Source organism: Microbacterium sp. NPDC056234 (assembly GCF_042267585.1).
Classification (GTDB): domain Bacteria; phylum Actinomycetota; class Actinomycetes; order Actinomycetales; family Microbacteriaceae; genus Microbacterium.
Genome location: NZ_JBHJTE010000005.1, coordinates 77,585 through 133,571, shown reverse-complemented (window position 1 = coordinate 133,571; position 55,987 = coordinate 77,585). Strand labels below are relative to the sequence as shown.

Sequence of the window (55,987 nt, the reverse complement as noted above, 5' to 3'; positions counted from 1 at the left end):
CGGATCCGCTCTCTTCGGATTTCTTGCGCGAGGACTTCGAGCGGGCGCTCGGCTCGAGGCGGAAACAGATCAAGGCGCTGCTTCAGGAGCAGACCTCGCTTGCCGGAATCGGCAACGCCTATTCGGACGAGATTCTCCACAGGGCGCGGTTGCCGCACGCGGTTCACGCGGCAGACCTCGACGCTGATGCGAGAGACCGGCTGTTCCACGCAACCGTCGACATCCTGAAAAGGGCGGTCGCGGACCGTCGGGGCCTGCCGCCCGACCGTCTGAAACAGGCGAAGGTCGAGGCGACGGTCGTGCATGGACGCGGCGGCCAGGCGTGTCCGGTATGCGGCACCGTCATCATCGATCAGGTGTTCGCCGGAGCATCAGCGCAATCGTGCCCGCACTGCCAGCCGGAACTCGCCGACGGCTGAACTCGCGCTCGCCAGGAGGGCGCGCGCTGATAGGTTGACGAAATGTCCACTGCCGTCGACCGGCGCACGGCTGAGACCCTGACCCCGGAGACCGTATGGCCGCCCACCTGATCGTGGTCTCGGGGCTGCCCGGCGTCGGGAAGACCAGCGTCGCCGCGATCGTGGCTGCTCGAATCGGCGCGGTGCATCTGTCGATCGATGCGGTCGAGGAGGCGATGCTCGCATCGGGTGTGCCCGCAGGGTGGACCGTGGGGGTCGCCGCATACGAGTCTGTGCGTGCCGTGGCCGAATTGAACCTGCGGTCGGGGAATGATGTCGTGATCGACGCCGCACCGGGAACCGTCGAAGAAGTCGCAGACGAGCTGGTGTCGCGCATCGGAACGCCATGATGCACCCTCGCACCGGCACGACCACCGGATCAGCCTTCATCGGGTCGATCGACATCGTCGCGCATGAAGAGCTCACCTTCGAAGACCGCTCGCAGTTGAAGCGGCTGTTCGACGCCGAGTACTTCGACGAGTTTGGCGAGTGGGACCCCGGTCAGCCCTACGGCTACGCTCCTCACGATGTCCACGTGGTCGCGCGATCGGACGATGCCGTCGACGGACACGTCGGTTGGGCGCGCCGCACCATCGGCGTCGCGGATGCCGAGGTCGCGATCGCAGGCGTCGGGGGAGTGCTGATCTCTGCGCGGGCACGGGGCAGGAGGCTGGGCGAGCGGCTGATGGCACATGCCATGAGATCGATGCGCGACGCGGGCGGTATCGACTTCGGCTACCTGGGGTGCCGCGAAGAAGTGGTGCCGTTCTACGAATCGTGCGGGTGGCGTCGGATCCGGACGGCGGAACGTTCGATCGGGCGGGACGGGATGCCGGTCGAGGACGAGCCCGGACAGCCGCTTCTCGTGCTTCCGATCGAGCGGGAATTCGGAACATGGCCCGTCGGCACCGTCGATCTGCGCGGACGTGCGTGGTGACGGCCATGCAGGAGCCGGTCGTCGGCGTACCCTGTGACTGACAAGGAGGAGCGCCATGACGTCCGATGCTCAGCATCCGGGACACATCCCTGCCCCGGGCGAACCATCGATCCCCCAGCTCGAGGAAGACGAGACGATCGCCCCGCGCCCCGAGGAGGAGATCGCCGACGTCCTGCGGGCCGAGCCCGATGTCGCCGATCACGGCACAGGTCGCGGGTGACGTCGGCCATCGAGATCCGGCGCGGCGACGTCTCGCTCGGGATGACGGACCTGGGCGGGGACGGACCCCCGCTGGTCCTGTTGCATGGTCTCGCCGGCAGCTCCAGGGAGCTGCTGCCCACGGCCGACGCCCTCGCCGACTCTTTCCGGGTCCTTCTGGTGGACCAGCGCGGACACGGACGCAGTACCAGGCGGCCGAGCGATCTGTCTCGCGAGGCGTACGTCGCAGATGTGGTCCACGTGCTCGAATCGCTCGTTCCGGAACAACCTTGTGTCCTCGTCGGTCAGTCGATGGGTGCCCACACCGCCTTTCTCGTTGCGGCGTCCCGTCCGGATCTGGTCGATCGGCTGGTGATGCTCGAAGGGCACGTCGCCGGCGAGGCGGGTCCGGAATCCGCTGCTGGCCTCGGCCGATTCTTCGCCTCATGGCCGTCGACCTTCCGTGACGCGTCCCACGCGCGCGAGTTCCTCGGTGGTGACGCGATCGTGGACGCCTGGGTCGACGACCTTGAAGCCACTCCGGATGGTCTGCGTCCGCGTTTCGACGCCGATGTCATGGAGCGCACGATCAGGGCAGTGCATGCTCCGAGGTGGCACGAGTGGGAACAGCTGGAGGTGCCGACGCTGGCCGTGTTCGCTCGCAGAGGGATGTTCACTCCCGCAGTCAAGGACGAGTTGCTGACGCGCCGCCCCGCCACGCGGCGCATCGACCTGCAGGGTGGCAGCCACGACGCGCACCTCGACGCATTCGACGAATGGGTCGGTGTGCTGCGGGCATGGCTGCTCGAGGACGTTGCGTGAGCGCGGCGAGGAACGAGGGCGCTCGCCCGGATCTCCGCATCTGCTTCTTCGGCGATTCCTTCGTCGCCGGCGTCGGCGATTCCAGCGGGCTGGGCTGGGTCGGTCGCGTCACAGCCGCAGCGCGGGAGCGCGGACACCGCATCACGTCCTACAACCTGGGCGTGCGGCGGGAGACATCCGTTCAGATCGCCGCGCGCATCGCCACCGAGGCTCCGCCCCGGCTGGCGGATGCCGAGGATGCTCGGCTGGTCGTCTCCTTCGGCGTGAACGACGCCACGGAGCGAGACGGCGTCGAACGCGCGGCGGTCGACGACGGCATCCGGGCAGTTCGGACGGCGACCGAATTCATCGGCGCCGATCGGCTCCTGGTCGTGGGTCCACCGGCGACCGCCGACCAGGCGCAGAACGAGCGGATCCGGGCCCGCGACCGTGCGATGCGCACGCATGCCGACCGTTTGGGCGTTCGATTCGTATCGACCTTCCCGGCGACGTCACGCGATACCACCTGGCAGCATCAGGTCGTGGTCGGCGACGGCTACCACCCGGATGCCGAGGGCTACCGCCTGCTCGCATCGGTGATCCAACCCGTCTTCCTCGACTGGCTGCACTGAGATGACCGGGGTGTTGCGCGCACCCGAGTCTCCGGGGCCGCTCCGGTAACATTGTCAGTCCGTGCCGCGCCCGCATGGTCGATGACGCTCATGACGGCCGAATGAGAGGACTGACCACGTGAGCGAGAGCAGCATCTTCGACCCGAACGGTCGCGCCGTCCCCTACGTCGACGAGGGCGAAGGGCCTGTCGCCCTCGTGCTGGTCCCCGAGACGCGCACCGACAACGAGGTGCTCGGAATCGTCGCGCACTACCTCGCAGAAGAGGCCGGATTCCGCGTGCTGCGCATCGGACATCGACCAGTTGACGCAGCGCTCGCCGATCGCGCAGACGACGTCATCGCGGTGATGGATCACGTCGGCCTCGCTGATGCCTGGATCGGCGGACACGGCTTCGGCGGCACCATCGCGCGCACGGTGGTCGCCGAGCACCCCGACCGCTCGAACGGCCTGCTGCTGCTCGGAGTCGAGGAGGCCGAGATCGCCCTCGCCCCCGTTTTGCCGGTCCTGATCGTGCAGGCCACGGGCGACGAGGTCACCCCGACCGAGAACGCCGAGCGGCTGCACGCGACCGCCCCCGAGCGGTCGAGCATCAAGACCGTCGAGGGAGCCGATCATCTGTTCCCGGTGACGCACCCCGTCGAGACCGCCGTCATCATCGAGGAGTACCTCGACTGGGACTGACCTGACCGTTCACAGCGTCCGCGGTCCCGCTCCGTTCAGGAGGGTGTCGACGATGCGGGCCGCCAGCGTGTCGACGTCGAGTTCGGCATCCTCCGACGGGGATTGCAGGGTCGCGGCCAGCAGGGCGTAGTACACCCGACGGGCCCACCGCAGATCGGCGTCCTCGGCGATCAGCCCGGCATCCTGCGCGCGCCCGAGGACCACGAGGCAGTGCTGCGCGATGTCTTTGTGAAGCCGTGACGCGGTGCTGCCCGCCTCCGCAGGCACACCCAGCGCGAATGTCCACGCTCCCTTCACCTCGAGCACGTTGGCCGTGATCCGATGCAGCGCCACGAGCGGCGGTGCCGTGTCAGGGCGCCCCTCGTCGACGGCGCTGGCAAGCCGCTCAGCGGCCGACAGTGCAAGAGCATCGAGCAGCGCCTGGCGGTTGGCGAACCGTCGATGGATCGTGGTGCGCGCGACCCCGGCGGCACCGGCGATCTGCTCCATCGAGGCATTCGGCTCGGTCGAGAGCACGTGCTCGGCCGCCTCGAGAATCGCTTGGACGCTGCGTTCGGCGTCCGCCCGCAGCGGTCGTCGTGCGGAGATCGTCATGACGAAAACACTACACCTTAGACGTGTTTCCTGTTATAACTGCAACATGCATGTTGCAAATAGCGAAAGTCGTGCAGGACTGTGAGACCGACCACGATGCCAGCGGTGGGCGCGGCTGCGGCCATGCTGCTCGTCGGCACGTCAGCCGCCGTGTCCGCCACCATCGCGGAGTATCCCGTGCTGCTCGGACAGGCGCTGCGTTACGCGCTCGCCGCGGTCATCCTCCTGTTGATCGTTCGCCGGATGCGCCTGCCACGGGTACGGCTCACAAGGCGCGACCTGCTCCTTCTCATCGCGCTGTCCGGCACCGGCCTGGTCGCCTTCAACGTCTTCCTCGTCGAGGCCACCCGGCATGCGAGTCCGGCCATGATCGGCAGCGTGGTCGGGGCTGTGCCCATCGTCCTCGCGATCTCCGGCCCGATCCTGCAAGGGCGGGGACTCTCCGGCGCGGCTCGTCGGATCGGCAGCGGTCGTGACCGCCGGCGTCATCGTCGCCGCGGGGTTCGGGGGTGGGAGCGTCCCTGGCATCCTGCTTTCGATCGCGGCACTGCTCAGCGAGGCCGCGTTCTCCCTGCTCGCCGTGCCGCTGCTGCCGAAGCTCGGCGCACTGCGGGTCGCGGCGTATCCTGCAGCGCTGTCCGTCGTGCCGTTGTTCGTCGTGGGCGTCCTCCTCGACGGGCCGTCGTCGCTGCGCCTGCCCACGCCGCCGGAAGCACTCGCATTCGCGTACCTCGGTGCGATCGTCACGGCGCTGGCGTTCCTGCTCTGGTACCACGCGCTGCATCGCCTCGGTGCTGATCGCGCGGGCCTCTTCGCAGGGCTCGTTCCGATCGGCGCGTTGCTGACCACGGCACTGCTCGGTGTCGGCGAGATCCATCCGTCGCATATCATCGGGACCCTGCTGGTCGCGATCGGCGTCGTCGTCGGCATGCGCAGTCCACGCACCGTCGCGCCGATCGAATCCGGCATGGATGATCGGGCGGTGCAGCCGGCATCCGACGAGCATGGATGACGAAAGGAGGACCGCATGATCGGCACCCTGAACGCTCTGGTCGACCTGATCGAGGAGAGACTCGAAGAGGATCGGCCAGGGCAGGACATCGACATCGCGGAGTTCGCCCGCGCGCACGCCACGACGGAGTACCACCTGCGGCGCATGTTCGCGTCGCTCGCCGGGATGCCGGTATCGGAGTACATCCGGCGTCGGCGCATGACCCGCGCGGCGGCGGAGCTCGTCTCCGGTGCACCCGACCTGCTGACGGTCGCGGTGCGCCACGGATACGGATCCGTCGAGGCGTTCGGGCGCGCATTCCGCGCCGTGCACGACACGGCGCCGGCGCAGGTGCGCCGAGACGGCGGTCCTCTCCGCACACAACCCACGCTCAGATTCCGTCTGAGCGTCGAAGGGAGAATCCCCATGGACGTCACCATCATCGACCGTCCCGCGCTCAGCCTCGTCGGTCATGCCGTCGAGGTGCCCCTCATCCACGAGGGAGTCAACCCGCACATCCAGGCGCACATCGCGTCGCTCGACCCCCGGGAGCACGTGCGTCTGAAGGAACTCGGGAACACCGACCCCGCCGGCATCCTGGCCGTCTCGGACGGACCTGAGCCGGATGCCGCGGAGGGTGCGCCGCTCACGTATCTGCACGGCGTGGCGGTCTCCGACGGCACACCGGTACCGGACGATCTCGACGTGATCGCGCTGCCGGCCGGTTCATGGGCGGTCTTCGCCTCGAGCGGGCCGTTCCCCGAGACCCTGCAGCGGCTGTGGGCCGCGACGGCGACCGAATGGTTCCCATCGAACCCGTGGCGTCTGCGCCCCGGCCCGTCGATCGTCCGCTACCTCGAGCTGACCGCGACGCACGCCTCGTGCGAGCTCTGGCTGCCTGTCGAGCGCGCGTAACTGCGTGAATCGCAGGGGTCTCACCCGCAACGGGTGACCGCGCCGCCTCAATCCGATGCGGATCCCCGCGGAGGCAGTACGGTTCCAGAGGCCAGCCGTAACGGCGGCATCACATGCGCCGTGACGGCGGCATCCAAAGAAAGGCACACACCCATGAACTTCTGGGCATCATTCTGGGACATCATCTGGTGGTTCATCCTCGTCTTCGCGTTCGTGTCGTACCTGTACGCACTGTTCGCAGTGATCGGTGACCTGTTCCGCGACAGCAAGCTGGGCGGCGGATGGAAGGCTCTGTGGATCATCTTCCTGATCTTCGTGCCGTTCCTGACCGTCCTCGTCTACCTGATCGCCCGCGGTGGCAGCATGGCCGAGCGCTATGCCGCTCAGGCGCAGGCTGCGAAGGCATCCACCGACGCCTACATCCAGCAGGTGGCCGGCGCGAGCCCGACCGACGAGATCGCGAAGGCGAAGGACCTGCTGACGTCCGGCGCCATCACGACGGAGGAGTTCGAGAAGCTGAAAGCCAAGGCCCTGAGCTGATCCTCTTCCGAGGCTGACCGCACCGCCTCTCGTCGACTCGTCGGCGAGGGGCGGTTCTGCGTCCACGTCCAGGCGAGTCAGGATGCCGACAGCGCCGCCACGAGCGACGGAGCGAGTCCCGGGACCTCGTCGACCGGAACGGCCAGTGCGAGCAACGACCGACTGAAAAGGTTGCGGGCGCCGGCGGCGAGCGTGATGTCGACGATCTGCCGGTCGCTGAACCCGGCGTCGCGCAGCTCCTGAGTGTCGGCATCCGACATCGCCGCAGCCTCGGTCGAGAGCTTCCGGGCGTAACGGATCACGACCTGCTCGGCCTCGGAGAACCGACTGTCGTCGCCGTGCGCGAAAGCGAGGAGGCCGTCCTCGTCGATGACCTCTGCACGCAGCGCTTTGCGCCCGTGCGCGAGCAGGCAGTGCGTGGAGCCGATGGCCTGTGCCGCGCCGAGGGTCGCGGCTTCGTAGACGCTCAATCCGATCGAGGGGACGACTGCTCGCACCAGTTGCTCGAACGCGGCGTGGGCTTCGGGGTTCACGGCCATCGCCTGCGTATGGGAGAAGACGAATCCGTCATCTGCGATGTCTTCGGCGTACATGTCCGCGACATGTCCTGCAGCGGTCTCGGCCGGTGGGGGAGTGATGATCATGAACGACTCCGTCCTGGCCGGCGCAGACACCGACCAGGACGGACGCTACTCGCCCGGCGCACCGGACGGAAGAGGATCAGGCGGGCTGAGGCAGGATCGTGAAACTGACGGTGCCCTCGCCGTCGACTCCGGCGTCCAGCACCTTGTCGGCGAGAGCCTCTGCCGCGGCTGTCTCGAGGAAGACGCGGGTTCCGGCGGCCTCGATGATCTGGTCTGCCGGCTCGGGGGAGGGGACGACGTGCACGGCGAAGCGCGTCTCTCCGTTCGGACCCTGTGCAGGGGCGGACTCGATCCGCAGCCCGGCATCGTCTCCGTTCTCCTGGCCCGTCACGATCGTGGTGACGACGGCGTTTGCATTGTCGGTGAGGGTGAGCACAGCGCTCTCCTTCCGTTCGCGGGTCACACCCCGGTCGAGGCATGTCCGGGCCACGATTCCGGACGTCGCCGCGCGCTTCAACCCCCGACCGGGGACTCGGAGGGTTCTCCCACCTTGGCCGACCTCACTCGGCTAGGGTCTCCTCGCGCAGCCGAGGCTCGGTCCGCTGCTCCGGGCGCACACCGGCCTTGTCGGCGTAGAACTCGCGAATCCGGTCCATGTCCGCGGCGACATCCCCGGTAAGCGCGACGGTGGGACCGAGACCGGCCGTCATGGTCGTGCGATCGACGAATCCGAGGGTGACCGGCATCCCTGTCTGTCTGGCGATCCGGTAGAAGCCGCTCTTCCAGTACTCGTTGCCGCCGCGGGTGCCGTCGGGCGTGATGACGAGGCCGAACACCATCCCGGCATCCACCTGCTCGATGACGTCCGCCACGACGCGACGGGGGTCATCACGATCCACCGGGATGCCGCCGAGACGGCGCATGAGCGGCCCTCGCCAGCCGCGGAAGAGGCTCTTCTTGCCCAGCCAGTGCACGTCGATCCCGAGGCGCCAGGCGATCGCCAGCATCAGCACGAAGTCCCAGTTCGACGTGTGCGGGGCACCGATGAGAATCGTGGGGCGATCCGGTGCGGCGCCGTCAGCCAGAGTCCAGCGGCTGAAGGTCCAGTAGGCGCGGGACAGAAGGCGTTTGAGCATCAGATAACCGTATGCGACCGAATATGCTGTGCCGGGTATGGCGGCGCCGTCACTGCCGGTTCGCCAGCCGGGGGAGCAGGACCCAGAGCACGAGGACGATCGCGCTCGCGACCAGCAGCACGGTGAGGGAACCGGCCCGTCCGAGGACGAAGTCGAAGATGAGTGTCGTGACACCGACGCTCAGAAGGCCGATGACGGCGAGATCGGCTTTCACGATGCGCGAGGTGAAGCGGACGAGATCCGGCTTGCGGTGCTGTCCGAACCATGCGCGGTGCAGGCCGACCGGGGCCAGCGCCAGAATCGTCGCGAGGGCCGCCAGCCCGACCAGCACGAGATAGCCGGTGCTCTGGACTTCGTCGAGCTCGGTGAATCGAGGCGTGAATGCGACCGCGAGGAGAAACCCGGACAGCACCTGGGTGCCGGTCTGCATCACACGCAGCTCCTGCATGAGTTCGTCCCAGTTGCGGTCGGCGCGTTCGTCCGGTGTCTCATCGCGGCCATCGGGTTTGGCATCCACATCGCTCATATCCGAAGTCTCGGACGACGCCGTCGGGATGTCCAGGGGGTTGCGGGTGCCGCGTCCGATCTTCCGGGAGCGGACAGCGCCTGCTCGCACAGGCAGGCGTAGCATGGAGGAATGAGCGATCCTCAGACTCCTGATGTCCCGTCCGCTGCGCACCCGCTCGTCGCGCCGGTGGGACTCAACCTGCTGGGCGGCGCCGATGCCGGCGCCTGCAGCGGCGGGTTCTGCGCGCTGCCGACCGAGTAGCCGTTCGGCAGCGTCCGCCCCGCCGAGGCAGGGCGGACGCACGAACCTCAGTGACCGCCGTGGAAGCCGTCGCCCGCGTCATCCGCCGGCTTGCGGACGAAGCCGGCGAGCGCGACGGCGACCAGCGAGATGATCGCGGCCAGCAGGAATGCCGTGCGAGCACCCGGTGCGCCGGCAGCGGCCGTCGACAGTCCGTCGGCCTCACCCGCGTACAGGATCGATGAGTAGACCACCGTCATGACCGCGACGCCTGCGGCACCGGCGACCTGCTGCAGAGTGTTCAGGACAGCAGAACCGTGCGAGTAGAACCGTCGCTCGAGCGATCCGAGCGACGCGGTGAACAGCGGCGTGAAGGACATCGCCAGGCCCACCGACATGACCGTCTGCACGATCACGAGCATCCACCAGGGGGTGTTCTGGCCGACCGTCGCGTAGAAGAACAGCGCTCCCGAGATCATGATCGTCCCAGGCACGAGCAGAGTGCGCGTTCCTCGGGCGTCGTAGATGCGGCCCATGATCGGCCCGAGCAGGCCCATCAGGACCGAGCCGGGCAGCAGGATGAGTCCGGCCTGCAGAGCATCGAGGCCAGCGACGTTCTGCAGGTACTGCGGCAGCAGGGTCAGCGTGCCGAACATCGACAGCGCCACGATCGCCATGATGATCACGGCGATGGTGAAGTTGCGCGAGCGGAACACGCGCAGGTCCAGCAGAGCGTCGTCGATGCGCTGCAGCATGAGCTGTCGCCATACGAACAGTGCCAGCGCGATCGCACCGACCACGAGCGCGACGATGCCGGTGGTCGCGGCCCCGGCGCCGTGACCACCGAACTGGCTCAGGCCGTACACGATGCCGCCGAAGCCGAACGCCGCGAGCGGGATGGAGAGCACATCCAGCGGCACCTTCTTCGTCTCGCCGAGGTTCGTCATCCACTTCGCGCCCATGGCGAGGGCCACGATCGCGATCGGCAGCACGATGCCGAACAGCCAGCGCCAGCTGAGCGTCTCGAGCACTGCTCCGGCGAGGGTCGGGCCGATGGCAGGTGCCAGCGAGATGACGAGACCGACGCGGCCCATCATGCGACCGCGCGACTGCGGCGGAACGACGTTCATCATCGTGGTCATCAGCAGCGGCATCATGACGCCGGTGCCGGCGGCCTGGATCACGCGACCGGCGAGCAGGACGCTGAAGCCCGGGGCCACGAGGCACACCAGGGTGCCGAGCGTGAACGCGCTCATCGCCGCGATGAACACCTGTCGAGTGGTGAAGCGCTGCAGGATGAACCCGGTCGTGGGGATCACGACGGCCATCGTCAGCATGAACGCGCTCGTCAGCCACTGCCCGAGGTCGGGCGGCAGCCCCAGATCCTCGTTGAGGTGCGGGATCGCGATGCCCATCGTGGTCTCGTTGAGGATCGCGACGAACGCGGCGACCAGCAGCAGCCAGATCACGCGCATGTCGGAGGGCGCGATCATGGGCTCCCGCTTGGCGGGAGTGGTGGGTATGGAATCAGTGGTTGTGGCCATGACGTCTCCTTGCGTTCAGGACGGGCGATCGGCCACCGGCGGAACCGTCAGATCCGGCATCCGCACGAGGGCAAGCCTCAAGAGTAACGGCGGGGTGGGACATCGCATTCCCGATCTCGGAAGGAATCTGGAGAATTCTTCCGGGGTTAGGCTGACCGCATGAGCATGGGCGGCGGACACGGCGGCGGTGGCCGCGGTGGCGGTGCGGCATTCCGAGGAGTCGATGAGGCGGCGCAGAAGCGTCTGAATGCCCAAGCGCCGCGCATCCCCGGTCTCGGGCACCGCGTCATCGGGCTGTTCCGTCCCTATCTGTGGCGGATCGTGATCACGGGGATCCTGGTGATCACCGGCGCGGCGATCGCAGTGATCCCGCCGTTGATCGTGCAGCGCATCTTCGACGACGCGCTGTTCCCCGTGGACGGCTCCCGGCCCGACCTCGCCCTGCTGGTGCGCCTGGTCGCTCTCATGATCGGACTGTTCCTGCTCTCGGCGGCGCTCGGTGTCGCTCAGACCTGGTTCACCTCGACCGTCGGCAACCGCGTCACCGGCGATCTGCGTGTGAAGCTGTTCGAGCACCTGCAGGAGATGGAGCTCGGCTTCTTCACACGGACCAAGACCGGTGTCATCCAATCCCGTCTGCAGAACGACGTCGGCGGCGTCTCCGGCGTTCTGACCAACACCGTGACGAGCATCCTGGGCAACACGGTCACGGTCGTCGCGTCGCTGGTCGCGATGATCATCATCGACTGGCGGCTGACCCTGATCGCCGTCGTCATCATGCCCTTCCTCATCATCGTGCAGCGCCGCGTCGGGCAGGTGCGCGCACGCATCGCGGGGGAGACGCAGGAGTCGCTGAGCGAACTGACCAGCATCACCCAGGAGACGCTGAGCGTCTCCGGGATGCTGCTGTCGAAGTCGTTCAACCGGCAGCGCGCCGAGTCGGAGCGCTATCAGGCCGAGAACCGCAACCAAGTCGTGCTGCAGGTGCGCAGGGCGATGAGCGGGCAGGGATTCTTCGCCGTCGTCCAGGTGATCATGGCGTCGGTGCCCGCGATCATCTACCTCGTCGCCGGGTACTTCATCACCGGCGGGGTCGATGTGATCACGGCGGGGACGGTCGTGGCGTTCACGACGGTGCAGGCCAGGCTGCTGATGCCGCTGATGGGCCTCATGCGCGTGGCGCTGGACCTGCAGACCTCCGCGGCGCTGTTCGCGCGCATCTTCGAGTACCTCGACCTGGTTCCCGCGATCCAGGATGCGCCGGATGCCGTCGACGTCGCCGCTGCGCCGGGTCCTCGGGGGCGTGTCGAGTTCCGTGAGGTCGTCTTCCGGTATCCGGATGCCGCGGCGGACGCGCGACCCACCCTGCAGGGGGTCTCGTTCGTCGCCGAACCAGGTCAGCACGTCGCGTTCGTCGGGCCTTCCGGCGCAGGCAAGACGACGGTGCTCTATCTCGCGCCGCGCATGTACGAGGCGGCGTCGGGTCAGGTCCTGTTCGCCGGGGCCGATGTGCGCGCGCTCACGCAGGAATCGATCATCGACGAGATCGGCATCGTGTCGCAGGAGACCTATCTCTTCCATGCCACGATCCGCGAGAACCTGCTGTACGCCAAACCTGACGCCACCGAGGATGAACTCGTCGCGGCGTGCACGGCGGCGAACATCCATCACATCATCAGCGGGTTCGAGAACGGCTACGACACGATCGTCGGCGAGCGAGGGTATCGGCTGTCCGGGGGTGAGAAGCAGCGCATCGCGATCGCGCGCATCCTGCTGAAGGATCCGCCCGTCCTGCTGCTCGACGAGGCCACCTCTGCCCTCGACACCGTGTCCGAGCGGGTCGTGCAGGAGGCCCTGGACGAGGCGGCGCGCGGGCGCACGGTGCTGTCGATCGCGCACCGGCTGTCGACCGTGATCGGTGCCGACGTCATACACGTGCTCGAGGCGGGGCAGATCGTCGAATCGGGAACGCACGCCGAGCTGCTCGCCGCCGGCGGGCTCTACGCCGAACTCGCCGCGCAGCAGATCGCGGCATCCCGGATCATGGGCGCGGAGGAGGCCGCCGAGGCGACGGCGGCCGGGTCGGCGGCGCTCGCCGGGCGCCGGGCGGATCCGGCTCCTGAGGACTCGGCCGCAGCGGATGCCGTTGCCGCCCTCACTGCGCCGGTGCCGCTGCTCGAGGTCGCCGATCCGCGGGTCGAATCGCCCGAGGCATAAAGCGAACATCGGATGTCTTCCGGGAGATCCTTGACTGAAGGCGGGGTGAATGCGCACAATAGGCGCTGATACATCCGACCTGTAGCGACTGTTCAACGTGAGGTGCTCGTGACCGACAAGACCTGGACCGATCTGGATCGCGCTCTGCCCGAATGGTACGGGCGAGCGAAGTTCGGGATCTTCATCCACTGGGGCGCATATTCGGTGCCGGCGTGGGCCGAGCCGATCGGAGCCCTCGGCGAGGTCGAGGATGACGACACCTGGTTCGCGCACAATCCGTATGCCGAGTGGTATCTCAACACCATCCGCATTCCCGGCAGCCCCGCGCACAAGCACCACGAGGAGACGTACGGCGGCGCCCCGTACGACGACTTCCTCGATCGTTGGACCGCTGAGCGATTCGATCCGCGCGCCTGGGCCTCGCTGTTCGCACGCGCCGGAGCCGAGTACGTCGTGCCGACCACGAAGCATCACGACGGCATCACTCTGTGGGATGCGCCGGGGACCGGCTCTCGCAACACCGTGCACCGTGGGCCGCGGCGCGATCTGGTCGGAGAGATCGCGAACGCGGTGCGCGACGAGGGCTTGCGATTCGGGGTGTACTACTCCGGCGGACTGGACTGGTCGATCAGCGACTTCCCGCCCCACCGCACCGGAGAGGAGGTGCACACGCTCCGGCCCAATGACGCCGCGTATCACTACTATGCGCTGGCCCATGTGCGAGATCTCATCGATCGCTATCATCCCGACGTCCTGTGGAACGACATCGAATGGCCCGACGCGGGCAAGCACCGCGGACGCGACGGACTGCACGAGATGTTCCGCGAGTACTTCGCCGCGCATCCCGACGGAGTCGTGAACGATCGTTGGGGACGCACGTACTACGACGTGGCGACGACCGAGTACTCCGCGGGCAAGGCGAACGAGGACAAGGACGTCTGGGAGAACAACCGCGGTCTGGGGTGGTCCTTCGGGTACAACCGGCTCGAGTCGCCCAAGGAGACCCTCGACTCGATGGCGCTCGCCAAGCACTGGACGGACGTCGTGGCGAAAGGCGGACGCCTGCTCCTGAACGTCGGACCCACCGCCGAAGGAGACATCCCGGAACTGCAGCAGCGGACCCTGGAAGGGTTCGGGCAGTGGAAGCTCCCGATCGCAGACGCGGCAGCCGCCACCGGGCGCACCACGCAGCCGGACAGCGGCGAGGACGGACGTTGGCGACGCGACTGGGAGACGCCGACGGAGCGGATCGTGTTCCTGGAGGATCTGGGCGAGCACCGGATCGCGACTCAGGGGATCGACCTCGACCTCGTGCGCGTACTCTCCGGCGACGTGATCGTCGAACAGGACGGCGGCGTGGCGGTCGTGCGGGTCGGAGGCGTGACGCACGGCCCCGCCGCCGTCGCCTTCGCCCGCGTCTGACGTCCGCGCGGTCGCGGCCGGATCAGTGCGCGGACAGCCCGCCGTCGACGAACAGCGAATGTCCGGTGACGTACGCCGACCCGGAGCCGGCGAGGAACACGGCGGCGCCGGCGAAGTCCTCGGGCAGGCCGTTGCGACCGATCATCGTGCGCGCGGCGAGGGCCGAGATCTTCTCGGGATCGTCCTGCAGCCGCGCGTTCAGCGGCGTCAGGACGAACCCTGGCACGAGCGTGTTGCTGGTCACCCCTGTGCCGCCCCATGCCTCGGCCTCGGATCGCATGAGCGATTCGACAGCCCCCTTGGAGACCCCGTAGATCCCGCTGCCCACGAACGCACGATGCGCCTGCTGCGAACTGATGTGGATGAGCCGCCCGTAACCGCGCTCCGCCATCCCGGCCGCGTACCGCTGGCCGAGCAGGAATGGCGCCAGCGCGTTCACGGTCATCGTGGCATCCCAATCGTCCTCGGTGATCTCGGGATACGGCGGGCGGATGTTGATGCCGGCGGAGTTCACCAGGATGTCCGGTTCGCCGAACGGCTCCGCCGCGGCATCCGCCACGGCCTGGATGCCGGCACGGGTGCTCAGGTCGCCGACGACGCCGGCGGCGCGGCATCCGGCATCCGTCAGCTCCCGCACTGCCGCATCGACGCGGTCCCGTCCGCGCGCGACGATCACGGTCGCGGCGCCCGCCTTGGCGAGGGCCGTGGCGATCCCGCGGCCGATGCCGGAGCTGCCGCCGGTCACCACGGCGACGCGGCCGGAAAGCGAGAAGAGCGAATCGAGGTACGTGTTCATGGGTCTCCTGACACGCGGGCGCGCAGGGGCATCACCAGCTGAGCGCGGCCGCGAGAGTGGGGTCGGGGTGGGCGTCGGCGAACTCGGGGAATGACCGCAGCTCGTCCGTGAACGCCATGACCTCCGCGGCGTATGCGGGGTCGGGGTGGGTGCCGGCGATCTCCTGGAGCGGCGGCACGTCCATCGCGAGGATGAGTTCCAGCCTAGCGGCCACGGCGGCGTGAGCACCGGCATCCCGCAGCACTCCGATGCCGCCGAGCAGCGCCGAGAGATAGTCGCGGAGCACGGGCAGCTGGGCCTTGCCCTGCGTGATCGACGAGCCGTCGGCGCGCAGCCGCCAGCGCACGACGACATCGGGAATCACGTCGAATGCGCCCGCTGCGGTGTACATCCGCTGTGCGACGATCTGGTCCTCGTAGGCGACGCCTTCGGGGAAGCGCAGATCCGTCCAGAGATCAGCGCGGCTGATCTTCGACCAGGCCACGATGTTGGCCGACGCCTTCGGATGCTCGAAGATCGTCGTGCCGAGACGTTCGGGGTCCGTCGCGGCGGCCACCCAGGGCTGGACGCGACCGGGGACGTAGACGCCGCGGTCATGCCGGGAGCGGACGTACGCACCGGCGACGAAGTCGCTGCCGGTCGTGGTGAGGGTGCCGATCAGGCGGGCGAGCGCTGTCGGGGTTAGCTCGTCGTCGCCGTCCAGGAATCCGACGAACTCGGTGTCGACGCGGTCGAGGCCGACGTTGCGCGCCGCTCCCAGCCCGATGGAGCGCTCGTGCCGGAGTACTTCGAATCGGGAATCGGATGCCGCGGCATCCGCGAAGACCTCACCGGTGGCATCGAGCGAGCCGTCGTCGATGAGCAGCGCGCGCCAGCGCTGCTCGGTCTGCGCGCGCAGGGAGTCGAGGGCTGCGGGGACGAAGGCGGCGATGTCGCGACCGGGGACGATGAGCGTGACGATCGGGGCGGGCACGTCCCGAGTCTAGGGCGGTGGTGCGTGCGTGGTTCGCGTGGATGAGGAGTCATGACCGGAAACGGCGCGCACCGCGTCCGCGACCAGAGCCGCCAGCTGCGCCGGAGCCTCCGCGGGGAGGGCCCTGCGGTCGAACGTGAACCGGACCGAGGACTGGGCGACCTCCGGCGCGATGCCGCAGGCGATCAGGACGTGCGATGGCTCGTCGCTGCCCGCCGCGCACGCCGATCCGCTCGACGAGACGACACCGCGGCGCTCCAGTTCGAGCAGCACGGCCTCGCCGCTGACGCCCGTGAAGGTGAAGCTCGCTGTGCCAGGGAGGCGATCGACGGCGTCGCCGGTGAGTGCGGCCGCGGGGACGCTCGCGAGCACGCCGCCGATGAATGCGCGCGTGCGCTCGCCGACCGCTTTCGCGACCGCATCGCTTTCCACATCAGCGAGCTCGAGGGCGGTGGCCAGCGCGACGGCGCCCGCGACGTTCTCCGTGCCCGAGCGTCGCCCGCGCTCCTGCCCGCCGCCGTGCAGCAACGGCTCGAGCGGGATCCGCCCCCTGACCGCCAGCGCGCCGATCCCCTTGGGGGCTCCGAGCTTGTGGCCCGCGACCGAGATCGCGTCGGCGTCGAGCCCGGTCAGTGGCAGCCACCCGGCTGTCTGCACCGCGTCGACGTGCAGCACCGCATCGGCCGCATGCGCGACGGACGCCAGCGCCGCGACGTCCTGCACGGTCCCGATCTCGTTGTTCGCATGCCCGAGGGAGACCAGTGCGGTGTCGTCGCGCAGCACCGCGGCCAGCGCCTCGGGGGTGATGCGGCCGCCCGCATCCACCGGCACGCGCGAAACCGTGATGCTATGGAACCGCTCGAGGTAGGCAGCCGACTCGAGGATCGACTCGTGCTCGATCGGCGAAACCACCAGATGACGACGGTCCGATGCCAGCATGACGCCCTTGACGGCGAGGTTGTTCGCCTCGGTGCCGCCGGCGGTGAAGATGACGTCACCCTTGCGCATCCCGAGCACACGGGCGACGCGCGCGCGAGCATCCTCGAGCGCGCTCGCCGCGGCTTCGCCGACCGTGTGGTGGCTGGACGGGTTGCCGAACACGCCGGTGAGGAACGGACGCATCGACTCGAGCGCCTCGGGGCGCACGGGGGACGTCGCGGCGTGGTCGAGGTAGAGCATCAGCCGATCCGCAGGTCGAGTCCCAGATCGAGGGCACGCGCCGAATGCGTGAGTGCGCCTACCGAGACCACGTCGACCCCCGTCTCGGCGATAGCGCGGACGGTGTCGAGGCTGACGCCACCGGACGCCTCGGCCGTCGCGCGCTCGCCGATCAGCTCCACGCCGGTCCGGAGATCGTCGAGGGAGAAGTTGTCGAGCAGCACGGTGTCCGCACCGCCGTCCAGCACCGCGGAGATCTGTTCGAGCCGGTCCACCTCGACGACGACGTGCGTCGTGTGCGGCAGGCGCGTGAGCGCTTCGCGCAGGGCGGTGGCGAGGTCCGCTCCGGCTCCGCTGAGAACGGCCAGATGGTTGTCCTTGGCCATCACCGCATCCGACAGCGAATAGCGGTGGTTGCTTCCGCCGCCCGAGATCACGGCGTGCCGCTCGAAGGCGCGCAGGCCCGGCGTCGTCTTGCGCGTGTCGGCGATGCGCGCACCGGTGCCTTCGACGGCATCGACGTAGGCGGCCGTGAGCGTCGCGATCCCGCTCATGCGTTGGACGAAGTTGAGCGCGACCCGTTCTGCCGTGAGCAGGCTCCGCGCAGAGCCGGATGCCGAGGCCAGCACGTCACCCGGCACGAAGGCGTCCCCGTCGCCGACGTGCAGGTCGACAGCGACGGCCGAGTCGGTCAACGTGAACGCGGCGGCGAACACGTCCCCGCCGCTGAAGATCCCGGCTTCCCGAGCGACCAGATCGGCGGTCGCCGTCGCGTCGGCGGGGAGCAGGGCCGTGCTCGTGAGGTCGCCCCACGGGGCGTCCTCTTCGAGGGCGGCCGAGACGACGCGGGTGAGGGTGGCGGCGGTGATCATCGGGCTCCGATCAGGGAACGTTCGCGGAAATGGGCGCCCACCGATTCGGTGCGCGCGAGGGCTGCGGATGCCGTGGCGGCGGCGAGCAGGAGCAGGTTCGCGTCCTCGTGCTCGGCGATGGATGCCGGGGCGGGTGCCTGCGCCTGCCACGCACGGGTCGTGGTGAGAGCCTCTGCGAGGCCTTCGTCCGTGCGGAGCAGACCGACGTTCTCCCACATGAGCTGCTGGAGGGTTTCGCGGGCGAACGCCGCCGCCGCGTGTCCGGCGTCCTGCGGATGCTCCCGGTCAGAACCCGCACCAACCCGGAGATCCATCGCGGAGGAGGTGATCGCCGCCGAGGCTCGCGCGGCGGCCGCCGCCGCGCGAGCGCCGAACACAGCGCCCTCGAGGAGCGAGTTCGATGCCAATCGGTTCGCGCCGTGCACTCCGGTGCGCGCGGCCTCTCCGGCGGCGAACAGCCCGTCGAGCGTCGTGCGTCCGTCGAGGTCGGTGACGACCCCGCCCATCAGGTAGTGCGCGGCCGGTGTGACCGGGATCGTCTCCCGCGACCAGTCGAATCCCCGCTGTCCGGTGACCCGGTCGATCGTCGGGAAGCGCTCCGCCAGACGTCCTGCGCCGAGCGCCGACGCATCCAGGCGCACCGGCGATCCCTGTCGTGCCGAGCGACGGGCGATCGCCCGCGCCACCACGTCGCGTGGCGCGAGCTCGCCATCGGGGTGCTCGTCGAAGCAGAATCGGTGCCCGTCCTCGTCGACCAGCGTCGCACCCTCACCGCGGACCGCCTCCGAGATGAGGAACGGCGCGCCGCCCGCCAGGATCGTCGGATGGAACTGGACGAACTCCAGATCCGCCACAGCGGCACCCGCCCGCATCGCAGCGGCGATCCCGTCGCCGGTGGCGCCGACCGGGTTCGTCGTGTGCGCGAACAACTGCCCTGCGCCCCCGGTCGCCAGGATGACGGCATCCGCCGGCCTGTCGACGACGACGCCGTCGAGCAGGATCCGGACGCCGCGGACCGCACGCTCGGCGAGCAGAAGATCGACCAGGAAGGCGCCCTCGACGATCTCGATGTCCGCCGCTCGCGCGGCCGCCGTCAGCGCCCGGGCGATCTCCGCGCCGGTCGCGTCGCCGCCGGCGTGCACGATCCGTGCCGCGCTGTGCGCGGCTTCACGTCCGAGCAGCAGGGTGCCGTCGCCTGCCCGGTCGAAGGCGACGCCGCGCGCGATCAGCTCCGTGATGCGGGCTGCGCCCTCGGAGACGAGAACATCCACAGCATCCGGATCGCTGAGTCCTGCGCCGGCGGACGCGGTGTCCTCCGCGTGCGCCGCGGGGGAGTCCCCGGCGCCGTAGACACCGGCGACGCCGCCCTGGGCATGCGGCGTGCAACCGTCGCCGAGCGCGCCCTTGGTGAAGACCGTCACCGCGTGACCGGTCTCGTGCGCGTGCAGTGCGGCGGTGAGCCCGGCGATGCCGGAGCCGACGACGGCGATGCTCATCGCGCGCTCGCAACCGCCGGGGGCTTCGCGGCCAGCATCCGCTCGAGGGCGACCCGCGCCGGGTCGGCGACGTCGCTCGTCACCTGGATGCGGTTGACCACGCGCCCTGCGACCAGTTCCTCGAGCACCCACGCGAGGTAGCCGGGGTGGATTCGGTACATCGTCGAGCACGGGCACACGACCGGGTCGAGGCAGAAGATCTCGTGCTGCGGATACTGAGCGGCGAGGCGGCGGACCAGGTTGATCTCGGTGCCGATCGCGAAGGTCGTCGGTTCCGTGGCGGCATCGATGGCCCGGCGGATGTAATCGGTGGATCCGGCTTCGTCCGCGGCATCCACGACCTCCATCGGGCACTCCGGGTGCACGATCACCCGCACGTCCGGGTGCTCCGCACGCGCCTGGTCGATCTGCGCCACCGTGAACCGCCGGTGGACGGAGCAGAAACCGTGCCACAGGATCACGCGCGCGTCTTGGATCTCGGCGGATGTGGATCCGCCCAACGGCCTGCGCGGGTTCCACATCGGCATCTGCGACAGCTCGACGCCCATCGCCTTCGCGGTGTTGCGTCCGAGGTGCTGGTCGGGGAAGAACAGCACGCGCTGCCCGCGCTCGAACGCCCACTCCAGAACCGTTGCCGCGTTCGATGACGTGCACACGATGCCGCCGTGACGCCCGACGAACCCCTTGATGGCGGCCGAGGAGTTCATGTAGGTGACGGGGATCACCGGAACGCGTCCGTGCTCATCGACGGCGTCCAGATCGCCGAGCACGTCTGCCAGCTGCTCCCAGCACTCCTCGACCTGGTCGATGTCAGCCATATCGGCCATGGAGCAGCCCGCCGCGAGATTCGGCAGGATCACGGCCTGGTCTGGACCGGAGAGCAGGTCGGCGGTCTCCGCCATGAAGTGCACGCCGCAGAACACGATCGCCTCGGCATCCGGTCGACCCTTGGCCGCGGTGGCGAGTTGGAACGAGTCGCCGACGTAATCGGCATGCTGGACGACCTCTTCGCGCTGGTAGAAGTGTCCGAGGATCACCACGCGATCGCCCAGGGTCTGTTTGGCGGCGACGATGCGCGCGTGGAGTTCGTCCTCGTTCGCGTCGCGGTACGCCGCAGGCAGCTCGCCCTGCCGCGGTGCGCCGGTGGGGATCACATCGCCCATCGAAGAGCCGGGTCCGTAGCCGGCGCGGGTGTCGAAGTCCCACGGACCGAGGGCGAGGTCGGTGCTGCAGGTGGCATCGACGCTCGCCCCGTCGACGATCGCCTGAATGGCGTGGTCGACGGACGGATCGGTGCGCAGACGGGTGACGGGGACGAATGCGGTGCTCATCGGATGCTCATTTCCTCGGGAGCTCGGGTCGGATCGGGTCGTTGCGGGTGGGATGCCGGGGCAGGGGTCTCAGCGTGCGACGAGCGGGCCGCGATCGGCGAGCTCGACGTCGGTGTTGTAGCGGTAGAGGCGGGCGGGCCGGTGGCTGCCGGTGCGGAATTCGTCGGTCGGCACGAGCGTGCCCGTCGCTTCGACCTGCCGCCGGAAATTGGCCGGATCCAACCGCCGGCCGAGGATCGTCTCGTACGCCTCGCGCAGATCGGAGAGGGTGAAGGTCGGCGGCAGGAAGCCATGTGCGACGCGGCTGTAGCCGACCTTGTTGCGCAGCCGCCAGAGGGCGTAGTCGACGATCTGGTTGTGGTCGAAGGCCAGCTGCGGCAGGGCGACCGCGTCGAACCAGCGGACGTTCTCCGGCGCGTTGCCTGCGGCGATGTGGGCCGCGCTCTGCGCGTCGACCTCATCCTGCCGGAGCAGGGCCCAGTACACGATCGACACGACGCGGCTGGGGGAGCGGTCCACGTCTCCGAACGCATAGAGCTGTTCGAGATAGCTCGGCGCCAGACCCGTCGTCTCGGCGAGTGTGCGCGCGGCGGCCTGCTCGAGCCCCTCGGTCGGCACCAGCCATCCGCCAGGCAGCGCCCACTGCCCCTGATGCGGGTCCCTGGTCCGGAGCACGAGCGGCAGCGACAGCACCGGCGTGCCGTCCTCGCCGCGGCGCAACGTCAGGATCGCCGTCGACACCGCGACGCGGATGTCGGGCTCCCGAGTTCTGGTCGCCATGACTTTAACCTCCGGAGATCATCTTAGAGTCATGGTGACCAGAACATCAATCCGACGGTGTCATAAGACGGAATCGGAAACGTTACACGGCCGTGATCATTGATCTTGTCTCCCCGACGGGGGGTTTGTTAGGTTACTGTCCTAACAAACCCCTTCGGGGGCTCGAAGACGAGCAGCACCCTCCAGCAAAGAAGCATCGAGAGGAAACATCACACATGATCCGCAATGGAAAGCGCCGTGTCGCGATCACGGCGATCGCGGGGGCATCCGTCCTCGCACTCGGCCTCACCGCCTGTTCGGGCGGCGGAGGCGAGACCGGCGATGACGGCGAGACCGACACGACGCTGCGCGTCTGGGCCGGCAGCCAGACACCGATCGAGGCGAACTTCAACCCGTTCGCACCCACCGTGCTCCACGGCGCACTCGGGCCGATCCTGGAGCCGCTGTTCTTCTTCAACAAGACGGCGGACGAGCCGGCGACCGGCATGATCGGCGAGTCCTACGAATACAACGAGGACGGCACCGTCATCACGGTGACGATCAAGCCCGACCTGAAGTGGAGCGACGGCGAACCTCTGACGGCCGAAGACGTCGCGTTCACCTTCACCTACGAGGGGAACAACCCCGAAGGACAGGGTCTCGTCTCCGCGGAGCCCCAGGACGACACGACCGTGGTGCTGACCTACGCGACGCCGCAGTTCACCTCGGAGTGGCAGCGCATGGGCGGTACCTGGATCCTTCCGCAGCACGTGTGGAGCGAGGTCGACGACTTCGCGACCTTCACGAACGAGGAGCCGGTCGGCTCCGGTGCGTACGTCGTCGACAGCGTGACCAGCGAATCGTACGTGCTCGTCGCCAACGAGAACTACCGCGACGCGGACGACCTGGGGGTCGGAACCGTGCAGTACATCGCGGTCGACAACAACCAGGCCGCGCAGGACCTGCTCGCCGCCGGCGAACTGGACTGGGCAGGGATGTTCATCCCGAATCCTGACGCCGTGACAGGCAACGGCAAGATCGACTGGGTCAACACACCCCAGGATCCGACCGTGCTCTACACCTGCGCGAACGCGGACCTCGGATGCACCGGAGAGCAGACCGACGTAGCCGTCCGTCAGGCCTTGAACGTCGCGATCGACCGGGGCACGATCAAGCAGAAGGCGTTCGTCGACCTCACAGGGGAGATCTCGCCCACATACGCCCTGCTGCCGCGTGACGAGAAGTGGGTCGCCGATCCGGCCAACGAGGTCAGCCCGCAGAGCCCCGACGCCGCCGGCGCCGGCGCGATCCTCGAGGCGGCCGGCTACACCAAGGACGCCGATGGCATGTACGGCAAGGACGGCACGCCGATCGAGCTCGATCTGATCTCGGTCGACGGCTGGACGGACTACAACGACGCCGCGAAGCTGATCGCCGAGCAGGCTGCCGAGGCCGGCATCAAGATCAACGTCGGCACCGTGCAGTGGCAGGAGTTCTCCGACGCGCGCCAGACCGGCCAGTACGAGCTGATCGTGGGCGGCATGATCGGGACCTCGGTCGCCGATCCGTTCCAGATCTACCGCGACTGGCTCGGAGGCACCGAGGTGCAGTCGACCAGCCCGGTCGGTGAAGAGGTTCCCGCCGGACGCTGGAACTTCAGCCGCTACAACAATCCGACCGTGGATGCCGCGATCGCCGCCGCCAATGCGACGAACGACGAGGCCGTGAAGATGCAGCAGTACGCCACGATCCAGACGGAGATCGTGCGAGACCTTCCCTACATCCCCCTGGTGATCAACGCCACCCAGACCTTCTACAACGCGAAGGACTTCACGGGCTGGCCGACGGAGGAGGACCTGTACGCGTTCCCGCCGTCCTGGGGCTCGGTCTCGGCCGGATTCATCCTGCCGCAGCTGCAGCCGGCCGGCTGATCGCCCAATGATGCTCGGGAGCAGGAAGTCGATGAAGTGACATGAAGTACTATGCCCGCCGGATCGGGTTCTACATCATCACGCTGTGGGCCGCGATCTCTCTCAACTTCCTGCTCCCTCGTCTGATGCCGGGGGACCCGGCCGACATCATGATCGCCAAGCTGCAGCGCAGCGGCGGCGAGGTGTCGGAGACGACGGTCCGCAACATCAAGCTGCTGCTGGGCTCGGACGACGCATCCATGTGGGAGCAGTACGTCGGCTACTGGGGCCGGATGCTCCGCGGGGATCTCGGCATCTCCGTCACGAAGTATCCGACTCCGGTCGCCGAGCTCATCGGACAGGCGCTGCCGTGGACGCTGATCCTCGTCGGCGTCGCGACGGTCATCTCGTTCATCCTCGGCATCGCTCTGGGCGCCTGGGTCGGATGGAAGCGCGGCACCTGGGTCGATCATCTGATCCCCGCGACGACGATCCTCCAGTCGATCCCGTACTTCTGGCTCGCGCTGGTGCTCGTCGCGGTGTTCGCGGTCGGTCTCGGATGGTTTCCGATCATCGGCGGCTACAGCGTCTTCGACTTCCCGAAGGGTCCGGAGTGGAGCTGGGCGTTCTTCGCGGATGCCGTGCACCACGCCGTCCTGCCCGCGGTGACCATCGTGATCAGCTCCGTCGGCGGCTGGCTGTTCGGGATGCGGAACATGATGGTGTCCACTCTCGCGGAGGACTACGTCACCACCGCCGAGGCGAAGGGCCTGCGGCCGCAGCGCATCCTCACGATGTACGCATCGCGCAACGCCGCCATCCCTTCGATCGCCGGGTTCGCGATCACGCTCGGATTCGTCGTGGCGGGCTCGATCGTCATGGAGCAGGTGTTCACGTATCCGGGAATCGGAAAGCTGATGTTCCAGGCCGTGCAGAACAGCGACTACGCGCTGATGCAGGGCGTCTTCCTCGTGATCACGCTCACCGTGCTCGCGGCCAACTTCATCATGGACCTCGTCTACGGATACATCGACCCGAGGGCACGCCACAATGTCTGACACCATCACGAAGCCCACGTCCACGCCACCGGACACCGTCGCGCTCCTCACCCAGCGGCGCACCAGGGGCGGTTGGCGTGCGATGCTGCCGACGATGTCCGCCAAGTTCGTCACCGGTGTCGTCATCGTCGTCACGATCGTGCTGTTCGGCATCATCGGACCGCTCGTCACGCAGAATCCGCGGTATTCCGGAAACGATGCGCTGCAGCCGCCCAGTGCCGAGCATCTGCTCGGCACGACGAAGCTGGGCTACGACGTGTTCGCCCAGCTCGCGCACGGCACGCAGGGGTCGCTTCTGGTCGGGATCGTCGCCGGCCTCATCGCGATCATCCTCTCCCTGCTGTTCGGAGTCCTGGCCGGCTACATCGGTGGCTGGCGCGACGAGAGCCTCTCACTGGTGACGAACATCGCCCTGGTGATCCCGGGGCTCCCGCTCGCGATGGTGATCGCCACGTACTTCAGCACGCGCAGCTGGCTGCTGGTCGCCTTCGTGCTCGGCATCACCTCGTGGGCCGGCGCGGCCGTCGTGCTGCGGACGCAGGCGCGTTCGCTCCGCAGCCGGGACTACGTGTACGCGGCGAAGGTCGCCGGAGAGCGATCGTTCCGCGTGATTCTCGTCGAGATCCTGCCGAACCTCCTTCCGCTGCTGGCCGCGCAGTTCCTGTTCGCGATCATCTTCGCGATCCTCGGTGAGGCCGGACTGTCGTATCTCGGCCTCGGCGCGACCGATTCGATCACGTGGGGCACGATTCTCAACGATGCGCAGTCCGGTCAGGCGCTCGGGACGGGCGCCTGGTGGTGGTTCATCCCGCCGGGAATCCTGATCGCCCTGCTCGGCTGCGGTCTGTCCCTGATCAACTTCGCGATCGACGAGATCATCAATCCGAAGCTGCGGGTCGCGCCCGAGGCCGCGCGCCGCGTCCGCAAGGCCGCGAAGATGAAGGGAGTGGGCGCATGACCGCCCCCGAAGCCGTACTGACCGCCCGCGGCGTCTCGATCGAGTACGAGGTCGACCCGCCCGTCAAGGCCGTGCGCGACGTGTCGCTCACCCTGCACCGCGGCGAGATCCTCGGCCTGGCCGGTGAGTCGGGCTGCGGGAAGACCACGCTCGCCTATGGCCTGAACCGGCTGCTGAAGGCGCCGGCGCTGATGACGAGCGGCGAGATCGTCTTCCATGACCGCGATGGCGACGACATCGACATCGTCGGACTCCGGGACGACGGCCTGCGGGCGTTCCGGTGGGACAAGATCTCGATGGTGTTCCAGGGCGCGATGAACTCGTTGAACCCGGTGATCAGCGTGAAGGCGCAGATCTTCGACGTGTTCGACACGCACCGCCCCGGTATGAGCCGCAAGGCGAAGACCGAGCGGGCGCAGGAACTGCTCGGACTGGTCGGTGTCGACCCCTCGCGTCTCACGAGCTTCCCGCATGAGCTCTCAGGCGGCATGCGCCAGCGCGTCATGATCGCGATGGCGCTCGCGCTCGATCCTCAGGTCATGATCATGGACGAGCCGACGACAGCGCTGGACGTCGTCGTGCAGCGGGGGATCATCCGAGAGATCATGCGTCTGCGCGAACGGCTCGGCTTCGCGGTCATCTTCATCACCCACGATCTGCCGATGCTGATCGAGATCAGCGACCGGATCGCCGTGATGCTTCAGGGCCAGATCGTCGAACAGGGCACAGCGGAGGAGATCTACCGCACGCCGCAGCACGAGTACACCAAGAAGCTGCTCTCCAGCTTCCCGAGCCTGAAAGGCGAGCGCGGTGGGTTCGTGCGCAGTGGCGCCGAGGCCGCGGCATCCGCGAAGGAGGACGCACGATGAGCACGCTCGAGGCACGCCATCTGATCAAGGATTTCAAGCTCCGGTCCGGGTTCAAGACGACGATGCTGCACGCCGTGAAGGACGTGTCGTTCACGATCGAAGCAGGCAAGACGATCGCGCTCGTCGGCGAATCCGGCAGTGGCAAGTCCACGATCGCCCGCATGCTGATGAAGCTCGAGACGCCCACCGCGGGGGACATCCTGCTCGACGGCGCACCGAGCGGCGTGCAGGGCAGGGCGCTCGCGCGCTACCGGTCGGACGTGCAGATGGTGTTCCAGGACCCGTTCGCGTCGCTGAACCCGTTCCACACGATCATCCACCACCTGGAGCGTCCGCTGCGCATCCACCATCCGAAGCTGTCGCGCGACGAGGTGCGGGCGAAGGCGCTGGACCTGCTGGAGCGGGTCCGGCTGTCCCCGGCGGAGAGCTTCGCCGATCGACGCCCGCACGAGTTGTCCGGCGGCCAGCGACAGCGCATCGCGATCGCGCGGGCGCTCGCGCCCGGCGCACGATTCATCGTCGCGGATGAGCCGGTGTCGATGCTCGACGTGTCGATCCGCCTCGGCGTGCTGAACCTCCTCGCCGACCTGCAGCGCGAGGAGAACCTCGGTGTCCTGTACATCACGCATGACCTGGCGACAGCCCGGCACTTCAGCGACGAGATCCTCGTGATGTACCGCGGTGACATCGTCGAACGCGGACCGGCCGACGAGGTGATCCTCAACCCCCAGCACGAGTACACGAAGACGCTCTTGAACGCGGCGCCCGACCCCGAGAACATGGGGAGGCTGCGCGACGAGGTGCGCGCGGAGCTCGCCGGCTCCTGACGATCACTCGGTTTCGGACGACTCGAGGTCCAGCACCCAGACATTGGTCTGCAACGTCTGCCCGCGAAAAGGGAACTCCCGTGTGGAGACGTGCTCGAACCCGGCTGCTCGGCACAGAGCATTGGAGGGCAGGTTCTCCTCGGAGGGGAACGCCGTGAGCAGGCGATGCGTGCGGTGCGCGCGCGCATCGTCGACGATGAGCGAGACGGCGGCATGCCCGATCCCCTTGCCCTGCGCCTCGGGCACGATGAACCAGCCGGTCTCGTGGACCGTCTGGTCGTCCCACTCCGTCGTCCACCAGCCGATCGCACCCGCCGCGACACCCTCGTCCTCGACGACGAACATCCGCGCCGCCCCTTCTCGCCACAACCGCAGGTACCTGTCGTGACGTTCACTCACCTGCTCGTCGGTCTCCGGGCCCGCGATGTACGAGGTCATCTCGGGCGCATTGCCGCGGTGAAGCAGGGGAAGGTCGGATGATGCCCACTTCCGGAGTCGGATCGTCATGGCGACAGTATGCTCCCGGGCTCCGACATCGGGTCGTCACGGGCGACGCTAAGCTGTACGTGACAACTGAAGACAGGCCCCACGACCCGTGCGGGAGAGCCCCGGTGAAACCGGCCGGGCACCGAAGGAGCAAGCCTCCCCACCAATCTCTCAGGTACCGCGTACCGCGCCGGTCGGGCCACTCTGAAAAGTGATCTCTCGTGCAGCGAGGAATCCGCCGACGGTGAAAGCCCCTTGGGGTGAAACTCTCAGGCCCATGACAGAGGGGGAGTTCTCGGATACCGTGCAATCAGTACGGCATCCTTCCGATCCTTCCGGGAGAACTCCAATGACAGAGGCCCGCTTCACACCGCTGCGCGCGCGACACGAATCGCTCGGCGCTTCGTTCACCGACTTCGGCGGCTGGCAGATGCCGGTGCGCTACACATCCGACCTCGCCGAGCACCATGCCGTGCGCCGGGCTGCCGGGCTCTTCGACATCTCGCACATGGCCGAATTCCTCGTCGAAGGAGCCGGTGCCGGGGCGTACCTCGATCACGCCCTCGCCGGCCGGCTGTCCGCCATGGCCGTCGGCAAGGCGAAGTACTCGCTGCTTCTGACCGAAGACGGCGGGATCATCGACGACGTCATCGTGTACCGGCTCGCAGAGGACCGGTTCCTGATCATCTCCAACGCCGGGAACCGGGATGCCGTGGCCCAGGCGCTTCCGCAACGCACCGAGACGTTCGACGTCGCGGTATCCGACGTCTCGGACGACTACGCGCTCCTCGCCGTCCAGGGACCGGCTGCCGAAGCGATCGTCGCGGCGACGGACGGCATCACCGAGGTCAGCGTCCCGTGGTCGGATCAGAAGTACTACGCGTGGGCCGCGGCGAGCTACGCCGGCGAGCCGCTGCTCATCGCGCGCACCGGCTACACCGGGGAGGACGGCTTCGAGCTGCTCGTCCGCGCCTCCGATGCACCGGCGCTGTGGGATGCCGTGATGGCCGCAGGAGAGCCGTATGGTCTGGTTCCCGCCGGACTCGCCGCCCGTGACACGCTGCGCCTCGAAGCAGGCATGCCGCTGTACGGCCATGAGCTCTCCCGCGACACCAAGCCCGCCCAGGCAGGTCTCGGCCGAGTCGTCGTCGCCGACAAGGAGACGTTCGTCGGCAAGGACGCGGTCGCCGCGGCATCCGACGCCCGTGTCCTCACCGGGCTCTCGGCGGAGGGCAAGCGCGCTGGCCGAGCCGGATACGCCGTCGTCGCCGAGGACGGAACCGTCGTCGGCGAGGTCACCAGCGGCGCGCTCAGCCCGACCCTCGGCCACCCGATCGCCATGGCCTACATCGACCCGGCGGCGCTCGCCGCCGACCTGTTCCTGGACGTGCGGGGGACGAAGATCCCCGCCGTCGTGACCGACCTGCCTTTCTACCGGAGGACGAAATGACCGACCTGACCACCCTGAAGTACAGCGAAGAGCACGAGTGGATCGCTCTGGAGGGCGATGTCGCCACGATCGGTGTCACCGACTACGCGGCTGACAAGCTCGGCGACGTCGTGTTCGTCGAACTCCCCGCCGTCGGCACCGAGGTCACCGCGGGGGCCGTCGTCGGCGAGATCGAGTCCACCAAGTCGGTCGGAGAGCTCTTCGCCCCGGTCTCCGGCACGGTCGTCGAGATCAACGATGCAGCGGTCGATGACCCGTCGCTCGTCAACGGCGAGCCGTTCGAGGGCGGCTGGCTGATCAAGGTGTCCGTCGCCGATGGCGCGACCGACGGCCTGCTCGACCGTGACGCGTACGTCGCGCTGACCGAGGGCTGATCGCGCAGTGGTCTCCTTCGCCGACCGTCACATCGGGACGACCTCCGAGACGCAGCGGCTCATGCTCGACGCGCTCGGCATCACGGATGCCGATGCTCCCGTCGAGCAGCTGATGCGCCAGGCCGTTCCGGCATCCATTCTGTCCCCTGCGCCCACTCCAGACAGCGCTGGCGCGCTGCCCGGAGCCTCCGGGCTCGGGGCCCCTGGCCGTGAAAGCATCATCCCCGCCGCGGCCAGCGAGGCCGAGGCGCTCGCCGAGCTGCGCGCGCTCGCCGCCCGCAACACCGTGAACACGCCGATGATCGGTCTGGGCTACTACGGCACGATCACGCCGAGCGTGATCCAGCGCAACGTCCTGGAGAACCCGTCCTGGTACACGGCGTACACGCCGTACCAGCCGGAGATCTCGCAGGGACGCCTCGAAGCGCTGATCAACTTCCAGACCATGGTCTCCGAGCTGACCGGCCTGACGACCGCGAACGCGTCCATGCTGGACGAGTCGACGGCCGTCGCCGAGGGCATGCTGCTGGCGCGGCGCGCGTCGAAGGTCGCCTCGAACGTGTTCGTGGTCGACTCCGGCGCCTTCCCGCAGACCAAGGCGCTGCTGGCCACGCGCGCCGAGGCCGTCGGTGTCGAACTGGTCGAGCGCGACCTCGCCGCCGGCGGCGCTCTGCCCGACGAACTGTTCGGCGTCTTCGTGCAGTACCCGGCCGCCTCGGGCCTCGTGTGGGATCCGTCGGCCGTGATCGACGCGGCGCACGTCGCCGGCGGCCTCGCCGTGGTCGCGGCTGATCTGCTCGCTCTCACGCTCATCGCCTCACCCGGGTCGCTCGGCGCGGATGTCGCGGTCGGAACGACGCAGCGCTTCGGAGTGCCGATGGGCTTCGGCGGCCCGCACGCCGGCTACATGGCGGTGCGGCAGGGGCTGGAGCGCCAGCTGCCGGGGCGCCTCGTCGGCGTCTCGGTGGACGCCGACGGCAAGCCGGCGTACCGGCTCTCGCTGCAGACCCGCGAGCAGCACATCCGCCGCGAGAAGGCGACGAGCAACATCTGCACCGCGCAGGTGCTGCTGGCCGTCATGGCCTCGATGTACGCGGTCTACCACGGCCCGGACGGACTGCGCGCGATCGCATCGGAGACCGCGACGAAGGCCGCTCTTCTTCGCGACTGGCTCGTGGAAGCCGGCGTCGACGTCGCATTCGACGCGTTCTTCGACACGCTGTCGCTGCGCGTCCCCGGCCGCGCCGCCGAGTACGCGGAGCAGGCGCATCACGGTTACGGCATCCTGTTCCACGTCGCGGACGCGGACACGCTCGGCATCTCGGTCGACGAGACGACGACCGTCGGCGAGCTGCATCAGATCGCGATGGTGTTCGGAGGCAAGCAGGATCGCGTGTTCGGCTTCGCGGACGGCGTGAACGCGCTCCCCGGTGCGCTCCTGCGCCAGGACGAGTACCTGACGCATCCGGTGTTCCACGTCCATCGCTCCGAGACCGCCATGATGCGGTACCTGAAGAGCCTGGCCGACCGGGATTACGCGCTCGACCGCGGCATGATCCCGCTGGGATCGTGCACGATGAAGCTGAACGCGGCGACCGAGATGGCCGCGATCACCTGGCCGGAGTTCGCGGGGATCCACCCGTTCGCCCCGGCATCCGATGTCGCCGGATACCTGGAGCTCATCGATCAGCTCGAGGGCTGGCTCGCCGAGGTCACCGGGTACGACGCGGTATCGCTGCAGCCGAACGCCGGCTCGCAGGGCGAGCTCGCCGGGCTCCTCGCGATCCGCGGCTACCACCTCGCCAACGGCGATGAGCACCGCACCGTGTGCCTGATCCCGTCCTCCGCGCACGGCACGAATGCGGCATCCGCAGTCCTGGCCGGCATGAAGGTCGTCGTGGTCGCCTGCGACGAACTCGGCAACGTCGATCTGGACGACCTGCGAGCGAAGATCGCTGCCCACGCGGACGCGCTGTCGGCCCTGATGATCACGTACCCGTCCACGCACGGCGTGTACGAGCAGCAGGTGCTCGAGATCACCTCGGCCGTGCACGACGCCGGCGGGCAGGTCTACGTCGACGGCGCGAACCTCAACGCCCTTCTGGGCTACGCGCGGTTCGGTGACCTGGGCGGCGACGTCTCGCACCTCAACCTGCACAAGACGTTCGCGATCCCGCACGGCGGCGGCGGCCCCGGCGTCGGACCCGTGGCGGCGAAGGCGCACCTGGCTCCGTTCCTGCCCTCGCACCCGCTCGCGCAGCGCGCGGAGCACTTCGGCGGGTTCGTCTTCGATGGCGGCGTGGTATCGGCGGCTCCTTACGGATCCGCGGGCATCCTGCCGATCTCGTGGGCGTACGTGCGGATGATGGGCGCGGCGGGCCTTCGCGACGCGACGGCCGCGGCGGTGCTGTCGGCGAACTACATCGCCGAGCGCCTGCGCGAGCACTATCCCGTGCTGTACGCGGGCGAGAACGGCCGCGTGGCGCATGAGTGCATCCTGGACCTCCGTCCGCTCAAGGAAGCGACCGGCATCACGGTCGACGACGTCGCCAAGCGCCTCATCGACTACGGCTTCCATGCGCCGACGATGTCGTTCCCCGTCCCGGGAACGCTGATGGTCGAGCCGACCGAATCCGAGGATCTGGGCGAGATCGAACGGTTCATCGAGGCCATGATCATGATCAAGGCCGAAGCGGATGCCGTGGCGGCCGGCCGCTGGGATGCCGGCGACAACCCCCTCGTGAACGCTCCGCACACCGCGCTGTCGTTGATCGCGGGGGAGTGGTCGCACCCGTACACCCGCGAGGAGGCCGCGTACCCGGTGCACGCGCTCGTCGCCGGGAAGTACTGGCCTCCGGTTCGACGCATCGATCAGGCGTACGGCGACCGCAACCTGGTGTGCGCCTGCCCGCCGATCGAGGCGTTCGCGTAAGCGCACCGCACCCTTCACGATCCCGCCGCCGGAGCATTCCGGCGGCGGGATCCTTCTTTTCCGACCGCTCGTTCAGTAACAGTTGATTAACGGGGACTGCCGCACGGACGCTGTGGGGCATACGCTCGGGGTATCGCGACGCGCTCGACGAGGAGTGCGCGTTCATCGATGTCCATAGGAGGACACAAAGTGAAGCGAAACAGGAGCGCCCTCGCGGGCGCGGCGCTGCTGATCTCAGGCGCCATCGCACTGGCCGGATGCTCGTCAGGGGGCACCCCCGACGACGAAGGCAGTTCCGGGGCCGGGGCCGACCCGGAAGCGATCATCACGACGAACGGCACGGAGCCCGAGAACCCGCTGATCCCGTCCAACACCAACGAGGTCGGCGGCGGCAAGATCCTCGACAACATCTTCGCCGGCCTGGTGTACTACGACGCCGAAGGTGCGCCGGTGAACGACATGGCCGAGGAGATCACCGTCGAGGACCCTCAGCTGATTCGCGTCAAGCTGAAGGAGGGGCAGACCTTCACCGACGGTGAGGAGGTGACTGCGGACAACTTCATCAAGGCGTGGAACGAGGGCGCCAAGCTCTCCAATGCGCATCTGTCGAGCTACTTCTTCGAGGACATCGAGGGCTTCAGCTGGGATGCGGACTCGGAGCTCACCGGGCTGGAGCAGGTCAGCGACTACGAGTTCACCATCGCGCTCAACAAGCCGGCCGCCGATTTCGCGCTGCGCCTGGGCTACTCGGCCTACTACCCGCTGCCGGACGTGGCATTCGAAGACATGGCGGCCTTCGGTGAGAACCCGATCGGCAACGGCCCCTATATGCTCGACGGCGACGGCGCGTGGGAGCACGACGTCAAGATCGACCTGGTCCGCAACGATGACTACGCTGGCGGTCGCAAGCCTGCCAACGGCGGACTGACGATCAACTTCTACGCCACGCAGGATGCGTCCTACGCCGACCTGCTCGGCGGAAACGTCGACGTGATCGACGAGATCGCGCCGGTGTCGCTGCCCACCTTCCAGGATGATCTCGGTGATCGGGCGGTGAATCAGCCGTCCGCGCTGTTCCAGTCGTTCACGATCGGACAGTTCCTGCCGCACTTCAGCGGAGAAGAGGGCATCCTCCGCCGTCAGGCGATCTCGATGTCCTTCGATCGCGCTCAGATCACGGAGAAGATCTTCTTCGATTCCCGCACGCCGGCGTCCGACTTCACCTCGCCGGTCATCGACGGCTGGACCGACGAACTCGAGGGCACTGAGGTGCTCGCCTACGACCCGGAGAAGGCCAAGGAGCTGTGGGCCGAGGCGGACGCGATCTCGCAGTGGGAGGGCGAGTTCAAGATCGCCTACAACTCGGACGGCGGCCACGACGAGTGGGTCGAAGCGGTGACCAACTCGATCTCGAACACACTCGGCATCGAGGCATCCGGCGATCCGTACCCCACCTTCGCGGCCATCCGCGAGAAGGTGAACGACAACACGATCACGACAGCCGCGCGCTCGGGCTGGCAGGCCGATTACCCCGGACTGTACAACTTCCTCGGCCCGCTGTACGCCACCAATGCCGGTTCCAACGACGGTGACTACAGCAACCCGGAGTTCGACGATCTGCTCAGCTCCGGTATCAGCAACACCGATGTCGAAGCTCAGGTCGCAGACTTCAGCAAGGCTCAGGAGATCCTGCTCAACGACCTGCCGGCGATCCCGCTCTGGTACCAGAACGTGACCGGTGGCTACGGGGAGGAAGTCGACAACGTGACGTTCGGCTGGAACTCCGTGCCGATCTACCACGAGATCACCAAGGCCGCCGAGTAGTAACGGCGGATCGAGCGCTACGGGGCGGCGATAGCATCGCCGCCCCGTAGCACGCTCCCTGTCGACCCTGCTCGCTATCCCGAAGGGACAGCGAATGCTCACCTACATCCTGCGGCGCCTCCTGCAAGTCATCCCGGTCTTCTTCGGCGCCACCCTGCTCATCTACGCCCTCGTCTTCGCCATGCCCGGGGACCCGATCCTGGCGCTGTTCGGCGACCGGACGCCGAACCCCGCACTGCTTGCAGCACTGCACGAGCGCTACCACCTGGACGAGCCCTTCCTGGTGCAGTACTGGTACTACATCACCGGAGTGCTGAGGGGCGACTTCGGCGTCACGTTCTCCGGGCGGGCGGTCGGCGAGGTGCTCGCCGAGACGCTTCCCGTCACGGGGCGACTGGCGATCATGGCGCTCGGCATCGAGTTCGTGCTCGCCATCGTCATCGGCACCATCTCGGCTCTGAACAAGGGCAAGCTCTTCGACAACACCTCGCTGGTGATCGCCCTGCTGGCCATCGCCGTCCCGATCTTCGTACTGTGCTTCCTGGCCCAGTACTTCCTTGCGATCCAATGGGGCTGGTTCCGTCCCACCGTCGGCGCCGACAACGACTGGGGTGATCTCTGGCTGCCGGCGATCGTCCTCGGCATAAGTCTCTATCCGGTCAGCATGCGCCTGATGCGCGGATCGGTGATCGAAACGCTCGGCCAGGACTGGGTGCGGTCGGCCTACAGCAAGGGCCTGTCCCGCTACCGCGTCCTGCCCGTTCACGTCCTGCGCAACTCCCTGCTCCCCGTCATCACAAATTCGGCTACCAACTTCGGCATCCTGCTGGTCGGTGCGACCGTGACCGAGGGCATCTTCAACGTCCCGGGCGTCGGCAACACCCTGTACCAGGCGGCGATCCGGGGGGAAGGTCCCACGGTCGTGTCCTTCGTCACGGTCTTCGTCGTGCTCTACGTGATCGTGAATCTCATCGTCGACCTGCTCTACGGCCTTCTCGACCCGAGGATCCGCTATGTCTGACTCCACCTCACGCACGCACTACGTCGCCCCGGTCGAGACGGAGACCATCGCGGTCGATGCCGTCCGGGTGGCGGAGAAGCCCAGCAACCTGTGGCGCGACGCGTGGCGCGACCTGCGTCGTCGTCCGCTGTTCTGGTTCTCCGTCGTCCTCGCCGTCGTGTTCGTCTTCATGGCGGTGTGGCCGACGCTGTTCACCCCGGTCTCACCGAGGCAGTGCTCGCTCGACTACAGCAATGAAGGACCGGCGCCGGGGCATCCGCTCGGCTACACGTTCCAGGGCTGCGATATCTACGCCCGCATCGTGTGGGGCGCGCGCACCTCGCTGTCGGTCGGGTTGCTGGCCACAGTGCTGTCCTCCACCATCGGCCTCGTCATGGGGGCGCTCGCCGGGTTCTACGGCGGGTGGCTGGATGGTCTGCTCTCACGCGTCGGCGACATCTTCTTCGCCATTCCGTACATCCTCGCCGCCGTCGTCGTGATGACGGTGTTCTCGGATTACCGCTCGGTCTGGACGCTTTCGCTCGCGATCGGTGGCTTCGCGTGGGCGGCGACGGCTCGAGTGCTGAGAGCCGAGGTGCTGCGGGTCAGACAATCCGATTTCGTGATGGCATCCAGAGCTCTCGGCCAGTCGAAGTTCCGCACCCTGCTCAGCCACGTTCTCCCGAACTCGATCGCCCCGCTGCTCGTGGTGACGACCCTCGGCCTCGCCACCGCCATCGTGGCCGAGGCGACGCTTTCATTCCTCGGCGTCGGTCTCGGCGGTTCGATCGTGTCCTGGGGCAACGACATCAGCAAGGCACAGGCGGCTCTGCGCGTTGCTCCGGCATCCCTCATCTATCCGTCGATCGCGCTCACCCTGGCCGTGCTCGCTTTCGTGACCCTGGGCGAGCTGATCCGCGATGCCCTCGACCCGAAGGCGAGGGCACGCCGATGAGCGGATACCTGCACGCCGATCTCCAGGCGCCGATGCTCAGCGTCCGTGATCTGAAGGTCGCCTTCCACACTCAGGACGGCGAGAACGAGGTGCTGCACGGCATCAGCTTCGACGTGATGCCGGGTGAGACCGTCGCGATCGTGGGCGAATCCGGGTCGGGCAAATCCACGACGGCGACGGCGATCGTCAATCTCCTGCCCGGCAACGGGAAGATCACCGGCGGCACCGTGGAACTGGAAGGACGCGACCTCACCGCTTTGAGTCTGCCTTCCATGGAAGAGGTTCGCGGCCGGGACATCGGGTTCGTGCCGCAGGATCCGATGTCCAACCTCAATCCTGTCTGGAGCATCGGCTTCCAGGTGAAGGAGGCGATCCGCGCCAACGCGATCGTTCAGGGTCGTGCTGCTGTCAAGGAACGCGCGATCGAGGTGCTGCGTCAGGCCGGACTCGCGGATGCCGACAGACGACTGCATCAATACCCGCACCAGTTCTCCGGTGGAATGCGCCAGCGCGCACTGATCGGCATCGGGCTGGCCGCCGACCCCCGCCTGCTCATCGCCGATGAGCCGACGTCGGCCCTCGACGTCACCGTGCAGCGCGTGATCCTCGATCACATGGCGAAACTCACCCGGGAGAGGGGAACGTCCGTCCTGCTGATCACGCACGACCTCGGTCTCGCGGCTGAGCGCGCCGAGAAGATCATCGTCATGAACGGCGGCAACATCGTCGAGGCCGGTCCCAGCAGACAGATCCTCGAAGATCCGCAGCATCCGTACACCAAGCGATTGGTCGCGGCGGCGCCGAGCATCGCCTCACAGCGGATCCAGGCCGTGGTCGAACACCGTGGCGTCGAGACGTCGGACCAGCTGGCGGCGATCCCGCCGACGGTGCGAGTGCGCGGGCTGACCAAGGACTACAAGATTCGGCAGGGCGGTTTCCGCAGCATCCCCTTCCGAGCTGTGGACGATGTGAGCTTCGACATTCCCCGCGGAAAGACGCTCGCGCTGGTGGGGGAGTCCGGCTCGGGCAAGTCCACCGTCGCGAAGATGGTGCTCAAGCTCGAGGAGCCGACTGCGGGCCACATCGAGATCGACGGGATCGATGTCTCGCGCCTGTCGAACGCGCAGGCCTTCGGGCTGCGCCGACGGATGCAGCCGGTGTTTCAAGACCCTTACGGATCTCTGGATCCGCTGCGAAACATCGGCAACACGATCGCCGAGCCGCTCAACATCCACCACGTGGGAGATGGCGCCGCGCGGCGCGACCGCGTCCGGGAGCTGCTCGAACAGGTCTCGCTGCCGCAGGCGTTGGCGACGAGGTATCCGAATGAGCTGTCCGGCGGGCAGCGTCAGCGTGTGGCGATCGCCCGGGCGCTTGCGCTCAAGCCGGACATCGTCGTGCTCGACGAGGCGGTCTCGGCCCTGGACGTGCTCGTGCAGGACCAGATCCTGCAGCTTCTCGCCGAATTGCAGTCCGAACTCGACCTGACCTATCTGTTCATCACCCACGACCTCGCGGTCGTGCGTGTCTCGAGCGATCTCGTCTGCGTGATGGAGCAGGGCAAGGTCGTCGAGCAGGGCACGGTCGACGAGATCTTCGTGAACCCCCAGCAGGAGTACACGGAGCGTCTCCTCGCGGCGATTCCCGGGGTCGGACTTCTCGGTGGCTGAGGGGGAGATCTCGTCTCGCGCGGACTCCGGGGTGCGCACATTGCGCTCGATCGGTGGTCTTGCCATCGTCTGCGTGGTCGCCGCACTGGTGGTGCTTCTGCTCGTCGATGCGGTCATCCGGGGCGGCTGGGCGCAGATGCTCCTGCTCGCACCTTGGCCGTTGCTCGTGCTGTGGGCCACATATGAAGCAGCCGCCGCGTCCTACGTCCGGATGGACGACGGCGGCGTGACCGTGCAGAACATGCTGCGTCGTACCTCGTTCGGCTGGCGGCGATTGCGCGGGGCGGACTTCCGCTGGCAGGTCGAGTTCGCGCTCGACGACGACACGACCGTCACCGCCCTGGGCGGACCCGCACGGTCGCGCCCGCGACGTCAGACCGTGCAGGAACGGGAGGTCGAAGGAGAGCGCGTGCCGACGGGCGTCCGCGTCTTGACCGAGATCAGTGACCGGCGCGATCGTGCGGGTGTCTCGGCGGACGCGCCGATTCGACGCTCCTGGGATGTCCCCGCGCTGGCGGCATTGGGCATCATCGCCCTGTGGATCGTGGCGGCCGTTCTCATCGCGCAGAGTTGACGAAGCGCCCATCATGATCGGCTCGGTCAGCCGGGCAGGCCGAACAGCGTCGGCCACGTCGCTGCGGCCCACGGATAGCCGACGAACACCGCGGCGTCGATCAGGAAGTGCGCCACGAGAAATGGAAGCAGCCGCCCGGAGCGGGAGAACAGCCAGCCGAACAGCAGCCCCATCGCCAAGTTGCCGACGAAGGCGCCGGGCCCCTGATAGAGGTGGTAGCTGGCGCGGAGCACGCTGGTCGCGATGATGATCGGCCACGGTCCCCAGCCGAGGTCCTTGAGACGCGCGAACAGGTAACCGAGGACGACGAACTCCTCCTGGATCGATGCGCGCGCAGCGGACAGCAGCAGGATCGGCACCGTCCACCAGTGCGCGTCCAGCCCGGCCGGGTTCACCGCCACGAACCACCCCAGCATCCGACCGGAGATGTAGAGGGCGAGCCCTGGCACGCCGATCGCGAGCACCAGCAGGATGCCGCGGCTCGTGTCCGAACCGATGCGGGTGCCGTCCAGACCGAGCCGTCCGAGGTGCGGGCGCGAGTTCTGCCAGAGCAGGAAGCACACGAGGAGCACCGGGATCAGCGAGAAGCCGATCGAGAGCACCTGGTAGATGAGATCGAAGACCTCGCGGTCACTGCGCGACGGGTTCAACGTCGTCGTCTGGTCGGCCAGCGGAGTGGAGTCGGTGAGCCGGTACACGAGCTGCACGATCGCGTAGATCGCGGACTGCCCCAGCCCCAGCGCCAGCACGATCGCGATCTCCCACCACAGTCGCGCACGGGATGCCGGGGGACTCGTCATCCGTCGATCGTATGCCGCTCAGAGAGGCTCCAGCGAGCGTACGATATCCTGAGGAGTCGGCATCCCGGCGCATCCCACATCTTCTGAGGACTCCTTCATGGCGCACGCCCTCCGCTCCGACCTCCGCAACGTCGCCATCGTGGCGCACGTGGACCACGGCAAGACCACTCTGGTCGATGCCATGCTCCGTCAGACCGGCTCCTTCGGCGAGCACGCGCACGTCGATGAACGCGCCATGGACTCGAACGATCTCGAGCGTGAAAAGGGCATCACGATCCTCGCGAAGAACACCGCGATCACGTACAACGGCGCCCACACCGACGTCCCTGTCACGATCAACGTGATCGACACCCCCGGCCACGCCGACTTCGGTGGCGAGGTCGAGCGCGGCCTGTCGATGGTCGACGGCGTGGTGCTGCTCGTCGACGCGTCGGAGGGTCCGCTGCCGCAGACCCGCTTCGTGCTGCGCAAGGCCCTCGAGGCGAAGCTGCCGGTCATCCTGCTGGTGAACAAGACCGACCGTCCCGACGCGCGCATCGCCGAGGTCGAAGAAGAGGCGCACGACCTGCTGCTGGGTCTCGCATCCGACCTCGTCGACGACGTCCCGGATCTCGATGTCGACGCTCTGCTCGACGTCCCCGTCGTGTACGCCTCCGGTCGTGCCGGCGCGGCATCGCTCACGCGCCCCGCCGATGGCTCGCTGCCCGACAACGACGACCTCGAGCCGCTGTTCGAGGCGATCCTCCAGCACGTTCCGGCTCCGTCCTACGACGACGAGGCTCCGCTGCAGGCCTGGGTCACCAACCTCGACTCCAGCCCGTTCCTCGGTCGTCTCGCGCTGCTGCGCGTCTTCAACGGCACGCTGAAGAAGGGCCAGACCGTGGCCTGGGTGCGCGCGGACGGATCGACCAGCAACGCCCGCATCACCGAGCTGCTCAAGACCCGCGCACTCGAGCGCTACCCGGCCGAGGAAGCAGGGCCCGGCGACATCGTCGCCATCGCAGGCTTCGAGAACATCACCATCGGCGAGACGATCGCCGATCCGGAGGACGTGCGACCGCTGCCGGCCATCACGGTCGACGACCCCGCCATCTCGATGACCATCGGCACGAACACGTCGCCGCTCATGGGCAAGGTCAAGGGGCACAAGCTCACTGCGCGCATGGTCAAGGACCGCCTCGACAAGGAGCTCATCGGCAACGTCTCGCTCAAGGTCGTCGACATCGGACGTCCTGACGCGTGGGAGGTCCAGGGCCGAGGCGAGCTCGCGCTGGCCATCCTCGTCGAGAACATGCGCCGCGAGGGCTTCGAGCTCACCGTGGGCAAGCCCCAGGTGGTCACCAAGAAGATCGACGGCAAGACCTACGAGCCCTTCGAGCACCTCACGATCGACACGCCGGAGGAGCACCTCGGCGCCATCACCCAGCTTCTCGCGAACCGCAAGGGCCGCATGGAGAACATGACCAACCACGGCACCGGCTGGGTGCGCATGGAGTTCATCGTTCCCTCGCGCGGTCTGATCGGCTTCCGCAGCGAGTTCCTCACCACGACCCGCGGCACCGGAATCGCGAACGCGATCTCGCACGGCTACGAGCCGTGGGCCGGTCAGATCACCACGCGTCAGAACGGTTCCATCGTCGCGGACCGTCAGGGCGTCGTCACGCCGTTCGCCATGATCGCCCTGCAGGAGCGCATGTCCTTCTTCGTGCAGCCCACGCAGGAGGTCTACGAGGGCATGGTCATCGGCGAGAACTCGCGCGCCGACGACATGGACGTGAACATCACCAAGGAGAAGAAGCTCACCAACATGCGTGCAGCCAGCTCCGACACCTTCGAGTCGATGACGCCGCCGCGTCAGCTGACGCTCGAGGAGAGCCTCGAATTCGCCCGCGACGACGAATGCGTCGAGGTCACCCCCGAGGTCGTGCGCATCCGCAAGGTGATCCTCGACCAGACCATCCGTGGTCGCGAGACGTCGCGCCTGAAGCGCCAGGACGCCAACGCCTGACACGCGAGGACCACGTGTCCCGAATCGCCCCCTGCCGCTAGGTTTGACCTAGCCGCAGGGGGCGGTTCCGTGTGAGGAGGAGAGCGTGGATCCGACGCCGTTCCAGAACGTTCCACAGACCGTCTCGACGGGAGCACTGCCCGGCTGGCAGCGCGTGGATGACCTCGTGCACGAGGCCCACGACCGCTATTCGGTGGAGAACGCCGGGACTGTCGCCGATTACATCCCTGTGCTCGCCGAGGTTGACCCCGACCTGTTCGGCATAGCTGTCATCGACGTCGCCGGTGGTGTCCATGACGTGGGGGACGCACTGCACGCGTTCTCGATCCAGTCGATCTCGAAGATGTTCATCTACGCTCTCGCGATTCAGGAGCACGGCCATGCGCACGTGCGAGACATCGTCGGCGTCAACAACACCGGTCTCCCGTTCAACTCGCTGATGGCGCTCGAGCTCAATGGCGGGCATCCGATGAATCCGATGGTCAACGCGGGTGCCATCGCCACGACGGCACTGGTACCCGGCACCACGGCGTCCGAGAAATGGGACAGCATCCGCGAAGGTCTGTCGGCGTTCGCCGGGCGTCAGCTCGACCTGGACGACGAGGTGTACCGCTCGGAGTCCGACACCAACGACCGCAACCGGGCGATGGGACGTCTGCTCGTCAGCTATGGCCGTCTCCATGACGATCCGGACGACGTCGTCGACATCTACACGCGGCAGTGCGCGCTCAGCGTCACCGCGCACGATCTCGCCGTGATGGGTGCCACGCTGGCCGACGGCGGCGTCAATCCCGTCACAGGTGAACGGGTCGTATCGGCGGACGTGTGCAGGGACACGCTTGCCGTCGTCGCCTCGACGGGGCTGTACGAGCGTTCGGGAGAGTGGCTCTTCGAGATCGGCCTTCCGGCGAAGTCAGGTGTCGCCGGCGGGATTGTCGCCGTGTCTCCTGGCAAGGGCGCGGCGGCCGCGTTCTCCCCGCGGCTGGACAATGCCGGCAACTCGGTCAGAGCACAGCTCGCCATCGGCCACCTCTCCCGGTCGCTGGGACTCAATCTCTTCGCATCCGTCCCCACCGATGAGGAGTCAGCATGACCTCGCCGAATCCCGCCGATGTCGCCGTGGAGGCGAAGCGATCGTGGCTGCCGATGGTGAGTCTGTTCCTCGCCCAGGTGCTGATGTCGTTCAACGTCGCTGCGCTTCCGATCTCCCTCGGAGGGATGGTTGAAGACTTCGGCGTGCCGCCGACCGTCGTCAGTTCGACGATCGTCGTCTACGGTCTCGCGGTCGCCGCGTTGGTGATGACCGGAGCGAAACTCGGGCAGCGGATCGGTTGGGTCCTGATGTTCCGCATCGTGATCGTGCTGTTCGCTGCGTCCTCGGTGCTGATGATTTTCTCTCCGAGTGTGGAATGGGCGATCGCCGGTCAGGCGCTCGCTGGAGCATCCGCGGCGATCATCGTGCCCGCGCTCGTCGCGCTCATCGCGGAGAACTACCGAGGTGCACAGCAGGCGACCGCGATCGGCGGCCTGGGATCCGCGCGTGCGATCTCTGGAGTGAGCGCCTTCCTGATCGGTGGAACGCTGGGGACCTTGGTCGGATGGCGGCCCGTCTTCGGCATCGTGCTCGCGATCGCCGTCGCCGTCTTCGTGCTCAGTTTCACCCTGCGCGGTGACCGCGGCGACGCGTCGATACGCATCGACTTCGTCGCTTCGGCGCTCATCGGCGCGGCAATCGTTCTGCTGACGCTCGGTTTCAACAATCTCAATGCGTGGGGCGCACTCCAGGCGACGGACGCCGCACCCTTCGATCTGCTGGGGCTCTCACCGGCGCCGGTCTTCGTCGTGGTCGGGATCATGCTGGGGCAGGCCTTCTTCTGGTGGACCAGGCGCCGCATGCGCGAGGGCAAGGTGCCGCTGATCGATCTCAGCATCCTGAAGTCCTCGCGCGAGCGCGCGGCCGTCTACGCGATGTTCATCGTCGTCGCGCTCGAGGCGTGTGTGAACTTCACGGTTCCGCTTTACATCCAGATCGTGCAGGGGAGGACGCCGTTCGACACATCACTGGCGATGATGCCGTTCAATCTGACGGTGTTCATCACCGCGACGCTCGTCGTGCGCTTCTACAGGCGGTACCCGCCGCGGGCGATCGGCGTCTTCGGCTTCATCCTCACCACGTCCGCGCTGGTGTGGTTGTCGTTCGTCGTGACCAACAACTGGGAGACGCTGCCGACGATCCTCGGACTCATTGTGTTCGGAATCGGGCAAGGGGCGCTCGTCACTCTGGTGTTCAACGTCCTCGTGACGTCGGCTCCGGCCACGCTGGCGGGAGATGTCGGTTCCCTGCGCGGGACGACGCAGAATCTGGCGTCAGCGGTCGGGACCGCGGTGGCAGGCGCATTGCTCGTGTCCCTCCTGGGCATCAGTGTCGCCAGCGCTGTCGTCGAGCATCCGGAGATCCCGCCGTCGCTGGTGGAGCAGGTCAATACGGACGATCTGAACTTCATCGGCAATGACGATCTGCGCAGCGTGCTCGCCGCCACGGACGCCACTCCGGAGCAGATCGATGCGGCCGTCGAGGTCAATGAGCAGGCGCGTCTGGGAGCGCTGAAGCTCGGGTTGCTGATTCTCGCGGGGGTGAGTGCGCTGGCCATCCTCCCGGCATCCCGGTTGCCCCGCTACAAGCCGGATGAGATCCCGGACCCTTCGCCGCCGGCGGCCGGAAGATAACGAACGCATAACATACTTCCCCGGGAGCTTCGAGCCCTGATTCCCGGGGAAATGCCACGGGATGCCCAGGCGCACGATCGGTTTCGTCCAGGTCGAGCGATCAGACTCGGTATTCGTGCCCGGGAAACGGCTCCCGATGAACCGCCCCGCAGGGGTCCGGGCCGACGACGACCCGAAAGTCGAACCCTTCATGCTGCATGCCCCCACTTCCCGTGCGTCCGTGCGCGCCGCGACCATGGCCCACGCGCACGCCGACGTCACCTCCCGCCACCCGATCGTGCTCGGCATCGCGCTGGGCGCCGTGTTGAGCGTCGCGATCACGGCCGGTACGGCGTCCTCCGCCGCCGCGGCGGTGGACGCGCACTCCGACGCCCTCACCTCTCTCGCCACCGTCACCGATGCCGACCGCTACGCACCGGCCGTCGGTGCCGTCGCGATGGCAGTGCCGCTCGCCGACATCTCGGCAGATGCGCAGGTCGCGGTCGAGACAGCACAGGCCGCCGTGGCGGATGCCGCCGCGCTCACCGCCGAGGTGGCGGCGTCAGGCCTCGCGCTGGGCACCGCGACCACCGCGATCGACACCACGATCCTCGAGGCAGACATCGCTGACTTGACGGTCGCCGTCGAGGCCGACACTGCCGAGTCGGCAACCGACGCCGAGACCGCGGCAGCGGCCGAGACCACGGCCGTCATCGAGACACCGGCTCCGACAGCGCCCGCGACGGCCGCCGAGTTCGCCGCGGCCGCCGCAGAGACGCAGGAGAAGGCGCCGCTCGAGCTCGTGCTGGAGACCGCCGACGTCACTGCCGATGCCGCCGACGTGGTGGCGGCGACCGCGACGCTGCGTGAGGCGCTCACCGCCGCACAGAAGGCGGCGGCCGAGAAGAAGGCCGCCGAGGAGCGCGCCGCAGCCGCGGCGGCGGCCGCCAACACCCCCGAGGGTGCGAAGGCGACCGCCCGTGCGATGGCGGCCAGCCAGTACGGCTGGGGCGACGGGGAGTTCTCGTGCCTCGAATCGCTGTGGACCAAGGAGTCCGGCTGGAACTACAAGGCCTACAACCCCTCTGGTGCGACCGGAATCCCGCAGTCGCTTCCCGGCGACAAGATGGCCACGGCCGGCAGCGACTGGCGCACCAACGCGACAACGCAGATCGCCTGGGGGCTGGGCTACATCGACAGCGTCTACGGCTCGCCGTGCAGCGCGTGGGGGCACTCGCAGGCCACGAACTGGTACTGAGCTCAGCACTCCTGGGCGTCCGTCCGGCGGGGCCGCTCAGCGCAGCTCTGAGATGAGCACCGCGCTCGTCCCCGGAGCGGTCGCCGCGAAGATGTGCGCAACGTCTCCGGCGTAGGTCAGATAATCGCCGGGGTTCAGCAGTTCGGTGTCTGCGGTCGGGCCCACGTGGGCCTGGCCGGAGATCAGCACCACGTGCTCGACGGTGCCGGGGTGGTGGGGTTCGGAACGTCGCGGATCGCCCGGCTCCGCCTGGATCAGATAGATGTCGCGTCGTGCGCCGGGCGGGCTCGCGGCAAGGAGCGTCGCGCTGTACGCCGCTGCGGCGGAGGGCACGCCGGCGAGCTCATCCGCGCGGATGAGCGTCGGTGCGCTGGCCTGCTGATCGACGAGGGTCGCGAAGGGGATGCCGAGGGCCACGCCGAGCGCCCACAGCGTCTCCACGCTGGGATTGCCGGCCCCGGATTCGAGTTGCGAGACGGTCGCCTTGGAGAGGCCTGCTCGACGGGCGAGCTCGGAGACCGACAGCGACGCCGCCTCGCGTTCGCGGCGCAGAGTGCGGGCGATGCGCGTGCGGAGATCATCCATGCGTTCATCATGTCAAACGATCGTTCGCTTGACTATGCCGACGCAGGTGTTCATGATGATGATCATGTGTTCATCCGATCGAACGGTGTCGACGTGACGGCCGAACGCGAAGTCTGGCGGGAGGGACTCGGGGTCGCCCTCGCCACCAGCGCATACGGAATCTCGTTCGGAGCGCTCGCGGTCGCGGCCGGGCTGGATGTCTGGCAGACGAGCGTCCTGAGCCTGCTGATGTTCACGGGCGGCTCGCAGTTCGCGTTCATCGGAGTGCTGGCCTCGGGCGGCGTCTCGGCGCTGCCATCGGCGATCGCCTCCGCCGCACTGCTCGGTGTGCGCAACGTCGCCTACGGCATGCGCATGTCCCCGATCATCGGCCGTGGATTCTGGCGACGAGCCGCCGCGGCACAGTTCACGATCGACGAGTCCACAGCCGTCGCGATCTCGCAGACCGACCCGCGGCTGAGCCGCATCGGGTTCTGGGTCACCGGGATCGGGATCTTCCTCGGGTGGAACATCATGACCCTCGTCGGCGCCCTCCTCGGTGACGTGCTCGGCGACCCGAAGACCTGGGGTCTGGATGCCGCGGCGGCAGCGGCGTTCCTCGCACTGCTGTGGCCCCGCCTGAAACAGCGGCAGGCCGTGGCGGTCGGAGTGGCGGCAGCTGTCGTCGCGGCATCCGTCACGCCCTGGCTGATGCCCGGCATCCCCGTGCTGCTCGCCGCGGTCGTCGCGATCGTCGTCGGCTGGTTCAACTGGTTCGGGCAGCGTGCAGAGCAGGAGGCGCGCTCATGAGCATCTGGAGCGCGGTGCTGCTCGCCGCGTGCATCTGCGTCGCGCTGAAGGCGTTCGGATACCTGATCCCGGCGCACGTGCTGGCCGCGCCGCGACCAGCACGGATCTCCGATCTGCTCACGGTCGCGCTGCTGGCGGCGCTCGTCGCGGTGCAGACCCTGGGCGACGGACAGTCCATCGTCGTCGACGCCCGTGTGCCGGCCGTCCTCGTGGCGGCGGTGCTGCTGTGGCTGCGGCAGTCCTTCCTCGTCGTGGTGTTCGCCGCCGCCGCCGTGGCGGCGCTGCTTCGCTGGGTGGGCTGGGCTGCATGATCCCAGCGGGCGCAGAGGGCCGCGCCAGTAGACTCGCGGGGTGAACACCTGGCTCTCCCGCATCCTCTCCTGGATCGCCGCCGCCGTCGTCGGCGGCATCTACGGAATCGCCGGGACCATCGCGCACAGCCTCATGTGGGGCCCCGTGCCCGGAGGCCTGATCATCGCTGCGATCGCGTGCACGGCCCTGCTCGTCGCGATCCGCGCGCTCACCCACGACCGCGGCTCGACGCTCGCCGCCGGTCTCGGGATGCTGGCGACGGTGACGCTCATCTCGGGCGTCGGACCCGGTGGATCCGTCGTCGTCGCCGACACGATCTGGGGGCGTGTGTGGATCTATCTCGTCGCCGGGCTCGTGCTGCTGGTGGTCGCATGGCCGAGATTCGATCGCCCGCAGACGACGGCGGCGACCGCCGCGCCGTCCGCGGCGCCGGTATCCGACGTGCCGCCGCTCGTGACCGCGGTTCCCGGTGCTCGGGAGGAGCGTGCGGCCGACGGGACGTAGACTGGGCGAGTGACGTATGTGATCGCTCTGCCCTGTGTCGATGTGAAGGATCGTGCCTGCATCGACGAGTGTCCCGTGGACTGCATCTACGAGGGCGAACGGTCGCTGTACATCCACCCCGATGAGTGCGTGGACTGCGGCGCCTGCGAGCCGGTCTGCCCCGTCGAGGCGATCTACTACGAGGACGACCTCCCCGAGGAGTGGGCCGACTACTACAAGGCCAACGTCGAGTTCTTCGAGGAGATCGGCTCCCCGGGCGGCGCGGCCAAGGTCGGCGTGTACACGTTCGACCACCCCATCATCGCCGCGCTTCCCCCGCAGGGGGAGTGACGGTGTCGGTCCGCGATCTGGCCGACTACCCCTGGGACGCGGTCGTACCCTTCCGCGATCGCGCGGTGCGGCATCCCGGTGGGCTCGTCGACCTCTCCGTCGGTTCGCCCGTCGATCCGACGCCCGCCCTCATCCGAGCGGCTCTCACCGAGGCGACCGACGCGCACGCCTACCCGCAGACGATCGGGACGCCCTCTCTGCGCGAGGCGATCGTCGACTGGTACGCCCGCAGGCGCGGCGTGCCGGATCTGACAGCCGCGAACGTGCTGCCCACGATCGGTTCGAAGGAGCTCGTGGCGCTGCTGCCGACGCTTCTCGGCCTCGGCGAAGGCGACATCGTCGTGCACCCGACCGTCGCCTACCCCACCTACGAGGTGGGTGCACGCGTGGTCGGTGCGACGGCGCTGCGCGCCGACGACCCGGCCGATTGGCCCGAGGGCGCGAAGCTCATCTGGATCAACACCCCTGGCAACCCGGACGGGCGCACCTGGAACGTCGACGAACTGGCCATGGCCGTGCGTCGCGCGCGCGAGATCGGCGCGATCCTGGCGAGCGACGAGTGCTATGCGGAACTCGGCTGGGACGGACCATGGGCGCAGGAGCCGATTCCCTCCGTCCTGGATCCCCGGGTGACCGGGGGGAGCCGGGCGAACCTGCTGAGCGTGTACTCGCTGAGCAAGCAGTCCAATCTCGCCGGTTATCGTGCGGCCTTCGTCGCGGGCTGCTCACGCGTGATCGCCGACCTGCTCACCGCTCGCAAGCACCTCGGTCTCATGCCTCCGGCGCCCGTGCAGCACGCCATGGCGGTCGCACTGGGTGACGACGCGCACGTCGCTGCCCAGAAGACGCTGTACCGCGAGCGGCGCGACCTGCTCCTGCCGGCGATCACCGCGGCCGGGTTCCGGATCGACGGCTCGGAGGCCGGTCTGTACCTGTGGGCGACCGAGGGCAGGGACGCCTGGGAGTCGATGGCGCGCCTGGCCGATCTCGGCATCCTCGCGGGCCCTGGGCCGTTCTACGGTGACGACTCCGCGGAGCACATCCGACTGGCGCTCACGGCACCGACGGAGCGCGTGGCGGAGGCGGCGCGGCGTCTGCACGCCGCAGAACTGTAGATTTCGGCATCCTGTCCTGGCATCTCTTGGCGGATGTCACAGTAGGCCGGAGTGCGCACTAGGCTGTAAAGGCGATTCGGTCGAGATCTGCCCGGCGCACGACGCCGTGAATCGACGAGCAAGACCAACAGGTCGATACAGACGTAAGAGGAGGCCCGCGTGAGCGCGACGGGAGACCAGCAGGTGAAGGCGACGCTTTCGATCGACGGAACCACGGCAGAGTTCCCGGTGGTGCGCGGCACGAGCGGCAACGACAGCATCGACTTCTCGACGCTGACCCGCCAGACCGGCTACACGGGGCTCGACTACGGATTCGTGAACACGGCGTCGACCAAGTCGGCGATCACGTTCATCGACGGCGATCAGGGCATCCTGCGCTACCGCGGGTATGCGATCGAAGAGATCGCGAAGAACTGCAGCTATCTCGAGGTGGCCTGGCTGCTCATCTACGGCGAGCTGCCGACGCCCTCGGAGCTGGCCGACTTCGACGAGCGCATCCGGCGGCACACGCTGCTGCACGAGGACCTCAAGCACTTCTTCTCGGCGCTGCCGCACACGGCGCACCCGATGTCGGTGCTGTCATCCGCCGTGGCCGCCCTTTCGACCTATTACGAGGGGCAGACCGACCCGAACAACCCGGAGCACGTCGAGCTCAACATGGTCCGCATGCTGGCGAAGCTGCCGGTCATCGCGGCCTACGCGCACAAGAAGAGCGTCGGTCAGGCCTTCCTCTACCCCGACAACTCCCTGAGCTTCGTCGACAACTTCCTCAAGCTGAACTTCGGTGTGCACTCGGAGCCCTACGAGGTCAACCCGGTGATGTCGAAGGCCCTCGAACTGCTGCTGATCCTGCACGAGGACCACGAGCAGAACGCGTCGACCTCGACGGTGCGTCTGGTCGGCTCGACCGGCGCCAATCAGTTCGCATCGATCTCGGCCGGTATTCAGGCCCTCTCGGGTCCGCTGCACGGCGGCGCCAACGAGGCGGTGCTGACCATGCTCGGTCAGATCCGCGAGTCGGGTCAGAGCGTTCAGCGCTTCGTGGAGCGGGTCAAGAACAAGGAGGACGGTGTCAAGCTCATGGGCTTCGGGCACCGCGTCTACAAGAACTACGACCCTCGTGCGAAGCTCGTCAAGAACGCCGCCGATGAGGTGCTCGCGTCGCTGGGCGTCAGCGACCCGCTCCTGGACCTCGCCAAGGAGCTCGAGGAGATCGCCCTCGCGGACGATTATTTCGTCGAACGTCGCCTCTACCCGAACGTCGACTTCTACACCGGCGTGATCTACAAGGCCATGGGGTTCCCCACACGCATGTTCACGGTGCTGTTCGCCATCGGCCGCCTTCCGGGCTGGCTGGCGCAGTGGCGAGAGCTGAACCTCGACCCGCAGACGAAGATCGGCCGCCCGCAGCAGCTGTACACGGGGTCACCCGAGCGCCCGTTCCCCACACGCTGACACAGCGCTCCGGACAGCGAAAAAGCCGCTTCCCGCGTATGCGGGAAGCGGCTTTTCACATGGCCTCAGGCGCGAGGGGCGCCGGACGGACGCTGCGAGCGCCGGCGACGGCTGGGCGCCTGCTGCCCGGATGCCGGGGCGTGCGAGTGCCCGCTCTCGCTGGAGTAACGGGAGACCGAGCCCCCGCGGGGGACATCGCTGCGTGCGGAGCCGGATACGGCGCTGCGACCGCCCTGGCCGCGGCCTCCGGCACGCGAGCCGGACTGCTTCTGGCCGGTGCGCTGACCCTGTCCGCCGCGTGACTGTCCGCCCTGCGGCTTGCGCTGACCGCCGCTCTGCGCCTGCTGCTGCTGCACGGGCGCAGGCTTGACGTAGTCGGCACGATCGCCCACGAGGCCGTCGACGATGTCGTTCGTCACCGGCTCCAGCGCGGCGTCGATCTGCGCCTTGCGCAGCAGGTCCTTCACGTCGCGGCGCTGCTCGGGGAGCACGACCGTGACGACGGTTCCGGCTGCGCCGGCGCGTGCGGTGCGGCCCGAGCGGTGCAGGTACGCCTTGTGCTCGACGGGCGGGTCGACGTGCACGACGAGGTCCACGTTGTCGACGTGGACACCGCGCGCGGCGACATCGGTCGCCACGAGCACGCGGACGCCGCCGTCGGCCGGATCGGAGGAGAACGCGGCGAGGTTGCGCTCGCGGGCGTTCTGCGACAGGTTTCCGTGCAGGTCGACCGCAGGGATGCCCGCAGCGGTGAGCGCCTTGGCGAGCTTCTTCGCCTGGTGCTTGGTGCGCGTGAACAGGATGCGGCGGCCGAGACCCGATGCGAGTTCGTTGACGAGCGTCTTCTTGCGCTCGGCGTCGGCGAGCAGCACGCGGTGGGTCATCTCGCCCACCGGAACGCTGGCCTCGTCGACCTCGTGGCTGACCGGCTTCACGAGGAAGCGGCGCGCGAGCGAGTCGATGCCGCGGTCCAGCGTCGCGCTGAACAGCAGGCGCTGTCCACCGGCGGGGGTCGCGGTGAGGATGCGGGTGACGCCGGGCAGGAAGCCCAGGTCGGCCATGTGGTCCGCCTCATCGAGGACGGCGACCTCCACGGCATCCATGAAGGCGATCTTCTGCTTCATGAGGTCTTCCAGGCGGCCGGGGCAGGCGACGATGATGTCGACACCGTTGCGCAGCGCCTGCTCCTGTGGGCGCTGGCTGACGCCGCCGAAGATCGTGGCGACGGTGAGGCCGGCGGCCTTCGCCAGCGGCGCCACGGTCGCGGCGATCTGGGTCGCGAGTTCGCGGGTCGGGGCGAGCACGAGGCCGCGCGGGTGACCGGGGCGCGTGCGCTTGCCTGAGTCGGACAGGCGGGCGACCAGGGGGAGCGCGAAGGCGATCGTCTTGCCGCTGCCGGTGCGGCCGCGGCCGAGCAGGTCACGACCGGCGAGCGAGTCCGGAAGCGTGTCGCGCTGGATCGCGAACGCTTCGGTCTTGCCGTCGGCGGCCAGGACCGCAGCGAGGGGCGCCGGGACGCCGAGTTCGAGGAAAGTAGGCATAGAGATGCTCCATCGGCGCGCGAGTGTGCGCGCATAGTGGGTGTGAGGTGGGCGAGGGCGCATGATCAGCGCTTCGGTTCGCCGTTCGAAACGCCAGCCGGAAGCTGGAGCGGATCAGTTCGCTTCGGTCCTCAGAGACCCGTGACGACGACGCAGTCACCCGTAGGCAACTTCGTAAGTCTACCAGTGCGCGCATGCCATCCTGTGCATGCGTCCACGATCAGGCGTGCAGCGCCTCGTTCAGGGTCACGCCGACCCCTGCACGCTGCTTGGCCTCGATCGCGCCGGTGACGGAGTTGCGCCAGAACAGAATGCCGTCGCGGCCGCTCAGCTCGGCGGCCTTGACGGTCTTCTTGCCGCCCTCTGCCGTGTTCGGACCGTCGGCCAGCACGACCTTCGAGCCGGCGGTGACGTACAGGCCGGCCTCGACGACGCAGTCATCGCCCAGGGCGATTCCGATTCCGGCGTTCGCGCCGAGCAGCGACCGTTCGCCGATCGAGACGCGGACAGTGCCGCCGCCCGACAGCGTGCCCATGATCGACGCACCCGCGCCGATGTCGCTGTTGGCGCCGACGACGACGCCCTGAGAGATGCGGCCCTCGACCATCACCGGGCCGAGCGTGCCGGCGTTGAAGTTCACGAAGCCCTCGTGCATGACCGTCGTACCGGGGGACAGGTGGGCGCCGAGGCGCACACGGGATGCATCGGCGATGCGGACGCCGTCCGGGAGCACGTAGTCGGTGAGACGAGGGAACTTGTCGAGTCCTTGCACCTGGATGCCGTTGCGCATCAGCAGCGGGCGCAGTCGCGCGGCGTCGGCGGGCAGCATCGGACCTGCGGTGGTCCATGCGTTGTTCGGCAGGTGGCCGAAGATCCCGTCGAGGTTCAGGTCGTTCGGCTGGACGAGCAGGTGCGACAGCGCGTGAAGGCGCAGGTACGCGTCCGCGGTCGATGCCGGCGCCTCGTCGAGATCGATCTGCACCTGGACCAGTTCGGTGCGGACGTTGCGCCGCTCGTCCGTTTCGGCCAGCGCGTCCCAGGTCGCCACTGCGGCCAGGGCATCCGTGGCATCCAGCGCACCGAAGCCGACCTCCGGATACCAGGCGTCCAGGACCGTGCCGTCCGAAGCGATCGTGGACAGTCCGACACCCCATACCGTGCGCGCGTTGCTCATAGGACAACGCTACCGCGAACGACGGGACCGCCTCGTCGAGACGTGTGGATCGCCCGCGCCGTAGGCTGAGGGCATGGCACTCGATCTCACCGCGTCCTCGCTCGACATCACCCGGACGATCTGCGACATCCCCAGTGTCTCCGGGGACGAGGTGGTCCTCGCCGACGCGATCGACGAAGCGGTCAGAACGCTTGCGCACCTCGAGGTCATCCGGTTCGGCAACACCATCGTGGCTCGCACGGATCTGGGCCGCGCGCAGCGCGTCGTCATCGCCGGGCACATCGACACCGTGCCGATCAACGACAACGTGCCGACCAAGGACATCGAGATCGACGGGGTCGCGCACCTGTGGGGTCGTGGAACCGTCGACATGAAGGGCGGCGTCGGCGTGCAGCTCAAGCTCGCCGCCGAACTGACCGAGCCCGTCGCCGACATCACCTGGATGTGGTACGACAACGAGGAGGTCGCGGCGGCGCTGAACGGGCTCAACCTGCTCTCCGCCGCCAGGCCGGATCTTTTCCAGGCGGACTTCGCCATTCTCGGCGAACCGTCCAACGGCCAGGTCGAGGGCGGCTGCAACGGCACGCTCCGCGCCATCGTGCGCACCAGGGGGATGCGCGCGCACAGCGCACGCGCGTGGGTGGGGGAGAACGCCATCCACGGCGCCGCGCCGATCCTGGCGCGGTTGGCCGAGTACCGGGCCAAAGAGGTCGCCGTCGAGGGGCTCGTCTACCGCGAGAGCCTCAGCGCCGTGCGGATCACCGGTGGCGTCGCGGGGAACGTGATCCCTGATCTGTGCGAGGTGGAGGTCAATTACCGCTTCGCGCCGAGCAAGACCGCAGCGGATGCCGAGGCGCACGTGCGAGGAGTCCTCGCCGGATTCGAGGTGGAGATCACCGATGCCGCCGAGGGTGCTCGTCCCGGGCTGGACGCGCCGATCGCTCAGGAGTTCGTCGCCGCCGTCGGGGCCGAACCCCGCCCGAAGTACGGCTGGACCGATGTCGCTCGCTTCTCCGCCCTGGGCATCCCAGCCGTGAACTACGGACCAGGCGACCCGCACCTGGCTCACCACGACCAGGAGTGCGTGCCCACCGCCCAGATCGACGCCGTCGAGCGCGGCCTCCGCACGTGGCTCACCGGGGCCTGACCGGCGCGAGGCGCTGGGCTCGGACCCCGATCGCTGCGCGCATCGCGGCGATTTACATCGTTGCGCGACTTGCGACCACGGGGCTCCTCGCCCTGGCCGCCGCACTCTCCGGCCCGTCGTCGCGCTACGGCGCGGATGCCGGCATCGCCGACTTCGTCCTCGGCTGGGACGCGCAGTGGTACTGGCTGGTCGCCGTGGACGGATATCCCTCCGAGCTTCCGCTGACCGAAGCCGGGGAAGTGGCCGAGAACGCCTGGGCGTTCATGCCGATCTACGCGTACGCGGCGAGGATCGTCGGCCTCCCACTGGGATCGTGGGGTGCCGGCGCGTTCGTGATCTCGCTCGTGGCCGGCTACTTCGCCTGCATCGCGTTGTATCGCCTGCTGCACGACCGGCTCGGCTCAGCCCCGGCGCTGTGGGCGGTGGCCTTCTTCGCCTCAGGACCGCTGGCCGCCCTGTTCCAGGTCGGCTACGCCGAAGCGCTGTTCGTCATGATGCTGCTGTTCGCGCTGGATGCCGTGCAACGGCGGCGCTACGGCATCCTTTACCTGCTCATCCCGTTGATGGCCTTCACCCGGCCGGGGATCCTCGCGTTCGCGTTGTTCCTCGGATTGCACGGCATCGCCCGTTGGATGCGCCGCGCGCGCGAGCCGCTGGCCGGCCGCGAGATCGCGCACATCATCGTGCTGGGTGCGCTCGCGACCGTGACCGGGTTCGCCTGGCAGGCCATCGCGGGCGCCGTCACCGGTGACGCCGGTTCCTACCTCGCCACCGAACTGGCATGGCGGCGTGCGTGGGGAATGGGAGACGCCGGGTTCGTGCCGTTCCAGGGATGGATCGAGGCGGCGTCGTTCTGGTTCGCGCATTGGGGCATGCCGGGATGGTGGGGACTCATCGCATTGGCCGTGCTGGTGGCCGGACTCGCTGTGGCACTGCTGTTCGCGCCGTCGGTCCGCCGGCTCGGGGTCGACGTCAGGCTGTGGAGCGCGAGCTACCTGCTGTATCTGCTCGCGGTGTTCTTCCCGCAGTCCTCCACGTTCCGTCTGCTCGTGCCGCTCAGTCCGTTGTGGGGCGCGGTCGTGCCACGCGGCCGCGGCTACCGGTTCCTGGTTCTGGTGCTCTGCTTCACCGGCCAATGGGTGTGGATCTACCACGTCTACGCGCTCGGGAACGCGTTCTGGCAGATCCCGTGATCGGTTGTTCATGACGGATTCTTCCCAGCGCGGACACAGGGTCGCGGCCCTACCGATAAACTTGATGCATACCACCGAGGAAAAGGAGCCACGATGGCAGCGATGAAGCCGAGGACTGGAGACGGACCCATGGAGGCCGTCAAGGAGGGGCGCCTCATCATCGTGCGTGTTCCGCTCGAAGGTGGCGGCCGACTGGTCGTCTCCGTGAACGACGCCGAAGCGAAGGAGCTTCATGACGTGCTCGCAGCCGTCGTGAACCCCTGAGACCTCTCCCGTATCCAGCGGGACGAGAAGGGCGGGGGGGGGCCGGGGGCCCCCCCCCGCGGCGGGGCCCCGCCACGGCCGGCCGGGGCGTGTAAACCACAAGACCGGGCCGCCCGGATTGTTGTGGTTGAATAA

58 protein-coding genes and 1 riboswitch (1 of these 59 only partly in view) are annotated in these 55,987 nt (G+C 68.0%); of the genes, 39 read left to right on the top strand and 19 right to left on the bottom strand.

The annotated features are described in order from the left end of the window. The 7 genes from ACFCYE_RS14405 to ACFCYE_RS14375 form a co-directional block, all read left to right on the top strand. Positions 1-419, top strand: partial view of a DNA-formamidopyrimidine glycosylase family protein gene (locus ACFCYE_RS14405; protein ID WP_376179767.1) — the 3' portion only. 406 nt of this gene lie to the left of the window's left edge; only the last 419 of its 825 coding nucleotides appear in the window; the start codon falls outside the window, past its left edge; the stop codon is at positions 417-419. Positions 420-514: 95 nt separating this feature from the next. Continuing rightward, the gene (locus ACFCYE_RS14400; protein ID WP_376179765.1) at positions 515-808 is read left to right on the top strand and encodes an AAA family ATPase; all 294 of its coding nucleotides are present in this window, start codon (positions 515-517) and stop codon (positions 806-808) included. Then, complete coding sequence (locus ACFCYE_RS14395; RefSeq protein WP_376179763.1) at positions 805-1,395, top strand: GNAT family N-acetyltransferase; 591 nt, start codon at positions 805-807, stop codon at positions 1,393-1,395. Before ACFCYE_RS14400 ends, ACFCYE_RS14395 begins: the two co-directional genes overlap by 4 nt. A 55-nt stretch (positions 1,396-1,450) precedes the next feature. Continuing rightward, positions 1,451-1,615: a hypothetical protein gene (locus tag ACFCYE_RS14390; RefSeq protein WP_376179762.1), complete on the top strand. Its 165-nt coding sequence runs from the start codon at positions 1,451-1,453 to the stop codon at positions 1,613-1,615. Then, positions 1,612-2,415 carry an alpha/beta fold hydrolase gene (locus tag ACFCYE_RS14385; protein ID WP_376179760.1) on the top strand — a complete coding sequence of 268 codons (804 nt, stop codon included), beginning with the start codon at positions 1,612-1,614 and terminating at the stop codon, positions 2,413-2,415. The genes ACFCYE_RS14390 and ACFCYE_RS14385 overlap by 4 nt, the downstream gene beginning before the upstream one ends. Beyond that, positions 2,412-3,026, top strand: coding sequence for a GDSL-type esterase/lipase family protein (locus ACFCYE_RS14380; RefSeq protein ID WP_376179758.1), 615 nt, complete (start codon positions 2,412-2,414; stop codon positions 3,024-3,026). The genes ACFCYE_RS14385 and ACFCYE_RS14380 overlap by 4 nt, the downstream gene beginning before the upstream one ends. A 118-nt stretch (positions 3,027-3,144) precedes the next feature. After that, positions 3,145-3,708, top strand: a complete 564-nt coding sequence (locus tag ACFCYE_RS14375) for an alpha/beta fold hydrolase (RefSeq protein ID WP_376179756.1) — start codon at positions 3,145-3,147, stop codon at positions 3,706-3,708. Between the two features lie 9 nt (positions 3,709-3,717). On the opposite strand, the gene ACFCYE_RS14370 is transcribed toward ACFCYE_RS14375, so the two are convergent. Both ACFCYE_RS14370 and ACFCYE_RS14365 read right to left on the bottom strand, forming a co-directional pair. Beyond that, the gene (locus tag ACFCYE_RS14370; protein WP_376179754.1) at positions 3,718-4,302 is read right to left on the bottom strand and encodes a TetR/AcrR family transcriptional regulator; all 585 of its coding nucleotides are present in this window, start codon (positions 4,300-4,302) and stop codon (positions 3,718-3,720) included. 141 nt (positions 4,303-4,443) lie between these two features. Beyond that, positions 4,444-4,656: a hypothetical protein gene (locus tag ACFCYE_RS14365; RefSeq protein WP_376179753.1), complete on the bottom strand. Its 213-nt coding sequence runs from the start codon at positions 4,654-4,656 to the stop codon at positions 4,444-4,446. A gap of 118 nt (positions 4,657-4,774) precedes the next feature. Here ACFCYE_RS14365 and ACFCYE_RS14360 point away from each other — a divergent pair, with 118 nt between their 5' ends. The 3 genes from ACFCYE_RS14360 (at position 4,775) to ACFCYE_RS14350 (ending at position 6,748) form a co-directional block, all read left to right on the top strand. Beyond that, the gene (locus ACFCYE_RS14360; protein WP_376179751.1) at positions 4,775-5,314 is read left to right on the top strand and encodes an EamA family transporter; all 540 of its coding nucleotides are present in this window, start codon (positions 4,775-4,777) and stop codon (positions 5,312-5,314) included. 15 nt (positions 5,315-5,329) lie between these two features. Further along, on the top strand, positions 5,330-6,208 hold the full coding sequence (locus tag ACFCYE_RS14355; RefSeq protein WP_376179749.1) for a GyrI-like domain-containing protein: 879 nt from the start codon (positions 5,330-5,332) through the stop codon (positions 6,206-6,208). A 153-nt stretch (positions 6,209-6,361) separates the two neighbouring features. Beyond that, positions 6,362-6,748, top strand: coding sequence for an SHOCT domain-containing protein (locus ACFCYE_RS14350; RefSeq protein ID WP_376179747.1), 387 nt, complete (start codon positions 6,362-6,364; stop codon positions 6,746-6,748). A 77-nt stretch (positions 6,749-6,825) separates the two neighbouring features. On the opposite strand, the gene ACFCYE_RS14345 is transcribed toward ACFCYE_RS14350, so the two are convergent. From ACFCYE_RS14345 to ACFCYE_RS14330, 4 genes are all read right to left on the bottom strand, one after another. Beyond that, entirely contained in the window at positions 6,826-7,392 is a 567-nt protein-coding gene (locus ACFCYE_RS14345) for a carboxymuconolactone decarboxylase family protein (RefSeq protein WP_376179745.1), read from the bottom strand. A 76-nt stretch (positions 7,393-7,468) separates the two neighbouring features. Beyond that, a complete protein-coding gene (locus ACFCYE_RS14340; RefSeq protein WP_376179743.1) occupies positions 7,469-7,768 on the bottom strand; it encodes a Fe-S cluster assembly protein HesB in 300 nt (99 codons plus the stop codon). 124 nt (positions 7,769-7,892) lie between these two features. Then, positions 7,893-8,468, bottom strand: coding sequence for a 1-acyl-sn-glycerol-3-phosphate acyltransferase (locus ACFCYE_RS14335; protein ID WP_376179741.1), 576 nt, complete (start codon positions 8,466-8,468; stop codon positions 7,893-7,895). Between the two features lie 49 nt (positions 8,469-8,517). Then, positions 8,518-8,994 (bottom strand): DUF6328 family protein, encoded by a 477-nt coding sequence (locus ACFCYE_RS14330; protein WP_376179740.1) that lies wholly within the window; start codon positions 8,992-8,994, stop codon positions 8,518-8,520. Between the two features lie 111 nt (positions 8,995-9,105). Here ACFCYE_RS14330 and ACFCYE_RS14325 point away from each other — a divergent pair, with 111 nt between their 5' ends. Next, complete coding sequence (locus tag ACFCYE_RS14325; protein WP_376179738.1) at positions 9,106-9,237, top strand: hypothetical protein; 132 nt, start codon at positions 9,106-9,108, stop codon at positions 9,235-9,237. Positions 9,238-9,284: 47 nt separating this feature from the next. Here ACFCYE_RS14325 and ACFCYE_RS14320 read toward each other — a convergent pair whose 3' ends face one another. Next, positions 9,285-10,760: a DHA2 family efflux MFS transporter permease subunit gene (locus ACFCYE_RS14320; protein ID WP_376179736.1), complete on the bottom strand. Its 1,476-nt coding sequence runs from the start codon at positions 10,758-10,760 to the stop codon at positions 9,285-9,287. Positions 10,761-10,925: 165 nt separating this feature from the next. On the opposite strand from ACFCYE_RS14320, the gene ACFCYE_RS14315 reads away from it, so the two are divergent. Continuing rightward, positions 10,926-12,977, top strand: a complete 2,052-nt coding sequence (locus ACFCYE_RS14315) for an ABC transporter ATP-binding protein (RefSeq protein WP_376180153.1) — start codon at positions 10,926-10,928, stop codon at positions 12,975-12,977. Between the two features lie 108 nt (positions 12,978-13,085). After that, a complete protein-coding gene (locus ACFCYE_RS14310) occupies positions 13,086-14,399 on the top strand; it encodes an alpha-L-fucosidase (protein ID WP_376179734.1) in 1,314 nt (437 codons plus the stop codon). A 22-nt stretch (positions 14,400-14,421) separates the two neighbouring features. Here ACFCYE_RS14310 and ACFCYE_RS14305 read toward each other — a convergent pair whose 3' ends face one another. From ACFCYE_RS14305 to ACFCYE_RS14275, 7 genes are all read right to left on the bottom strand, one after another. After that, a complete protein-coding gene (locus ACFCYE_RS14305) occupies positions 14,422-15,195 on the bottom strand; it encodes an SDR family NAD(P)-dependent oxidoreductase (protein ID WP_376179732.1) in 774 nt (257 codons plus the stop codon). Between the two features lie 31 nt (positions 15,196-15,226). After that, a complete protein-coding gene (locus ACFCYE_RS14300) occupies positions 15,227-16,168 on the bottom strand; it encodes a glycosyltransferase family 2 protein (RefSeq protein ID WP_376179730.1) in 942 nt (313 codons plus the stop codon). A gap of 9 nt (positions 16,169-16,177) precedes the next feature. Continuing rightward, positions 16,178-17,347, bottom strand: coding sequence for a cysteine desulfurase family protein (locus ACFCYE_RS14295; RefSeq protein ID WP_376179728.1), 1,170 nt, complete (start codon positions 17,345-17,347; stop codon positions 16,178-16,180). After that, on the bottom strand, positions 17,347-18,198 hold the full coding sequence (gene nadC / locus ACFCYE_RS14290) for a carboxylating nicotinate-nucleotide diphosphorylase (RefSeq protein WP_376179727.1): 852 nt from the start codon (positions 18,196-18,198) through the stop codon (positions 17,347-17,349). The genes ACFCYE_RS14295 and nadC overlap by 1 nt, the downstream gene beginning before the upstream one ends. Next, complete coding sequence (nadB, locus tag ACFCYE_RS14285; protein WP_376179725.1) at positions 18,195-19,694, bottom strand: L-aspartate oxidase; 1,500 nt, start codon at positions 19,692-19,694, stop codon at positions 18,195-18,197. Before nadB ends, nadC begins: the two co-directional genes overlap by 4 nt. Continuing rightward, complete coding sequence (gene nadA / locus ACFCYE_RS14280) at positions 19,691-21,025, bottom strand: quinolinate synthase NadA (RefSeq protein ID WP_376179724.1); 1,335 nt, start codon at positions 21,023-21,025, stop codon at positions 19,691-19,693. Before nadA ends, nadB begins: the two co-directional genes overlap by 4 nt. Positions 21,026-21,094: 69 nt before the next feature. Beyond that, positions 21,095-21,805, bottom strand: a complete 711-nt coding sequence (locus tag ACFCYE_RS14275; protein WP_376179723.1) for an NUDIX domain-containing protein — start codon at positions 21,803-21,805, stop codon at positions 21,095-21,097. Between the two features lie 215 nt (positions 21,806-22,020). Here ACFCYE_RS14275 and ACFCYE_RS14270 point away from each other — a divergent pair, with 215 nt between their 5' ends. Genes ACFCYE_RS14270 through ACFCYE_RS14250 form a run of 5 tightly spaced genes read left to right on the top strand, consistent with a single transcriptional unit; the run spans position 22,021 to position 27,406 of the window. Further along, positions 22,021-23,715 (top strand): ABC transporter substrate-binding protein, encoded by a 1,695-nt coding sequence (locus ACFCYE_RS14270; protein ID WP_376179721.1) that lies wholly within the window; start codon positions 22,021-22,023, stop codon positions 23,713-23,715. A 41-nt stretch (positions 23,716-23,756) separates the two neighbouring features. Further along, the gene (locus ACFCYE_RS14265; protein WP_376179720.1) at positions 23,757-24,752 is read left to right on the top strand and encodes an ABC transporter permease; all 996 of its coding nucleotides are present in this window, start codon (positions 23,757-23,759) and stop codon (positions 24,750-24,752) included. After that, positions 24,745-25,710, top strand: coding sequence for an ABC transporter permease (locus tag ACFCYE_RS14260; protein ID WP_376179718.1), 966 nt, complete (start codon positions 24,745-24,747; stop codon positions 25,708-25,710). Before ACFCYE_RS14265 ends, ACFCYE_RS14260 begins: the two co-directional genes overlap by 8 nt. After that, on the top strand, positions 25,707-26,579 hold the full coding sequence (locus ACFCYE_RS14255; RefSeq protein ID WP_376179716.1) for an ABC transporter ATP-binding protein: 873 nt from the start codon (positions 25,707-25,709) through the stop codon (positions 26,577-26,579). Before ACFCYE_RS14260 ends, ACFCYE_RS14255 begins: the two co-directional genes overlap by 4 nt. After that, complete coding sequence (locus tag ACFCYE_RS14250) at positions 26,576-27,406, top strand: ATP-binding cassette domain-containing protein (protein ID WP_376179714.1); 831 nt, start codon at positions 26,576-26,578, stop codon at positions 27,404-27,406. Before ACFCYE_RS14255 ends, ACFCYE_RS14250 begins: the two co-directional genes overlap by 4 nt. A 3-nt stretch (positions 27,407-27,409) precedes the next feature. On the opposite strand, the gene ACFCYE_RS14245 is transcribed toward ACFCYE_RS14250, so the two are convergent. Next, positions 27,410-27,913: a GNAT family N-acetyltransferase gene (locus ACFCYE_RS14245; RefSeq protein ID WP_376179713.1), complete on the bottom strand. Its 504-nt coding sequence runs from the start codon at positions 27,911-27,913 to the stop codon at positions 27,410-27,412. 81 nt (positions 27,914-27,994) lie between these two features. Next, a riboswitch (glycine riboswitch) is annotated at positions 27,995-28,090 on the top strand. 151 nt (positions 28,091-28,241) lie between these two features. Here ACFCYE_RS14245 and gcvT point away from each other — a divergent pair. The 8 genes from gcvT to ACFCYE_RS14205 all read left to right on the top strand — a co-directional run bounded on the left by gcvT (position 28,242) and on the right by ACFCYE_RS14205 (position 38,671). Further along, the gene (gene gcvT, locus ACFCYE_RS14240; RefSeq protein ID WP_376179711.1) at positions 28,242-29,342 is read left to right on the top strand and encodes a glycine cleavage system aminomethyltransferase GcvT; all 1,101 of its coding nucleotides are present in this window, start codon (positions 28,242-28,244) and stop codon (positions 29,340-29,342) included. Further along, the gene (gcvH, locus tag ACFCYE_RS14235) at positions 29,339-29,716 is read left to right on the top strand and encodes a glycine cleavage system protein GcvH (protein WP_376179709.1); all 378 of its coding nucleotides are present in this window, start codon (positions 29,339-29,341) and stop codon (positions 29,714-29,716) included. Before gcvT ends, gcvH begins: the two co-directional genes overlap by 4 nt. Positions 29,717-29,777: 61 nt before the next feature. Continuing rightward, positions 29,778-32,648 (top strand): aminomethyl-transferring glycine dehydrogenase, encoded by a 2,871-nt coding sequence (gene gcvP, locus ACFCYE_RS14230; protein WP_376180151.1) that lies wholly within the window; start codon positions 29,778-29,780, stop codon positions 32,646-32,648. A gap of 189 nt (positions 32,649-32,837) precedes the next feature. Next, positions 32,838-34,472 carry an ABC transporter substrate-binding protein gene (locus tag ACFCYE_RS14225; protein WP_376179707.1) on the top strand — a complete coding sequence of 545 codons (1,635 nt, stop codon included), beginning with the start codon at positions 32,838-32,840 and terminating at the stop codon, positions 34,470-34,472. 94 nt (positions 34,473-34,566) lie between these two features. Next, positions 34,567-35,493 (top strand): ABC transporter permease, encoded by a 927-nt coding sequence (locus ACFCYE_RS14220; RefSeq protein ID WP_376179705.1) that lies wholly within the window; start codon positions 34,567-34,569, stop codon positions 35,491-35,493. Then, positions 35,486-36,427 (top strand): ABC transporter permease, encoded by a 942-nt coding sequence (locus tag ACFCYE_RS14215; protein ID WP_376179704.1) that lies wholly within the window; start codon positions 35,486-35,488, stop codon positions 36,425-36,427. Before ACFCYE_RS14220 ends, ACFCYE_RS14215 begins: the two co-directional genes overlap by 8 nt. Beyond that, the gene (locus ACFCYE_RS14210) at positions 36,424-38,097 is read left to right on the top strand and encodes a dipeptide ABC transporter ATP-binding protein (protein ID WP_376179702.1); all 1,674 of its coding nucleotides are present in this window, start codon (positions 36,424-36,426) and stop codon (positions 38,095-38,097) included. Before ACFCYE_RS14215 ends, ACFCYE_RS14210 begins: the two co-directional genes overlap by 4 nt. 31 nt (positions 38,098-38,128) lie before the next feature. Further along, a complete protein-coding gene (locus ACFCYE_RS14205; protein ID WP_376179701.1) occupies positions 38,129-38,671 on the top strand; it encodes a PH domain-containing protein in 543 nt (180 codons plus the stop codon). 26 nt (positions 38,672-38,697) lie between these two features. Here ACFCYE_RS14205 and ACFCYE_RS14200 read toward each other — a convergent pair whose 3' ends face one another. Further along, a complete protein-coding gene (locus tag ACFCYE_RS14200; RefSeq protein ID WP_376179699.1) occupies positions 38,698-39,471 on the bottom strand; it encodes a CPBP family intramembrane glutamic endopeptidase in 774 nt (257 codons plus the stop codon). 97 nt (positions 39,472-39,568) lie between these two features. Here ACFCYE_RS14200 and typA point away from each other — a divergent pair, with 97 nt between their 5' ends. From typA to ACFCYE_RS14180, 4 genes are all read left to right on the top strand, one after another. Next, complete coding sequence (typA, locus tag ACFCYE_RS14195) at positions 39,569-41,479, top strand: translational GTPase TypA (protein WP_376179698.1); 1,911 nt, start codon at positions 39,569-39,571, stop codon at positions 41,477-41,479. 85 nt (positions 41,480-41,564) lie between these two features. Next, positions 41,565-42,572, top strand: a complete 1,008-nt coding sequence (glsA, locus tag ACFCYE_RS14190) for a glutaminase A (protein WP_376179696.1) — start codon at positions 41,565-41,567, stop codon at positions 42,570-42,572. After that, positions 42,569-44,206, top strand: a complete 1,638-nt coding sequence (locus ACFCYE_RS14185) for an MFS transporter (RefSeq protein ID WP_376179695.1) — start codon at positions 42,569-42,571, stop codon at positions 44,204-44,206. The genes glsA and ACFCYE_RS14185 overlap by 4 nt, the downstream gene beginning before the upstream one ends. 136 nt (positions 44,207-44,342) lie before the next feature. Beyond that, on the top strand, positions 44,343-45,443 hold the full coding sequence (locus ACFCYE_RS14180) for a phospholipase (RefSeq protein WP_376179693.1): 1,101 nt from the start codon (positions 44,343-44,345) through the stop codon (positions 45,441-45,443). Positions 45,444-45,479: 36 nt separating this feature from the next. On the opposite strand, the gene ACFCYE_RS14175 is transcribed toward ACFCYE_RS14180, so the two are convergent. Beyond that, complete coding sequence (locus ACFCYE_RS14175; protein ID WP_376179691.1) at positions 45,480-46,028, bottom strand: helix-turn-helix domain-containing protein; 549 nt, start codon at positions 46,026-46,028, stop codon at positions 45,480-45,482. A gap of 93 nt (positions 46,029-46,121) precedes the next feature. Between ACFCYE_RS14175 and ACFCYE_RS14170 the strand changes: the two genes are divergently transcribed. The 6 genes from ACFCYE_RS14170 (at position 46,122) to ACFCYE_RS14145 (ending at position 50,533) form a co-directional block, all read left to right on the top strand. Continuing rightward, entirely contained in the window at positions 46,122-46,817 is a 696-nt protein-coding gene (locus ACFCYE_RS14170; RefSeq protein WP_376179690.1) for an AzlC family ABC transporter permease, read from the top strand. Continuing rightward, entirely contained in the window at positions 46,814-47,128 is a 315-nt protein-coding gene (locus tag ACFCYE_RS14165) for an AzlD domain-containing protein (RefSeq protein ID WP_376179688.1), read from the top strand. Before ACFCYE_RS14170 ends, ACFCYE_RS14165 begins: the two co-directional genes overlap by 4 nt. 40 nt (positions 47,129-47,168) lie before the next feature. Beyond that, positions 47,169-47,633, top strand: coding sequence for a histidinol dehydrogenase (locus ACFCYE_RS14160; RefSeq protein WP_376179686.1), 465 nt, complete (start codon positions 47,169-47,171; stop codon positions 47,631-47,633). A 9-nt stretch (positions 47,634-47,642) separates the two neighbouring features. Further along, positions 47,643-47,963, top strand: coding sequence for a ferredoxin (fdxA, locus tag ACFCYE_RS14155; RefSeq protein ID WP_376179684.1), 321 nt, complete (start codon positions 47,643-47,645; stop codon positions 47,961-47,963). Positions 47,964-47,965: 2 nt separating this feature from the next. Continuing rightward, on the top strand, positions 47,966-49,078 hold the full coding sequence (gene dapC / locus ACFCYE_RS14150) for a succinyldiaminopimelate transaminase (protein ID WP_376179683.1): 1,113 nt from the start codon (positions 47,966-47,968) through the stop codon (positions 49,076-49,078). Positions 49,079-49,237: 159 nt separating this feature from the next. Next, positions 49,238-50,533 carry a citrate synthase gene (locus ACFCYE_RS14145; protein WP_376179682.1) on the top strand — a complete coding sequence of 432 codons (1,296 nt, stop codon included), beginning with the start codon at positions 49,238-49,240 and terminating at the stop codon, positions 50,531-50,533. A gap of 65 nt (positions 50,534-50,598) precedes the next feature. Here the strand turns inward: ACFCYE_RS14145 and ACFCYE_RS14140 are convergent, their stop codons facing one another. Together ACFCYE_RS14140 and dapD are read right to left on the bottom strand one after the other, a co-directional pair. Further along, positions 50,599-52,074 carry a DEAD/DEAH box helicase gene (locus tag ACFCYE_RS14140; protein ID WP_376179680.1) on the bottom strand — a complete coding sequence of 492 codons (1,476 nt, stop codon included), beginning with the start codon at positions 52,072-52,074 and terminating at the stop codon, positions 50,599-50,601. Positions 52,075-52,294: 220 nt separating this feature from the next. Next, on the bottom strand, positions 52,295-53,248 hold the full coding sequence (gene dapD, locus ACFCYE_RS14135; RefSeq protein ID WP_376179679.1) for a 2,3,4,5-tetrahydropyridine-2,6-dicarboxylate N-succinyltransferase: 954 nt from the start codon (positions 53,246-53,248) through the stop codon (positions 52,295-52,297). A gap of 73 nt (positions 53,249-53,321) precedes the next feature. Here dapD and dapE point away from each other — a divergent pair, with 73 nt between their 5' ends. The 3 genes from dapE (at position 53,322) to ACFCYE_RS14120 (ending at position 55,852) form a co-directional block, all read left to right on the top strand. Then, positions 53,322-54,395 (top strand): succinyl-diaminopimelate desuccinylase, encoded by a 1,074-nt coding sequence (dapE, locus tag ACFCYE_RS14130; RefSeq protein ID WP_376179677.1) that lies wholly within the window; start codon positions 53,322-53,324, stop codon positions 54,393-54,395. After that, complete coding sequence (locus ACFCYE_RS14125) at positions 54,377-55,588, top strand: hypothetical protein (RefSeq protein WP_376179676.1); 1,212 nt, start codon at positions 54,377-54,379, stop codon at positions 55,586-55,588. The genes dapE and ACFCYE_RS14125 overlap by 19 nt, the downstream gene beginning before the upstream one ends. Before the next feature lie 93 nt (positions 55,589-55,681). Next, a complete protein-coding gene (locus ACFCYE_RS14120) occupies positions 55,682-55,852 on the top strand; it encodes a DUF3117 domain-containing protein (protein ID WP_264157317.1) in 171 nt (56 codons plus the stop codon). The last annotated feature ends 135 nt before the right edge of the window (positions 55,853-55,987 follow it).

Coding starts and splice junctions, on each gene's coding strand:
- ACFCYE_RS14215 (WP_376179704.1), top strand. CDS start 35,486: ATGTCTGACTCCACCTCACGCACGCACTACGTCGCCCCGGTCGAGACG.
- dapD (WP_376179679.1), bottom strand. CDS start 53,248: ATGAGCAACGCGCGCACGGTATGGGGTGTCGGACTGTCCACGATCGCT.
- ACFCYE_RS14210 (WP_376179702.1), top strand. CDS start 36,424: ATGAGCGGATACCTGCACGCCGATCTCCAGGCGCCGATGCTCAGCGTC.
- ACFCYE_RS14180 (WP_376179693.1), top strand. CDS start 44,343: ATGAACCGCCCCGCAGGGGTCCGGGCCGACGACGACCCGAAAGTCGAA.
- ACFCYE_RS14255 (WP_376179716.1), top strand. CDS start 25,707: ATGACCGCCCCCGAAGCCGTACTGACCGCCCGCGGCGTCTCGATCGAG.
- ACFCYE_RS14370 (WP_376179754.1), bottom strand. CDS start 4,302: ATGACGATCTCCGCACGACGACCGCTGCGGGCGGACGCCGAACGCAGC.
- ACFCYE_RS14140 (WP_376179680.1), bottom strand. CDS start 52,074: ATGCCTACTTTCCTCGAACTCGGCGTCCCGGCGCCCCTCGCTGCGGTC.
- nadC (WP_376179727.1), bottom strand. CDS start 18,198: ATGATCACCGCCGCCACCCTCACCCGCGTCGTCTCGGCCGCCCTCGAA.
- ACFCYE_RS14395 (WP_376179763.1), top strand. CDS start 805: ATGATGCACCCTCGCACCGGCACGACCACCGGATCAGCCTTCATCGGG.
- nadA (WP_376179724.1), bottom strand. CDS start 21,025: ATGAGCACCGCATTCGTCCCCGTCACCCGTCTGCGCACCGATCCGTCC.
- ACFCYE_RS14120 (WP_264157317.1), top strand. CDS start 55,682: ATGGCAGCGATGAAGCCGAGGACTGGAGACGGACCCATGGAGGCCGTC.
- ACFCYE_RS14330 (WP_376179740.1), bottom strand. CDS start 8,994: ATGAGCGATGTGGATGCCAAACCCGATGGCCGCGATGAGACACCGGAC.
- gcvP (WP_376180151.1), top strand. CDS start 29,778: ATGCTCGACGCGCTCGGCATCACGGATGCCGATGCTCCCGTCGAGCAG.
- ACFCYE_RS14390 (WP_376179762.1), top strand. CDS start 1,451: ATGACGTCCGATGCTCAGCATCCGGGACACATCCCTGCCCCGGGCGAA.
- ACFCYE_RS14245 (WP_376179713.1), bottom strand. CDS start 27,913: ATGACGATCCGACTCCGGAAGTGGGCATCATCCGACCTTCCCCTGCTT.
- gcvT (WP_376179711.1), top strand. CDS start 28,242: ATGACAGAGGCCCGCTTCACACCGCTGCGCGCGCGACACGAATCGCTC.
- ACFCYE_RS14175 (WP_376179691.1), bottom strand. CDS start 46,028: ATGGATGATCTCCGCACGCGCATCGCCCGCACTCTGCGCCGCGAACGC.
- ACFCYE_RS14165 (WP_376179688.1), top strand. CDS start 46,814: ATGAGCATCTGGAGCGCGGTGCTGCTCGCCGCGTGCATCTGCGTCGCG.
- typA (WP_376179698.1), top strand. CDS start 39,569: ATGGCGCACGCCCTCCGCTCCGACCTCCGCAACGTCGCCATCGTGGCG.
- gcvH (WP_376179709.1), top strand. CDS start 29,339: ATGACCGACCTGACCACCCTGAAGTACAGCGAAGAGCACGAGTGGATC.
- ACFCYE_RS14185 (WP_376179695.1), top strand. CDS start 42,569: ATGACCTCGCCGAATCCCGCCGATGTCGCCGTGGAGGCGAAGCGATCG.
- ACFCYE_RS14250 (WP_376179714.1), top strand. CDS start 26,576: ATGAGCACGCTCGAGGCACGCCATCTGATCAAGGATTTCAAGCTCCGG.
- ACFCYE_RS14295 (WP_376179728.1), bottom strand. CDS start 17,347: ATGCTCTACCTCGACCACGCCGCGACGTCCCCCGTGCGCCCCGAGGCG.
- ACFCYE_RS14325 (WP_376179738.1), top strand. CDS start 9,106: ATGAGCGATCCTCAGACTCCTGATGTCCCGTCCGCTGCGCACCCGCTC.
- ACFCYE_RS14220 (WP_376179705.1), top strand. CDS start 34,567: ATGCTCACCTACATCCTGCGGCGCCTCCTGCAAGTCATCCCGGTCTTC.
- ACFCYE_RS14345 (WP_376179745.1), bottom strand. CDS start 7,392: ATGATCATCACTCCCCCACCGGCCGAGACCGCTGCAGGACATGTCGCG.
- nadB (WP_376179725.1), bottom strand. CDS start 19,694: ATGAGCATCGCCGTCGTCGGCTCCGGCATCGCCGGGCTCACCGCCGCA.
- dapE (WP_376179677.1), top strand. CDS start 53,322: ATGGCACTCGATCTCACCGCGTCCTCGCTCGACATCACCCGGACGATC.
- ACFCYE_RS14265 (WP_376179720.1), top strand. CDS start 23,757: ATGAAGTACTATGCCCGCCGGATCGGGTTCTACATCATCACGCTGTGG.
- ACFCYE_RS14365 (WP_376179753.1), bottom strand. CDS start 4,656: ATGCCGGGTGGCCTCGACGAGGAAGACGTTGAAGGCGACCAGGCCGGT.
- ACFCYE_RS14335 (WP_376179741.1), bottom strand. CDS start 8,468: ATGCTCAAACGCCTTCTGTCCCGCGCCTACTGGACCTTCAGCCGCTGG.
- ACFCYE_RS14355 (WP_376179749.1), top strand. CDS start 5,330: ATGATCGGCACCCTGAACGCTCTGGTCGACCTGATCGAGGAGAGACTC.
- ACFCYE_RS14270 (WP_376179721.1), top strand. CDS start 22,021: ATGATCCGCAATGGAAAGCGCCGTGTCGCGATCACGGCGATCGCGGGG.
- ACFCYE_RS14260 (WP_376179718.1), top strand. CDS start 24,745: ATGTCTGACACCATCACGAAGCCCACGTCCACGCCACCGGACACCGTC.
- ACFCYE_RS14275 (WP_376179723.1), bottom strand. CDS start 21,805: ATGGCGACCAGAACTCGGGAGCCCGACATCCGCGTCGCGGTGTCGACG.
- ACFCYE_RS14315 (WP_376180153.1), top strand. CDS start 10,926: ATGGGCGGCGGACACGGCGGCGGTGGCCGCGGTGGCGGTGCGGCATTC.
- ACFCYE_RS14400 (WP_376179765.1), top strand. CDS start 515: ATGGCCGCCCACCTGATCGTGGTCTCGGGGCTGCCCGGCGTCGGGAAG.
- ACFCYE_RS14320 (WP_376179736.1), bottom strand. CDS start 10,760: ATGGCCACAACCACTGATTCCATACCCACCACTCCCGCCAAGCGGGAG.
- ACFCYE_RS14200 (WP_376179699.1), bottom strand. CDS start 39,471: ATGACGAGTCCCCCGGCATCCCGTGCGCGACTGTGGTGGGAGATCGCG.
- ACFCYE_RS14350 (WP_376179747.1), top strand. CDS start 6,362: ATGAACTTCTGGGCATCATTCTGGGACATCATCTGGTGGTTCATCCTC.
- ACFCYE_RS14305 (WP_376179732.1), bottom strand. CDS start 15,195: ATGAACACGTACCTCGATTCGCTCTTCTCGCTTTCCGGCCGCGTCGCC.